The following is a 54702-nucleotide window of genomic DNA, read 5'->3' as shown; positions in this document are numbered from 1 at the left end:
GGTCGCAGACGTTGCCGAACAGCTGACCCGTGCGCGCGAGCGCGACGAACGCGGAGGCCTGGAGAACCGCGAGGCCCAGCGTCAGGTAGCGGGTGTACTGCGTGATCTTCGCCTGGCCGGACTGGCCCTCCTTGCGGAGCTGCTCCAGACGCGGGATGACCACGGTCAGCAGCTGCAGGATGATCGACGCCGTGATGTACGGCATGATGCCCAGCGCGAAGACCGAGAGTTGGAGCAGAGCCCCGCCGGAGAAGAGGTTCAGCAGGTTCAGAACCTGGTTCCCGGACTGCTCGGTGAGCTTGAGGCACTCACGCACGTTGGCATAGGACACACCGGGGCTGGGCAATGTGGCACCGAGCCGGTAGAGCCCAATAATGGCTACCGTGAAGAGTAGCTTCTTCCGCAGGTCAGGCGTCCGAAGCGCGCTCGAGAAGGCGGACAACAACTGATCCTCCTGCGTGGTCGCCACACTCTGGTTGCGGGTTCCCGGAAAAACTTCGGGCACACATCATTAGCAGCCGTATAGGCCGCCAGCGGAGCACTGTATCAGCTAGGCCGAGAGCACAACCACCGGCACCGTATAGCCGATGTCCCAGTACAACACAACTGTCCCGCTTCGTGGCCGCACCGCTTGCTTACGCCACGAAGGGAAGCCATGCTCCACCGTGCCCGGTCACCCCCGTGCCCGAGACAGCCTCACATTACGGTACGACATCGCTCGATCGAAGAGCTGTAATCGGCCGACCGCCTCCTGTGGCCCGTGCCGCAATTTTCCGTCCCCTGTGTGCCGGGGACGGGGCGGACCGCAATCGTCGCCTCACGCGCCGCACAGACCCCTTCACAGCATGCCCGGAGTCACCGGTTCGCCCCACTGTCCGGGAAACGCACGAGTGTCCGGGAAACGCACACGCCGGTGATCGCCCCAGGGGACATGCGAAGAGGCCGTGACCCCGGTCTCCCGGTGTCACGGCCTCTCGATGCCGCTTACGCCTTACAGCTCGGTGACGGATCCACCAGCTGCGGCGATCTTCTCCTTGGCCGACTCGCTGAACGCGTGGGCCGAGATGGTCAGCGAAACGCCGCCCAGCTCGCCCGAGCCCAGCACCTTGACCGGCTGGCCCTTACGGACGGCGCCGGCCTGAACCAGCTCCGCCGGGCCGACCTCGCCACCGCTGGGGAACAGCTCGGCGAGACGGTCCAGGTTGACGACCTGGAAGATGACCTTGTTGCGGGGCTTGTTCCGCAGACCCTTCATCTTCGGCAGGCGCATGTGGATGGGCATCTGCCCACCCTCGAACGCCGCCGAGACGTTCTTGCGGGCTCCGGTGCCCTTGGTACCGCGACCGGCGGTCTTGCCCTTGGAGCCCTCACCGCGACCCACACGGGTCTTCGCGGTCTTGGCACCGGGCGCCGGGCGCAGGTGGTGGACCTTGATCGCCATTACTCGACCTCCTCGACAGTGACGAGGTGGTTCACCACGAAGATCATGCCCCGGATCTCGGGACGGTCCTCCTTGACCACCACATCGTTGATCCGCTTCAGACCGAGCGAACGCAGCGAGTCCCGCTGGTTCGACTTACGGCCGATCCCGGACCGGATCTGGGTGACCTTCAAGCGGGCCATCAGCGCACCGCCGCTTCCGCGCGCGCCGCCAGCATGGCAGCCGGCGCCACATCCTCGACCGGCAGGCCACGGCGAGCCGCGACCTTCTCCGGCGACTCGAGACCCTTCAGAGCCGCGACCGTGGCGTGCACGATGTTGATCGGGTTCGAGGAACCCAGGCTCTTCGACAGGATGTCGTGGATGCCCGCGCACTCGAGCACGGCACGCACCGGGCCACCGGCGATGACACCGGTACCAGCGGAAGCCGGCTTGAGCAGGACCACACCGGCCGCCGCCTCACCCGTGATCGGGTGCGGGATGGTCGCGCCGATGCGCGGAACCTTGAAGAAGTGCTTCTTGGCCTCTTCGACACCCTTGGCGATAGCCGCGGGCACCTCCTTGGCCTTTCCGTAACCGATACCGACGGTACCGTCACCGTCGCCGACGATCACCAGGGCGGTGAAGCTGAAGCGACGACCACCCTTGACGACCTTGGCGACACGGTTGATCGCGACGACCCGCTCGAGGTGCGGGGTCTTCTCGACGGGCGCGTTGCCGCGGCCGCCCTCGCGGCGGTTGTCCCGGCGGTTGCCACCCTCGGTGTTACCGCCGGACCCGCCGCCTCGGCGCTGCTGACCAGGCATTGGTCAATTCCTCCTAGAACTCGAGTCCGGCTTCGCGGGCGGCGTCCGCAAGCGCGGCGATCCGGCCCGCGTACTTGTTGCCACCGCGGTCGAAGACGACCTTGGAAATGCCCGCGGCCTTGGCCCGCTCGCCCAGGAGGGCGCCGACCTTGCCCGCAAGAGCGCTCTTGTCGCCCTCGGTGCCACGGATCGTGGTGTCGAGGGTCGAGGCCGAAGCCAGCGTGTGGCCCTTGAGGTCGTCGATGATCTGCGCGGTGATGTGCCGCGCGGAACGGGTGACGACCAGGCGGGGACGCTCGGCGGTGCCCCGCACGTTCTTGCGGACCCGGAAGTGCCGACGCGCCTTGCCGACGGCACGCGTGGCGGCAACCCCGCCGCCGTTGCGGCGCTTGAGCAGCGTGGCGGTCACTTCTTACCTGCCTTTCCAGCCTTGCGGCGGATGACCTCGCCCTGGTACTTGACGCCCTTGCCCTTGTAGGGCTCCGGCGGGCGGACCTTACGGATGTTCGCGGCGACCTCACCGACAAGCTGCTTGTCGATGCCGGCCACAGTGAACTGGGTCGGCTTCTCCACCGAGAAGGTGATGCCCGCCGGCGGGACCACGACGACCGGGTGCGAGAAGCCCAGAGCGAACTCCAGGTCCTTGCCCTTGGCCGTGACGCGGTAACCCGTGCCGTTGATCTCGAGCGTCTTCTTGTAGCCCTCGGTGACGCCCAGGATCATGTTGGCGACCAGGGTACGCGAGAGGCCGTGGAGTTCCTTGGCCTTACGCTCATCGTTGGGGCGGTTGACGTGCAGCTCGGCGCCGTCCTGCTCGACCGTGATCGGTTCGGCGACGGTGTGCGAGAGCTCGCCCTTGGGGCCCTTGACCTTGATGGTCTGCCCCGTGATGGTGACGTCGACACCGGCCGGCACCGGGATCGACTTACGTCCGATTCGCGACATGTCTAAGTCTCCAGTTACCAGACGAAGGCGAGGACTTCCCCGCCAACGCTCCGCTTGCGGGCCTGCTTGTCGGTCAGCAGTCCCTGGGACGTCGAAATGATCGCGACACCGAGACCACCGAGCACGCGGGGCAGCTCGTCGGACTTGGCGTAAACCCGCAGGCCAGGCTTCGAGACGCGCTTGATGCCGGCGAGGCTGCGCTCACGGTTCTGGCCGTACTTGAGCTCAACGACCAGACGCTTGCCGACAGCGCCCTCCTCGGGCTCCTCAGCCGCCCACGAGGCGATGTAACCCTCGGCCTTGAGGACCTCGGCGATGTTCGCCTTGATCTTCGAGTAGGGCATCGTCACCTTGTCGTGGTACGCCTGGTTGGCGTTACGCAGACGCGTGAGCATGTCTGCGATCGGGTCCGTCATCGTCATGGGTATTCGTCAACCTTTCTCGCCGGGGTTCCCGGGTTGGCCCCAGGCCTACGGCGAAGCGGTATTACTAAGTCGGTTACCAGGAGGCCTTGGACACGCCGGGGAGCTCACCGCGGTGGGCCATGTCCCGGACGCAAACCCGGCAGAGGCCGAACTTGCGGTAGACCGAGTGCGGACGACCGCACTTCTGGCAGCGGGTGTAAGCACGCACGGCGAACTTCGGCTTCGCGGCCGCCTTGATGATCAGCGCCTTCTTAGCCATGCTCAGTTCTCCTTGAACGGGAAGCCCAGGAGCTTGAGCAGCGCCCGGCCCTCGTCGTCAGTCGTGGCGGTCGTGACCACCGTGATGTCCATGCCCCGAGGACGATCGATCTTGTCCTGGTCGATCTCGTGGAACACCGACTGCTCGGTCAGGCCGAAGGTGTAGTTGCCGTGGCCGTCCAGCTTGCGCCCGTCCAGACCACGGAAGTCACGGATACGCGGCAGGGCGATCGACAGCAGCCGGTCCAGGAACTCCCACATCCGGTCGCCACGAAGGGTGACCTTCGCGCCGATCGGCATGCCCTCACGCAGCTTGAACTGCGCGATCGACTTGGTCGCCCGCCGCACCAGCGGCTTCTGACCGGTGATCGTGGTCAGGTCACGGACCGCACCGTCGATCAGCTTGGCGTCCCGGGCAGCCTCGCCGACACCCATGTTCACGACGACCTTGACCAGGCCGGGGATACGCATGGGGTTGTCGTACTTGAACTGCTCGTTGATGGCCGACGCAACCTCGGAGCGGTACTTCTCCTTGAGGCGCGGCAGCGTCTTGGTCTCGGTAGCCGCAGTCATCAGAGTTCCTTACCGGTCGTACGCGCGATACGGACCTTGTTGCCGCTCTCGTCGATCCGGTAGCCGATCCGCGTCGGCTTGCCCTGGTCGTCCAGCACCTGCACGTTCGAGATGTGGACGGGGGCTTCCTGGGTGACGATGCCACCGGTCTTCGAACCACGCTGGGTGGTGCGGATGCGTTCGTGCTTCTTGATCCGGTTGACGCCCTCGACCAGGACCTTGTCCTGCCGCGGGAAGGCCGCAATGACCTTGCCCTTGGCACCCTTGTCCTTGCCGGCGATGACGACGACCGTGTCGCCCTTCTTGATCTTCACGGTCAGAGCACCTCCGGCGCCAGGCTGATGATCTTCATGAACCGCTTGTCGCGCAGCTCGCGCCCGACCGGGCCGAAGATGCGGGTGCCGCGGGGGTCCCCGCCGTCCTTGATGATGACGGCGGCGTTCTCGTCGAAGCGGATGTACGAGCCGTCCGGACGCCGCTTCTCCTTCGCGGTGCGGACGATGACAGCCTTGACGACGTCACCCTTCTTCACACCAGCGCCGGGGATGGCGTCCTTGACCGTGGCCACGATGACGTCGCCGATGCTCGCGTAACGGCGACCGGAGCCACCGAGCACCCGGATGCACAGGATCTCCCGGGCACCCGTGTTGTCGGCGACGCGCAGTCGCGACTCCTGCTGGATCACGTCTGTCTCCTATGTCTGCCAGTTCTCCGGGTCCTTGCCCGAAGCTTGGCGGAACGCTGTGGGCCGCTGGGCCGGCCGTAACCGGCCCAGCGTACTCACTTGGCCTTTTCGAGGATCTCCACGATCCGCCACCGCTTGGTGGCGGAGAGCGGACGGGTCTCCATCAGGAGAACCCGGTCGCCGATGCCCGCCGCGTTCTGCTCGTCGTGCACCTTCAGCTTGCGGGTACGGCGGATGACCTTGCCGTACAGCGCGTGCTTCACGCGGTCCTCGACCTCGACCACGACGGTCTTGTCCATCTTGTCGCTGACCACGAGACCCTCACGCACTTTGCGCTGGGCGCGCGGCTCAGTAGCGTTCTCGCTCATGCCGTCACCTCATCCGGCGCGACCGAGAGCCCCAGCTCGCGCTCACGCATGATCGTGTAGATCTTCGCGATGTCCTTGCGGACGACCTGCAGTCGACGGTGATTGTCGAGCTGCCCGGTCGCGCGCTGCACACGAAGGTTGAACAGCTCCGCCTTGGCCTCCCGCAGCTTCGCGATCAGCTCCTCTTCGGAGGACTCGCGCAGCTCGGATGCCTTAACGCCCGCTGCCATCAGCTTTCACCCACTTCGCGCGTCACGATGCGGCACTTCATCGGGAGCTTGTGGATCGCGCGGCGCATCGCCTCACGCGCGACCGTCTCGTTCGGGAACGACATCTCGAAGAGAATGCGTCCCGGCTTGACGTTCGCCACCCACCACTCGGGAGAACCCTTACCGGAACCCATGCGGGTCTCGGCAGGCTTCTTGGTAAGGGCCTGGTCCGGGAAGATCGAGATCCAGACCTTGCCGCCACGCTTGATGTGACGGGTCATCGCGATACGCGCCGACTCGATCTGCCGGTTCGTCACGTACGCCGGCTCCAGAGCCTGGATACCGAACTCGCCGAAGACCACTCGGTTGCCGCCCTTGGACGCGCCGCTGCGGTCCGGGTGGTGCGGCTTCCGGAAGCCCTTCGGGGGCTTACGGGGCATCAGCACGGGTCAGCCCTCCTGCTGCGTTTCAGCCGCAGCCGGAGCAGCGGCGGTGTTGTCTGCGGTCGCCGCGGCCTGCTGAGCAGCGCGGCCGGCCTCGGTCCCGCCGGCGGTCGTGCCGGACGAACCGGAACGGCCACGACGCGGGCGCTCGGGACGGTCGCCGCGGTCCCGGCGCGGACGCGCGGGAGCCTCGGTGACGACCTCGCGACCCGGAACGGCGTCGCCCTTGTAGATCCAGACCTTCACGCCGATGCGGCCGAACGTGGTACGGGCCTCGAAGAAGCCGTACTCGATGTTGGCCCGCAGCGTGTGCAGCGGAACGCGACCCTCACGGTAGAACTCCGTGCGGCTCATCTCCGCGCCACCGAGGCGGCCGGAGACCTGAACCCGGATGCCCTTGCAGATCGGGTTCTTCATGGCGGACTGCATGGCCTTACGCATCGCCCGGCGGAAGCTGACCCGGGAGGACAACTGCTCGGCGACGCCCTGGGCCACCAGCTGCGCATCCGACTCGGGGCTCTTGACCTCGAGGATGTTCAGCTGGACCTGCTTGCCGGTGAGCTTCTCGAGCTCGCCGCGGATCCGGTCGGCCTCCTGGCCCTTACGGCCGATGACGATGCCCGGCCGGGCGGTGTGGATGTCGACACGAACCCGGTCACGGGTCCGCTCGATGTCCACCTTGGAGATGCCGGCGCGCTCGAGGCCCTTGGACATCATGCGGCGGATCTTGACGTCCTCGCCGATGTAGTCCTTGTAGAGCTTGTCCGCGAACCAGCGGCTCCGCCAGTCGGTGGAGATGCCGAGACGGAACCCGGTGGGGTGAACCTTCTGACCCATTACTCGGCACCCTCCGTGCTCTGGGACTCGGCAGCCTGCGGCTCAGCCGGCTTGGACGCCTTCTTAGCCGCGGTCTTCTTCGCCGGGCGGGCCACCTGGACCGCCTCGACCGCAATGGTGATGTGACTGGTGCGCTTGCGGATCCGGTACGCGCGGCCCTGGGCCCGCGGACGGAAACGCTTCAGCGTGGGGCCCTCGTCGACGAACGCCTCACTCACGAGGAGTGCGTCGGGGTCGAGCCGCTCGTTGTTCTCCGCGTTCGCGATGGCGCTGGCGAGCACCTTGTAGACCTGCTCGCTGGCGGCCTGCGGTGCGAACTGCAGAACGGTGAGCGCCTCCTTCGCGGGCAGACCGCGGACGAGGTTGACCACCCGGCGCGCCTTGTTCGGCGAGATGCGCACGTGTCGCGCAATCGCCCGCGCGCCCGGAAGCACCGGAGCGTCGCCCTTAACTGGCATCGCTGTAGCTCCTAAATCCTCTGATCCGTGTATCTGCTTAGCGCCGACGGCTCTTGCGGTCGTCCTTCTCGTGACCCTTGAACGTGCGGGTCAGAGCGAACTCGCCGAGCTTGTGCCCGACCATCGCCTCAGTGACGAACACCGGGACGTGCTTGCGGCCGTCGTGCACGGCGATCGTGTGCCCGAGCATGTCGGGGATGATCGTCGAGCGGCGCGACCACGTCTTGATGACGTTCTTCGAGTTCTTCTCGTTCTGGACTTCCACCTTCTTGAGGAGGTGGTCGTCGATGAACGGGCCCTTCTTCAGGCTGCGAGGCATCTTTTAACTCCCGTTACCCGCGCTTGCGGGTTGCGTAGCGGCGGCGAACGATCAGCTTGTCGCTCTCCTGGCCCTTGCGGCGGGTACGGCCCTCCGGCTTACCAGCCGGGTTGACCGGGTGGCGACCACCGGAGGTCTTACCCTCACCACCGCCGTGCGGGTGGTCGACGGGGTTCATGGCGACACCACGGACGGTCGGGCGCTTGCCCTTCCACCGCATACGGCCGGCCTTACCCCAGTTGATGTTCGACTGCTCGGCGTTGCCGATCTCGCCGACGGTCGCCCGGCAGCGGATGTCGACGCGACGGATCTCACCGGAGGGCATACGCAGCGTGGCGTACGCGCCCTCACGGCCGAGCAGCTGGATGCCGACGCCGGCCGAACGGGCCAGCTTGGCGCCGCCGCCGGGACGAAGCTCCACACCGTGGATCGTCGTACCGACCGGGATGTTGCGCAGGGGCAGGTTGTTGCCCGGCTTGATGTCCGCGCCCACGCCCGACTCGACGCGGTCGCCCTGCTTCAGGTCCTTCGGGGCGAGGATGTAGCGCTTCTCGCCGTCGAGGTAGTGCAGCAGCGCGATGCGGGACGTGCGGTTGGGGTCGTACTCGATGTGAGCGACCTTGGCCGGCACGCCGTCCTTGTCGTTGCGCTTGAAGTCGATGAGCCGGTACTGCCGCTTGTGGCCACCGCCCTGGTGCCGCGTGGTGATGCGGCCGTGGACGTTGCGACCACCCTTTTTGGGCAGCGGAACCAGCAGAGACTTCTCCGGCGTCGACCGGGTGATCTCGGCGAAGTCGGCGACGCTGGAGCCGCGACGGCCCGGCGTGGTCGGCTTGTACTTACGGATTCCCATGATTCACAAACCCCTTAGCTGACCGGGCCGCCGAAGGCCTCGATACGGTCACCGTCAGCCAGCTTGACCATCGCGCGCTTGGTTGCCTTGCGCTGACCCCAACCGGTCTTGGTGCGCTTGCGCTTGCCCTCGCGGTTCGCGGTGTTCACGGTCAGCACGCGGACGTTGAAGATCTGCTGAATAGCGATCTTGATCTGCGTCTTGTTCGCGTCCGGGTGAACCTGGAACGAGTACCAGTTCGCGTCGAGCAGGCTGTAGCTCTTCTCGGAGACCACCGGAGCGACGATGACGTCGCGCGGGTCGGCGATCGTGCTCACTTGTCGCCCTCCTCGGACTTCTCGGAGCCGCCCAGGAACTCGTCGAGCGCGACCTTGGTGAAGACGATCTCGTCGGCGACCAGCACGTCGTACGTGTTCAGCTGGCCGGACTCGATGAGGTGCACCGTCGGCTCGTTGCGCAGCGACACCCAGTTCAGCTCGTCCTGGCTGTCCAGCACGACGAGGACCTTGGTGGTCTGTGCGACCTTGCGCAGCGTCGCGATCGCGGCCTTCGTCGACGGCTTCTCGCCGGTGACGAACGACTCGACCACGTGCAGGCGGCCGTCACGGGCCCGGTCCGAGAGGGCGCCACGCAGAGCGGCGGCCTTCATCTTCTTGGGGGTCCGCTGGCTGTAGTCGCGCGGCACGGGACCGTGCACGACGCCACCGCCGGTGAACTGCGGCGCGCGGATCGAGCCCTGGCGGGCGCGACCGGTGCCCTTCTGCTTGTAAGGCTTCTTGCCGCCGCCGGCGACCTCGCCGCGCGACTTCGCCTTGTGCGTGCCCTGGCGGGCCGCGGCGAGCTGCGCCACGACGACCTGGTGCATCAGCGGGATGTTCGCCTGGACGTCGAAGACGCTGGCGGGAAGCTCGACGGAGCCGGTCTTGGCGCCCTCGGCGTTGATCACGTCAACCGAGCTCACTTGGCACCGCCCTTCTTCTTCGCCGCGGTACGGACCAGGATGAGCCCACCCTTGGGGCCGGGCACCGCGCCGCGGACCAGGATCAGGTTGCGCTCGGTGTCGACCGCCTGGATCGTCAGGTTCTGCACGGTGAAGCGGTTGCCACCCATACGGCCGGCCATCCGGACACCCTTGAAGACGCGACCGGGGGTCGCGCAGGCGCCGATCGAGCCGGGCGAGCGGTGCTTGCGCTCGACACCGTGGCTGGCGCGCAGGCCGTGGAAGCCGTGACGCTTCATGACGCCGGCGTAGCCCTTGCCCTTGGTCTTGCCGGTGACGTCGATCGGCGCACCGACCGGGAACGCGTCCACGGTGACTTCCTGGCCGAGCTCGTACTCGCTCGCGTCGACGGTGCGCAGCTCAACGACGTGCCGACGGGGCGAAACGCCCGCCTTCGCGAAGTGCCCGTTCTTCGGCTTGCTGACCTTGCGGGGGTCAATCGAGCCGTAAGCGAGCTGGACTGCGGCGTAGCCGTCCTTCTCATCGGTGCGGACCTGGGTCACGACGCACGGGCCGGCCTGCACCACGGTTACCGGGACGACCTTGTTGTTGTCCCAGACCTGGGTCATGCCGAGCTTGGCGCCCAGGATCCCCTTAACTTGCCTGTCCATTTGTCTGGATCCCTACAGCTTGATCTCGATGTCGACGCCAGCCGGAAGGTCGAGGCGCATAAGCGAGTCGACCGTCTTCGGAGTCGGGTCGATGATGTCGATCAGTCGCTTGTGCGTGCGCATCTCGAAGTGCTCGCGCGAGTCCTTGTACTTGTGCGGCGAACGGATCACGCAGAAACGGTTGATCTCCGTGGGCAGCGGCACCGGGCCCGCGACCTGCGCCCCCGTACGCGTCACCGTCTCAACGATCTTCCGCGCCGAGGAGTCGACGACCTCGTGGTCATAGGCCTTGAGCCGGATGCGGATCTTCTGTCCCGCCATGGTGGCTTCTGTTTCCTTCTCTCGATGCCGCTACGTGCGAAAGCGGGTGGCCTCCGCAGCCCGCAGGACCGTTGATCCTGCGTTGTCCGACCCCCGCGGTCGGGCGTGTCGCGCCTTGTCACAGAATGCTGGGCACTCTGAGCACCGCTTCAGTCTCCCGAAGCGGATTGATCGCGGGGATCAGGGATGTCGGGCGGCAAAAATGGATCACACCCGGACACCCGGCGAGGGTGGGTACCTGAACGAGCCAGCTACCCACCCCGCGCGGACGCAACCTGACTAGTATGCCCGATGTTCTCTGGCAATGCTAATCGGGGTCACCGATGGGGGTTGCCGACGGCCGAATCGACCGCGAACAACCCTCACATCACTTGTTGATCTTCGTGACCGTTCCGGCGCCGACGGTGCGGCCACCCTCACGGATCGCGAACTTCAGGCCCTGCTCCATGGCGATCGGCTGGATCAGCTTCACGGACATGGAGGTGGAGTCGCCGGGCATGACCATCTCGGTGCCCTCGGGCAGCGTGACGACGCCGGTGACGTCCGTGGTGCGGAAGTAGAACTGCGGCCGGTAGTTCTGGAAGAACGGGGTGTGCCGGCCACCCTCCTCCTTGGAGAGGATGTAGACCTGGCCCTCGAACTCCGTGTGCGGGGTGCTGGTGCCGGGCTTCACGACGACCATGCCGCGCTCGACGTCCTCGCGCTTGATGCCGCGGAGCAGCAGACCGACGTTCTCACCCGCGCGGGCCTCGTCGAGCAGCTTGCGGAACATCTCGATGCCGGTGCAAACGGTCTTGGTCGACTTCTCGCGGATGCCCACGATCTCGACCTCCTCGTTCGGCTTGAGGATGCCACGCTCGGCGCGACCGGTCACCACGGTGCCACGACCGGTGATCGTGAAGACGTCCTCGATCGGCATGAGGAACGGCTTCTCGGTCTCACGCTCGGGCTGCGGGATCGCGGTGTCGACCGCGTTCATCAGCTCGAGGAGCTTGCCGGTCCACTCGGGGTCGCCCTCGAGCGCCTTGAGCGCCGAGACGCGGACGACCGGAAGGTCGTCGCCCGGGAACTCGTAGGTGCTGAGCAGCTCGCGGACCTCGAGCTCGACGAGCTCCAGGAGCTCCTCGTCCTCGACCATGTCGCTCTTGTTCAGGGCGACGACGATGTACGGAACGCCGACCTGGCGGGCCAGGAGCACGTGCTCCTTGGTCTGCGGCATCGGGCCGTCGGTCGCGGCAACCACCAGGATCGCGCCGTCCATCTGCGCGGCACCGGTGATCATGTTCTTGATGTAGTCGGCGTGGCCGGGGCAGTCCACGTGCGCGTAGTGACGCGTCGCGGTCTGGTACTCGACGTGCGCGATCGAGATCGTGATACCGCGGGCCTTCTCCTCCGGCGCCTTGTCGATCTCGTCGAACGGCGTGTAGGGGTTCAGGTCCGGGTACTCGTCGTGCAGGACCTTCGTGATGGCCGCAGTCAGCGTCGTCTTACCGTGGTCGATGTGACCAATGGTGCCGATGTTGACGTGCGGCTTAGTCCGCTCGAACTTCGCCTTCGCCACTGGTGTCCTCCTGTGGACTGATCATTACTTTTCGCCCGGCACGCCGGATAAGGCGCTCAGGACTCTGTCGACTGCTAGTGCACGTGCGGCCCTCGACAGGCCGCACGTGCCTCATCGGTCAAGCACAGATGTCAGGCACCTGTTGCTTTAGCGATGATCTCCTTCGCCACGTTCGCGGGAACCTCGGCGTAGGAGTCGAACAGCATGCTGTAGCTAGCCCGGCCGGCAGTCTTCGACCGCAGGTCGCCGACGTAGCCGAACATCTCCGAGAGGGGCACCAGAGCCTTGACGACGCGGGCGCCGTGGCGCTCCTCCATCGACTGGATCATGCCACGCCGGGAGTTGAGGTCGCCGATGACGTCACCCATGTTGTCCTCAGGGGTGGTGACCTCAACGGCCATCATCGGCTCGAGGAGAGCCGGGTCGGCCTTGCGGGCCACTTCCTTCATCGCCATGGAGCCGGCGACCTTGAAGGCCATCTCGGAGGAGTCGACCTCGTGGTACTGACCGTCGACCAGCGTAAACTTCACGCCGACCAGCGGGTAGCCGGCGAGGACGCCGTACTGCAGGGAGTCCTGCGCACCCGCGTCCACCGAGGGGATGAACTCCTTGGGGATACGGCCACCGGTCACCGCGTTCACGAACTCGTACGTGGGGCCGTCGGCGTCGAGCGGCAGCGGCTCCACGTTGACGACGACCTTCGCGTACTGGCCCGAGCCACCGGTCTGCTTCTTGTGGACGTACGTGTGCTTCTCCACGGTGCCGCGGATCGTCTCGCGGTACGCCACCTGCGGCTTGCCGATGTTCGCCTCGACGTTGAACTCGCGACGCATGCGGTCGACGAGGATGTCGAGGTGGAGCTCGCCCATGCCGGCGATGATGGTCTGACCGGTCTCCTCGTCGTTGAAGACCCGGAAGGTCGGGTCCTCCTCGGCGAGGCGCTGGATCGCGGTGCCCAGCTTCTCCTGGTCGGACTTGGTCTTCGGCTCGATGGCGACCTGGATGACCGGCTCCGGGAAGGTCATCGACTCGAGGATGACCGGCTTCGCCGGGTCGCAGAGCGTGTCACCGGTGGTGGTCTGCTTCAGACCCTGGACGGCGATGATGTCGCCGGCCTGCGCGGTGGCGCGCTCCTCACGCTTGTTCGCGTGCATCTGGTAGATCTTGCCGATCCGCTCCTTGCGGTCCTTGGTGGAGTTGACCACCTGGGTACCGGTCTCGAGCGTGCCGGAGTAGACCCGGACGTACGTCAGCTTGCCGAGGTGCTTGTCGGTCTGGATCTTGAAGGCCAGCGCCGAGAAGGGCTCGTCGTTCGACGGCTTGCGCAGCAGCGGCGTCTCGCCGTCCGTCGCGGTGCCCTCGATGGCCGGGATGTCCAGCGGCGACGGCAGGAACTCGACAACGGCGTCCAGCATCGGCTGCACACCCTTGTTCTTGAACGCCGAGCCGCAGAGCACCGGGTTGGCCTTGCTGGCGATCGTGGCGCGCCGGATGGCGGCCCGGATCTCCTCGACCGACAGCTCCTCGCCCTCGAGGTACTTCTCCATCACCGCGTCGTCGACGTCGGCCAGGGTCTCGAGCAGCTTCTCGCGCCACTCGGCGGCCTGCTCGGCGAGATCCGCGGGGATCTCCTCGACCGCGTAGTCCTCACCCTTCTGGGTCTCACCACGCCAGGTGAGGGCACGCATCTCGATCAGGTCGACGACACCGATGTGGTCGCTCTCGAGCCCGATCGGGATCTGCAGGACGAGCGGGGTGGCGTTGAGCCGGTCGATCATCATCTGCACGCAGCGGAAGAAGTCGGCACCGGTCCGGTCGAGCTTGTTGACGAAGCACATCCGGGGGACGTCGTACTTGTCCGCCTGACGCCACACGTTCTCGGTCTGCGGCTCGACGCCGGCAACACCGTCATACACCGCGACAGCACCGTCGAGCACACGCAGCGACCGCTCGACCTCGACCGTGAAGTCGACGTGGCCGGGCGTGTCGATGATCTGGATCGTGTGACCCTTCCACTCGCACTTGGTGGCGGCGGAGGTGATGGTGATTCCGCGTTCCTGCTCCTGCTCCATCCAGTCCATGACGGCAGCGCCCTCGTGGACCTCACCGATCTTGTACGTGATGCCGGTGTAGAACAGGATGCGCTCAGTCGTCGTGGTCTTACCAGCGTCGATGTGCGCCATGATGCCGATGTTGCGAACCTTGGCGAGCGCGTCTGCGGCGGCCACTTCCATCCCTACTTTTCTTCGTCGTCGTCTCGTGGACCGGTACGACTGCCACGGCCCGGCGGTGTGCCGGGCCTCAGCAGGGTCTTACCAGCGGTAGTGCGCGAAGGCCTTGTTGGACTCCGCCATCTTGTGGGTGTCCTCGCGACGCTTGACAGCGGCGCCGAGACCGTTGCTGGCGTCGAGCAGCTCGTTCTGGAGGCGCTCGATCATGGTCTTCTCGCGGCGGGCCTTGGAGTACTGGACCAGCCAGCGCAGACCGAGAGTGGTCTGACGCGGGGTGCGGACCTCAACCGGAACCTGGTAGGTCGCGCCACCGACACGGCGGCTGCGGACCTCGAGGGTCGGCTTGACGTTGTCCATCGCGCGCTTGAGGATGACCACCGGGTCGGTGCCACTCTTCTCGCGCGCACCCTCGAGGGCGCCGTACACGATGCGCTCGGCGAGCTGACGCTTGCCGGCGACCAGGATCTTGTTGACCAGCTGAGTCACCAGCGGGGAGTTGTACACCGGGTCTGCGACCACAGGGTGGCGCGGAGCGGGTCCCTTACGCGGCATATCAGCTCTTCTCCTTCTTCGCGCCGTAACGGCTGCGGGCCTGCTTGCGGTTGCGGACACCCTGGGTGTCCAGCGAACCGCGGACGATCTTGTAGCGGACACCCGGGAGGTCCTTCACACGACCGCCACGCACGAGCACGATCGAGTGCTCCTGGAGGTTGTGGCCGACGCCCGGGATGTAAGCCGTGACCTCGATCTGGCTGCTCAGCTTTACGCGAGCCACCTTGCGCAGTGCCGAGTTCGGCTTCTTGGGGGTAGTGGTGTACACACGAGTGCACACGCCGCGCCGCTGAGGGCTTCCCTTCAGCGCCGGCGTCTTCGTCTTGCTCGTCTTCGCCTGGCGGCCCTTGCGGACCAGCTGCTGGATCGTGGGCACCGGGTTTCTCCGCTCCCTTCGGCCGCTTCCTGTTGTACGGCCGCACCGTGTATTTCTGCCTCTGTGTGCCAGGGGCTCCTCGACGAGGAACCTCCGACACCCGCGGTCGGGCGTGTCGTCCGGCTCACGGTCCCGCCACGCGCGAAAACCTCACGCGCACCGGGTCTTGTCTTTGTCGGGGCAGGCATTCGTGATGAACCCTGCCCGTCGTGGTGCTTAACCCGCCGTAGCTTCCGATTCGGGCGCACGCACGAGTTGCCCGGGCGAGCCCGGGCACGAGGGGAAAGAGTACCCACCCCAGGCACCCAGGTCAAAATGACTTCAGGCTCCCACGATGGACATCTCCGTATACCAGTGTACCGGGTGCCCCTTCGTGACAACGCCGCGGTGCCGGATCCGGCGCTGACACCCCGGTTCGGCTCACGCCAACTGCATCAGCAGGGACAGCGTCAACGCGAGCAAGGCTATTCCTCCGCCGATCGCTGCGCACCAGATCCCGGAGAGAGCGAGGGCCCGTCCGGTGAAGCGCACCCGGCCCGGACCACCGGAGCGGCGGATCTGCCGCAACGCGATCGCGCCGGCCGCCACCGCCCCGGCACAGGCCAGCACGGCCAACAGCGTGAACGCTCCGGCCACCCACCCACCCCAGCCCTCGGAGGCGCCAGCCAGACCGAAACAGGCCACCAGGAACGACACCAGGATCGAGGCGATGCCGGCGATCAACGAGCCGGTCGCCAGACCCGACGTGATCGGCACGACACGCAGCTGGGCCAGCCCGAACCCGGTCCCGGCCACCGGGTCCACCCGCTCGAGCTCCCAGCCCGCCGAGGGCGGCGGAGGGGGCGCGGGAGCGTACTGCTGGGGAGGTCCGTAGTACGGCGGCGAACCCGGCTGCTGCGGTGGATAGGCGGTTCCCGGGTGCTGCGTCATATCGAAAGCATGTCACCCGTACGAGCCGCGGCGCAGCCCACCCGGTCCGCCCTCGGGTCAGTCGGTGCCGGGTGCGAAGTCCTGTCCCCCGGGCACGGTGGCCAGATGCAGCAGCCCCGCGATCGAGGCGATCACCAACGCGGTCAGCGCCAGAATGATGCCGGCCCAGGCCAGACGCCGGCCCACCCGCAACCACACACCACCGGTCAGGAAGCCGCCGGCGGCATAGGCCTGCCGCGACGCCTGCCGGGCCAGCAGCAGCGCGATGGTGGCCGGGATCACCCCACCGACGAACGGTCCGGTCAGCAATCCCACCAGACCGAGGGCGAAGACGGCCCGCGCTTTCGTCGAGGGCACCGGATCCGGGTCCCTCGGATGGCGGGTGGGCACGACGGGCATCACGGGCAGGGTCACCCACCCATCTTAGGAACCCGGGAACGCCGAAGGGCGGCCGCGCAAACGCGCGACCGCCCTTCGCAGAGAAACCCTTAGCGGTACGACCCGAAGTCGAAGTCGTCCAGCGGCACAGCCTGCCCGCTGGCCGGCCCGAAGCCGTAGTCGGTCTCCGGGTACCCGGTCATCGAGTACACCTTCGCCTTGGCCTCCTCGGTCGGCTCCACCCGGATGTTGCGGTACTTGGAGATACCGGTACCGGCCGGGATGAGCTTACCGATGATGACGTTCTCCTTGAGGCCCACCAGCGAGTCGCTGCGCGAGTTGATCGCAGCGTCGGTGAGCACCCGGGTGGTCTCCTGGAAGGAGGCCGCCGAGAGCCACGAGTCGGTCGCCAGCGAGGCCTTGGTGATACCCATCAGGACCGGGCGACCGGCGGCGGGCTCACCACCCTCGCCGACGATCCGGCGGTTCTCGGACTCGAAGAGCGCCCGGTCGACCAGGATCCCGGGGAGGAACTCCGCGGCACCCGAGTCGATGACCGTCACCCGCTTGAGCATCTGGCGGATGATGATCTCGATGTGCTTGTCGTGGATCAGCACACCCTGCGAGCGGTAGACCTCCTGGACCTCACTGGTCAGGTGGACCTGGACCGCGCGCGGACCCATGATGCGCAGCAGCTCGTGCGGGTCGATGGTGCCCTCGGTGAGCTTCTCGCCGACCGCGACGTGGTCGCCGTCGTGGGCCCGGAGCTTCACTCGCTTGGAGATCTTGTCGTAGACGATCTCCTCGCTGCCGTCGTCCGGGATCACGATGATCTTGCGAGAGCGCTCGCCGTCCTCGATGCGGATGCGACCGGGGGTGTCGGCGATGGGCGCCTTACCCTTCGGCACGCGGGCCTCGAAGATCTCCTGGACACGCGGCAGACCCTGGGTGATGTCCTCACCCGCGACACCGCCGGTGTGGAAGGTACGCATGGTCAGCTGCGTGCCGGGCTCACCGATGGACTGGGCGGCGATGATGCCGACCGCCTCACCGATGTCGACCGACTTGCCGGTCGGCAGCGAACGGCCGTAGCAGGCCGCACACACGCCGAGCTTCGACTCACAGGTCAGGACGCTGCGCACCCGGACGTTCTCGACACCCGCGGCGACCAGCTTGTCGACCAGGATCGAGTTGAGGTCGTCACCACGCGACACCACACGGTTGCCCGCGGCGTCGTCGATGTTGTCGGCCAGGGTCCGGGCGTGCACACCGGTCTCGGCGTGCACGTGCACGACCAGGGTGCCGTCCGCCTCGCGCTCGCCGACCTGCATCGGGATCGCGCGCTCGGTGCCGCAGTCCTCCTCGCGGATGATGACGTCCTGCGAGACGTCCACCAGACGACGGGTCAGGTAACCCGAGTCGGCGGTACGCAGGGCGGTGTCCGCCAGGCCCTTACGGGCACCGTGCGTGGAGATGAAGTACTCCAGCACGGTCAGACCCTCGCGGTACGAGGAGGTGATCGGCCGCGGGATGATCTCACCCTTGGGGTTGGCCACCAGACCACGGATCGCGGCGATCTGCCGGAGCTGGAGGAGGTTACCGCGAGCGCCGGAGTTGATCATGACCCAGAGCGGGTTCTCCTGCGGCAGCGCGGTCTCCATCTCCTTGGAGATCTCGTTCGTCGCCTTGGTCCAGATCTCGATGAGCTCGCCGCGACGTTCCTCGGCGGTCATCAGACCACGCTGGTACTGCTTGTCGATGCGGTCGGCCTCGACCTGGTAGCGGGCCAGGATCTCCGGCTTGCGCGGGGGACCGATGACGTCGCCCATACCGATCGTCACACCGGACCAGGTGGCCCAGTGGAAGCCGGCCTCCTTGAGCGCGTCCAGGGTCGCGGCCAGCGCGACCTTGGGGAAGCGCTCGGCGAGGTCGTTGACGATCGCCGACAGCTGACCCTTGCGGATCTCGTAGTTCACGAAGCGGTAGCCCGGGGGCAGCGTCTCGTTGAAGATCACCCGGCCGAGGGTGGTCTCGACGAGCAGCGGCTCGCCCTCGGTCCACTCCTCCGGAGCGTCCCACTTCTCGCTCTTGGCGCCGTTGTCGACACCGATGACGTCCCGCAGGCGGATCTTGACCTTCGCCTGCAGGTGCAGCTCACCGTTGTCGAAGGCCATCCGAGCCTCGGCGTCCGAGCTGAACACCCGTCCCTCACCCTTGGCACCGGCCGTGAGGTGGGTCAGGTAGTACAGACCGATGACCATGTCCTGGGTGGGCATGGTGACCGGCTTGCCGTCGGCCGGCTTGAGGATGTTGTTCGACGACAGCATCAGGATCCGGGCCTCGGCCTGCGCCTCGGCCGACAGCGGCACGTGGACCGCCATCTGGTCACCGTCGAAGTCGGCGTTGAACGCCGTACACACGAGCGGGTGGATCTGGATGGCCTTGCCCTCGACCAGCTGGGGCTCGAAGGCCTGGATGCCGAGGCGGTGCAGGGTCGGTGCACGGTTCAGCAGAACCGGGTGCTCGGAGATGACCTCTTCGAGGACGTCCCACACGACCGGGCGCTGACGCTCGACCATCCGCTTGGCCGACTTGATGTTCTGCGCGTGGTTGAGGTCCACCAGGCGCTTCATCACGAACGGCTTGAACAGCTCCAGCGCCATCTGCTTCGGCAGGCCGCACTGGTGCAGCTTGAGCCGGGGGCCGACGACGATGACGGAACGACCGGAGTAGTCCACGCGCTTGCCGAGCAGGTTCTGACGGAACCGGCCCTGCTTGCCCTTGAGCATGTCGGACAGCGACTTCAGCGGGCGGTTACCCGGACCGGTCACCGGCCGGCCGCGGCGGCCGTTGTCGAACAGCGCGTCGACGGCCTCCTGCAGCATCCGCTTCTCGTTGTTCACGATGATCTCGGGAGCACCGAGGTCGATGAGACGCTTGAGGCGGTTGTTCCGGTTGATGACCCGGCGGTACAGGTCGTTCAGGTCGGACGTCGCGAAGCGGCCACCGTCGAGCTGCACCATCGGGCGCAGGTCCGGCGGGATGACCGGGACGCAGTCCAGGACCATGCCGAGCGGCGAGTTGCGGGTGTTCAGGAACGCCGCGACGACCTTCAGCCGCTTGAGCGCCCGGATCTTCCGCTGGCCCTTGCCGCTGCGGATGATCTCCCGAAGGTTGTCCGCCTCGGCGTCCAGGTCCATGTTCTGCAGCAGGGCCTTGATGGCCTCGGCGCCCATGCCACCGGTGAAGTACTCACCGAAGCGGTCGCGCAGCTCGCGGTAGAGCAGCTCGTCGGTGACCAGCTGCTTGGAGTCCAGCTTGCGGAAGGTGTCGAGCACCTCGTCGAGCCGGTCGATCTCGCGCTGGGCCTTGTCCCGGATCTGGCGCATCTCGCGCTCGCCGGCTTCCTTGACCTTGCGGCGCACGTCGGCCTTGGCACCCTCGGCCTCGAGTTCGGCCAGGTCCTGCTCCAGCTTGGCGGCCCGCTTCTCGATCTCGGAGTCGCGGCCGTTCTCGGACTGGCGCTTCTCGGCGAAGATCTCGTTCTCGATCGTGGACATGTCGCGGTGACGCGCCTCGGCGTCAACGCTCGTGATCACGTACGAGGCGAAGTAAATGATCTTCTCGAGGTCCTTGGGCGCGAGGTCCAGCAGGTAACCCAGCCGGCTCGGAACGCCCTTGAAGTACCAGATGTGCGTGACCGACGCGGCCAGCTCGATGTGGCCCATGCGCTCACGCCGGACCTTCGAGCGGGTCACTTCGACGCCGCACCGCTCACAGATGATGCCCTTGAAGCGGACGCGCTTGTACTTACCGCAGTAGCACTCCCAGTCCCGCTGCGGACCGAAGATCTTCTCGCAGAAGAGTCCGTCCTTCTCGGGCTTGAGGGTGCGGTAGTTGATCGTCTCGGGCTTCTTGACCTCGCCGTGCGACCACTGCCGGATGTCGTCAGCGGTAGCAAGGCCGATGCGCAACTCGTCGAAGAAGTTGACGTCGAGCACTTGGACTATCCCTCGTGTTTCGTTGCTCGGGTGAATTCAAGGCCGGCGGGTGCGGCCCCGGGCTCCTCGCGAAGTCCCGGGGCCGCTTCCGTCAGATCTCTTCGACGCTGCTGACGCCCTCGTTCGGGCGGCGCGACAGGTCGATGCCGAGTTCCTCCGCGGCCCGGAAGACCTCGTCGTCGGTCTCACGCATCTCCAGGGCAACACCGTCGCTGGAGAGCACCTCGACGTTCAGGCACAGCGACTGGAGCTCCTTGAGAAGCACCTTGAACGACTCCGGGATTCCCGGCTCCGGGATGTTCTCGCCCTTGACGATGGCCTCGTAGACCTTCACTCGGCCCAGGACGTCGTCGGACTTGATGGTGAGCAGTTCCTGCAGGGCGTAAGCGGCCCCGTAGGCCTGCATGGCCCAGCACTCCATCTCGCCGAACCGCTGGCCACCGAACTGCGCCTTACCACCCAGCGGCTGCTGCGTGATCATGGAGTAGGGGCCGGTCGACCGAGCGTGGATCTTGTCGTCGACCAGGTGGTTCAGCTTGAGGATGTAGACGTAGCCGACCGAGATCGGGTCCGGCAGCGGCTCACCGGAGCGACCGTCGAACAGCTGCGCCTTGCCGTCGCCGTTGACCAGGCGCTTGCCGTCCCGGTTCACCAGCGTCGACTCGAGCAGACCCTTGATCTCCTCCTCCTGGGCACCGTCGAAGACCGGGGTCGCGACGTTGCTGTCAGCGGGGGACTCGTGAGCCTCGATGGCGCGGAGCTGACGCTTCCACTCCTCGTCCTCGCCCTCGATCGACCAACCGGTCTTGGCGATCCACCCGAGGTGGGTCTCCAGAACCTGGCCGATGTTCATACGCGAGGGCACACCCAGCGGGTTGAGCACGATGTCGACCGGGGTGCCGTCCTCCAGGAACGGCATGTCCTCGACCGGCAGGATCTTGGAGATGACGCCCTTGTTGCCGTGCCGGCCGGCGAGCTTGTCACCGTCCTGGATCTTCCGCTTCTGAGCCACGTAGACGCGGACCAGCTCGTTGACGCCAGGGGGAAGCTCGTCGCCGTCCTCGCGGGAGAACGTACGGACACCGATGACGGTGCCGGTCTCGCCGTGCGGAACCTTCAGCGAGGTGTCCCGGACCTCCCGGGCCTTCTCACCGAAGATCGCGCGCAGCAGCCGCTCCTCCGGGGTCAGCTCGGTCTCGCCCTTGGGCGTGACCTTGCCGACCAGGATGTCGCCCGGCACGACCTCGGCGCCGATCCGGATGATGCCGCGCTCGTCGAGGTCGGCGAGCATCTCCTCGCTGACGTTCGGGATGTCGCGGGTGATCTCTTCCGGGCCCAGCTTGGTGTCGCGGGCGTCGACCTCGTGCTCCTCGATGTGGATCGAGGTGAGGACGTCCTGCTGCACGAGGCGCTGCGACAGGATGATCGCGTCCTCGTAGTTGTGGCCTTCCCAGCACATGAACGCGACGAGCAGGTTGCGCCCGAGGGCCATCTCGCCCTCGTCGGTGCAGGGACCGTCGGCGATGACCTGGCCGGCCTCGACCCGGTCGCCTTCGAAGACGACGGGCTTCTGGTTGACGCAGGAGCCGGCGTTGCTGCGACGGAACTTGTGCAGCAGGTAGGTCCGGCGGTGGCCGTCGTCCTGGTGCACCGTCACGTAGTCGGCGCACAGGTCCTCGACCACGCCACCGACCTCGGCGACGACCACGTCACCGGCGTCGACAGCAGCGCGGTACTCCATACCGGTGCCGACGAGCGGGGACTCGGCCTTGACCAGCGGCACCGCCTGGCGCTGCATGTTCGCACCCATGAGGGCGCGGTTGGCGTCGTCGTGCTCGAGGAACGGGATCATCGCGGTGGCGACCGAGGTCATCTGCCGCGGCGACACGTCCATGTAGTCGACCTCCGTGCCGGGCACGTAGTCGACCTCACCACCCTTACGACGGACCAGAACGCGGTCCTGCGCGAAGGTGTTGTCGCTGGACAGCACGGCGTTCGCCTGCGCCTTGATGAAGCGGTCTTCCTCGTCGGCCGTGAGGTAGTGCACCTCGTCGGTGACGACACCGGCCTCGACCTTGCGGTACGGCGTCTCGATGAAACCGAACGGGTTGACCCGCGCGAACGTGGAGAGCGCGCCGATCAGACCGATGTTCGGTCCCTCGGGGGTCTCGATCGGGCACATCCGGCCGTAGTGGGACGGGTGCACGTCACGGACCTCGAAGCCGGCCCGCTCACGGGACAGACCACCCGGGCCGAGCGCCGACAGACGGCGACGGTGGGTCAGACCCGCAAGCGGGTTGGTCTGGTCCATGAACTGCGACAGCTGCGACGTACCGAAGAACTCCTTGATCGCAGCCACCACGGGGCGGATGTTGATCAGGGTCTGCGGCGTGATCGCCTCGACGTCCTGCGTGGTCATACGCTCGCGGACGACGCGCTCCATGCGGGAGAGGCCGACGCGAACCTGGTTCTGGATGAGCTCGCCGACCGTGCGCAGACGCCGGTTGCCGAAGTGGTCGATGTCGTCGGCCTCGTAGCCTTCCTCACCGGCGTGCAGCCGGCAGAGGTAGTCCACGGTCTTGACGATGTCTTCCTCGGAGAGGGTGCCCCGGACGATCGGGACGTCGATCTCGAGCTTCTTGTTGAACTTGTACCGGCCGACCTTGGCGACGTCATACCGCTTCGGGTTGAAGAAGAGGTTGTCGAGCAGGGTCTGCGCGTTCTCCCGGGTCGGGGGCTCGCCGGGACGCAGCTTGCGGTAGATGTCGAGCAGAGCCTCGTCCTGCCCGGCGATGTGGTCCTTCTCCAGCGTCGTCATGAGCAGCTCGGACCACCCGAACCGCTCACGGATGCGGTCCGCCGACCAACCGACGGCCTTGAGCAGGACGGTGACGGCCTGCCGGCGCTTGCGGTCGATGCGGACACCCACCGTGTCGCGCTTGTCGATGTCGAACTCCAGCCAGGCACCCCGGCTCGGGATGACCTTGACGCTGGTGAGGTCGCGGTCGGAGGTCTTGTCCGGCTCCTTGGTGAAGTACACGCCCGGCGAACGGACGAGCTGACTCACCACGACCCGCTCGGTGCCGTTGATGACGAACGTCCCCTTGGGGGTCATCATCGGGAAGTCACCCATGAACACGGTCTGGCTCTTGATCTCGCCAGTGGTGTTGTTGGTGAACTCCGCGGTCACGAACAGCGGGGCACAGTAGGTCAGGTCCTTCTCCTTGCACTCCTCGATAGAGGCCTTGACCTCGTCGAATCGGGGAGCCGAGAAGGACAGCGACATGGTGCCGGAGAAGTCCTCAATGGGACTGATCTCTTCGAGGATCTCTGCGAGGCCCGAGTGGGCGTGCGGGTCGTCCGTCGTCCGGGCCTGCCAAGCCTCGTTGCCGACCAGCCAGTCGAAGGAGTCCGTCTGGAGGGCGAGGAGGTTGGGGACCTCTAGCTGCTCGGTGATCCGGCCGAAAGAGACCCGGCGGGGTGCGTAAGCGCTCGACGTACGGCTGGTCTTCGCAGGGCGGGAAGCTGCCAAGATGCGTCCTTCCGAGGACCGGTGCTGCTATGCGGCTGAGTTGCTGATGCAACTGGTCTGCGTGCACTCCAATGAGCCCCCGGAAATTATCCACATGGATATCCCGACAGGCATCAAGACAGAAGGCAGCGCAAACTAGCAGTGTAGCCGCTCGGCTAACCGCTGTCCAGCCCACATCCGAAGAAGGCCTGCGGAACGTGTCCCCGCCACGCTGACCTGCGCATCCATGGTCAACGCCGATGGCGGGGCCGCTCAAGAAACGCGGCAACTCTCCTCGGGTGCCGGCCACGGGATCGGTGGAAGCCCGATTACCCACAGCCCGGCTGTCGCAAGCGCGGAAACTTGCTGATGTCAGCGTGCCTGCCCGCCGACACTCAGTCAAGGGCTGAGACGCGGGTCGGACCCCCGCGGTTGTCCACCCGCCGCACCAAAGGGACCTTAACGCATGAAACGCGTGCTTTGACAGCCTTTGCCGCCCGTTCGAGTGGCGGCCGTTTCAGCGATTGCTGACCTGCGGAGACACTGATGACAACGACGATGGCGGAGACCCGTTACGGATCCCCGCCATCGACGAACAGCTCTGTGGAGCGTTAGATCACTTGAGGGTGACCTTGGCGCCTTCGCCCTCGAGCTTGGCCTTGGCGGCCTCGGCCTTCTCCTTGTTGACGCCCTCGAGGATCGCCTTCGGCGCGCTCTCGACGGTGTCCTTGGCCTCCTTGAGGCCCAGGCCGGTCAGCTCACGCACGACCTTGATGACCTGGATCTTCTTGCCGCCGTCGCTCTCGAGAACAACGTCGAAGGAGTCCTTCTCCGCCTCGGCCTCGGCCGGAGCAGCAGCGCCACCGGCGGCCGCGATGGCAACCGGAGCGGCAGCCTTGACGTCGAAGACGTCCTCGAACTGCTTCACGAACTCGGAGAGCTCGATGAGGGTCATTTCCTTGAACGCGTCGAGCAGCTCGTCGGTGCTGAGCTTCGCCATGTCGGCAACCTTTCCTAAGTGCTTACTTTGAACGTTTAACAGGTCACGCGAGGGCTCAGGCCTCCGCGGAACCGTCCTTCTCGCGCTCGGCCCGCAGAGCGTCCACGGTGCGCACTGCCTGCGACAGCGGCGCCTGGAACGTAGCGGCAGCCTTGCTCAGGTTGGCCTTCATGGCGCCGGCCAGCTTGGCCAGCAGCACCTCACGGGACTCGAGGTCAGCAAGCTTGTTGACATCGTCAGCCGTGAGAGCCTTGCCCTCGAAGACGCCGCCCTTGATGACGAGAACGGGGTGGGCCTTGGCGAAGGCACGAAGGCCCTTGGCCGCCTCGACCACATCGCCGTTCACGAAGGCGAGCGCGGTAGGACCGGTGAACAGCGCGTCGAGGCCCTCGATGCCAGCATCGGTCGCCGCACGCTTCGCGAGCGTGTTCTTGGCGACCTGGTACTTGGCCTCGCTGCCCAGCGAGCGACGAAGCTCGGTGAGCTCCTTCACGGTGAGACCGCGGTATTCGGTCAACACGGTGGCCGCGGAGCCACGGAAGCTCTGCGTAAGCTCGTCAACAGCCGAAGCCTTGTCGGCCCGGACCGGCTTGTCCGCCATGTCCCTCCTCTCTCAGTGCTACAGCCACTGGTCGAGAGGGTCCGCACAAAGCAAAACGCCCCGGCGCAGGGGCACGGGGCGACAGATGGCACACGCGAGGTGGCCGCACAATCACGAACCGTTCGCCCTGCGCAGGTCGCCCGCTCTTGCGGAACCTTCGGCCGCGGCCTCCGTCGTGATGACGGCTGCTGCGGCGACCAGCGGTCTATGGGTGGAACTTCAAGACATGAGGGTACGCGCACCGGCCGCCCACACCAAATCGGGGTCGTCCCGCGGCGCACCCAGGTAGTTCGCCAGCCCCGCACACTGAGGCCCAGCTCGCCTGATCAGGACCGTCCACGACGCAGGCGGCCGTAGATCGCGAAGGCCACCGCACACCACAGGAGCGTGTGAACGACCAGGCCGGCCAGGGTCCCGGCGTCCGGTGCGGACTCCGCGCCCAGTGCACGGGCGGTGGACATCACCGGCGGGACCAGCCACGGGACGACCGAACCGCGCAGACCCAACACGATCGCCAGCACCGAACCGGTGACCAGCACCACCACGCCGGGCAGCACCCGGCGGGTCACCACCCGGGCGGTCAGCGCCCCGAGTGCCAGCGCTCCGAGCAGGGCCAGCAGGTGCGCCAGCACGCCGAGCAGCACCCCGGTGAGGACCGGCGGCTCGGTGGAACCCGCCAGCGGCCCGCGGATGCCCCGGAACGGCCACGGCGCCACCATCGCGAGCAGACAGACCCCGCCGGCGAGCAGGGCCGCGGCCAGCAGACCGGCGGCGGCCTCCCGGACCGGGCCGACCGTCAACCGGGCCAGCCGGCGCTGGACGTCGGGCTCGGTGTCCAGGACCAGCTTCACCAGCCAGGCCAGGATCGGGAAGAGCATCACGGCCGAATACCCGTACGCCGAGGAGGCGGACGAGGCGCCGCCCCCGTAGAGGAGGGACAGCACCGCCAGTACCGCGATCAGGGGCGGCAGCGCACGGCCGGACCTCACGAAACCGGTGACCCGCATCCGGGTGAGCGCGATCATCGGTCCTCCACGGGCGTGTGCTTCTCGCGTACCCCCAGAACGCGGTGACCGGAGGCACGCAGCCGGACCACCGCCTCGTCGGCCTCGCGCCGGGCGACGGCGACCTCCACCACCACGTCGTCCTCTCCCCCGCCGGGATCGTCCGTGGCGTCCCGGTGCAGTTCACCGTCCCGGACCGTCCAGTGGATCGCGCCGGGCAGGCCGGCGACCTCACCGCGGTGATCACTCACCAGGACCACTCCCCCGGCCCCGGTCACCTCGGCGACGATCTGTGGCACGAGCGTGCGGGAAGCGGCGTCCAGGCCCTCCCAGGGCTCGTCCAGGACCAGCAGACCCGGCGGGGCGAGCAGAGCCTGCGCCAGACCGACCTTCTGCGCGGTGCCCTTGGAGAGGTCGGCGAGCGGGGTGTCCACGTGCTCACCGAGCCCCAGCCGCTCGATCCACGGGTCGGCGGCGGTCACCGGAAGACCCCGGACCGCGGACATCGACCGCAGATAGTCGACCGTGGTGAACGGCTGGGCTGCCGGAAAACGCTCGGGCACCCAGCCGACCACCCGCGGACGATCCCGGATCACGCCCCGGCCCGGGTGCAGGACACCGACGGCCAGCTGCAGCAGCGTGGACTTGCCGGCGCCGTTGTGGCCGAGCACCACGACCGTCCGGCCGGGCTCGACGGTCGCCTCGACTCCGCGCAGCGTCCAGTCGGCGCGGCGGGCATAGCGGAACCAGATTCCCTCGAAACGCACGGCCGGTAGCCTGCCATGAAAAAAGCCCCCGGGGTGTCCCCCGGAGGCTCGTCTCATGGTGCGTGAGGCGCTCAGGCCTCGCTGTCGCTGCGCAGGTTCTTCTGCGCGTTCGGGTCGACCTGCACGCCGGGGCCCATCGTGGTGGCGACGGTGACCTTCTTGAGGTACTTGCCCTTGGCTGCGGACGGCTTCGCCCGCAGGATCTCCTCGAGCACGGCGGCGTAGTTGTCCACCAGCTGCTCGGGCGAGAAGGACGCCTTGCCGATGATCAGGTGCAGGTTGGAGTGCTTGTCCACCCGGAAGGTGATCTTGCCGCCCTTGATCTCGTTGATGGCCTTCGTGACGTCCATGGTCACGGTGCCGGTCTTCGGGTTCGGCATGAGGCCACGCGGGCCGAGGATCCGGGCGATCCGGCCGATCTTGGCCATCTGGTCCGGCGTCGCGATCGCGGCGTCGAAGTCCAGCCAGCCACCCTGGATCCGGGCGACGAGCTCGTCGGTGCCGACCTCGTCGGCGCCGGCCGCGACGGCCTCCTCAGCCTTCGCACCCTGGGCGAACACGATGACGCGGGCGGTCTTACCGGTGCCGTGCGGCAGGTTGACGGTGCCGCGGACCATCTGGTCGGCCTTACGCGGGTCGACGCCCAGACGCATCGCGACCTCGACGGTAGCGTCGAACTTGGTCGGGTTCGTCTCCTTCGCGAGCTTGATCGCCTCAGCCGGCTCGTAGAGCTTCGTGGCGTCGATCTTCTCGGCGGCCTGACGGTAGGCCTTGCTGCGCTGTGCCATGTGACTTACTCCTGTGGTTGCTGGCGGGACCGGCTTGACGCGGCCCCTCCCACTGACATCGCCGGGGATCCGGCGATCAGACTGGCGGCCCGGGAGGAGATCCTCACCGGGCCGTATTCAGTTCGCAAATCAGATCTTGGTGACCTGGTTGAAGTTCAGCTCGACCGGCGTCTCGCGGCCGAAGATCGAGACCAGGACCTTGAGCTTCTGCTGGTCCGCGTTGATCTCGCTGATCGAGGCCGGCAGCGAAGCGAACGCGCCGTCGGTGACGGTGACCGAGTCACCCACCTCGAAGTCCAGCACCTTGATCTCGGGCTTCGCCTTCTTCTCCTCGGCCTGCACGGCCGGGGCCAGCCACTTCAGCACCTCGTCGAGCGAGAGCGGGGCCGGACGGTCCACCCGGTCGGTGGCGCCGACGAAGCCGGTCACACCGGGCGTGTTGCGGACACAGGAGTAGGACTCCGGGCTCAGGTCCATCCGGACGAGGATGTAACCCGGGAAGACCTTGGCCTGCACCTGGTTGCGCTTGCCGTTCTTGACCTCGACCTCTTCGCGGGTCGGGACCTCGACCTGGAAGATGAAATCCTCCATGTCGAGGCTCGTGATCCGGGTCTCGAGGTTGGTCTTGACCTTGTTCTCGTAACCGGCGTAGGAGTGCACCACGTACCAGTCGCCGGGCGCGTAGCGCAGCTTCTGCCGCAGCTCCTTGACGGGGTCGTAGTCCTCGTCAGCCTCGGGCGCCTGGGCCTCGGCCGTCGAATCGTCGGCCACCTCGACCGACTCGTCGGTGTCCGGCGACGACTGCTCGTCAGCAGACTGCACGGTCTCGTCGTCGTACTCAGGCACGTTCGCTCACTTCCAGATAACGTCTCGTCGGTTCAGGGCTCGCCCGGACTAGCCGAGCGCCCAGAGGATGGCCTTGCCGAACCCGTAGTCCAGGCCCGCCACGATGGCCGTCATGACCACGACGAAGACGATCACCACACCGGTGTAGGTCAGGAGCTCGCGCCGCGTCGGCCAGATGACCTTACGGAGTTCGCTGACGACCTCACGGAAGAAACCACCGATTCGGCTGAGAGGACCACGCCTACGCGGCTTCTTCTTGGAGCCCTCCGCGTCGTCGGCAGAACGCTCGGCGACCGCAGTCCCACCACCGCTGGTGACCGAAGAGTCGGCGTCGTCCGGAACGTCACCACCGTCGGCGGCGTTGGCGAGCACCTCGTCGTCGCCCGGGACGTCGTCACCGGGCCGGTCCTTCTCGGCCACTTCGCCCTACTTCCGTCGTCGGTGGAGAACTTTCCTGTCAGCGCTCGACCGGACGCGGAATTTGTGCGAACCGCGCACCGGGCGGGCACGTCTAGGAGGGTTGCGCAGGGGTGACAGGACTTGAACCTGCAGCCTGCGGTTTTGGAGACCGCTGCTCTGCCAATTGAGCTACACCCCTATGCGGGACCGTCATCGCTAGGATTCAGTGCCCCACGGCGCATCAGTGTACGGGTAAGCCGGGCGTTATCCCAACCCGGGTTGTCCCACCCGGGGCTTACCTCTTCCTGACAAGCGCCTGCGCCAATGAGAGTACCTTGTCGCCGTTGCAGGTCGCAGTGAGGCTCAACCTGGTGTGTCCCTCCGCGGTGACCTCCTTCACCTTCGCCGACACCACGACCTCGGTGCCCTCGTCGGTGTCGGGCACCGGGACCGGGCGGCTGAACCGCACGTTGAACTCGACGACCGCGTCCGGGGCACCGGCCCAGAAGGTGACCGCGCGGCCCACCAGAGCCATCGTGAACATGCCGTGGGCGATGACGCCGGGCAGGCCCACACCCGTGGCGATCCGCTCGCTCCAGTGGATCGGGTTGAAGTCTCCCGAGGCGCCCGCGTAACGGACCAGGTCCGCCCGGGTCACCCGGAAGGTCTGCGGCTCGAGGCTCTCGTCGGTCATCAGGACTCCTCGGCGCGCTGGACGAGCTTGGACCAGACCGTGACGACGGGCTCGCCGGCCTCGGTGGTCACCTCGGTCCGGGTGGTGATGAACTGGTGGCCGCCGCGGCTGCTGATCTCGTCGACGCTGTTGACGCACACCAGGGCGTCACCGGCCACGATCGGGCGGGTGTAGGCGAACTTCTGGTCGCCGTGCACCACCCGGCTGTAGTCCAGGCCCAGAGCGGGGTCGTCGACGACCTGCCGGCTGGCCGACATGGTGATGGCGATCGGGAAGGTCGGCGGGGCGACCACGTCCGTGTAACCGATCGCGCGGGCTGCCTCAGGATCGTGGTACTCCGCGTCGGTGGCACCGATCGCCCGGGCGAACTCGCGGATCTTCTCCCGGCCCACGAGATAGGGCGCGGTGGGCGGCCAGATGCGGCCGACGAATGACTGGTCCAGGGGCATGCCCCACAAAATACTCTGCGCCGCCCGGAAGAATCCGGGCGGCGCAGAGTGAAAGATCGGGGTGTTGCGATGGATCAGCGCGTCTCGCGGTGCAGGGTGTGCTTGCCGTCACGCGGGCAGAACTTCTTGAACTCAAGACGGTCCGGGTCGTTGCGCCGGTTCTTCTTGGTGATGTAGTTCCGGTCCTTGCACTCCGTGCACGCCAGGGTGATCTTCGGACGGACGTCGGTCGCCTTGGCCACGGCGGGGTGCCTTCCTGCTAACGGGTTCTAACTGACAGCAAGCCAGCGTAGACGCTTGGTCTGCCGTTCTGCAAAGTGGGGTCCCCGGGTGGGGTCCACAGAAAAGTAGCGGTGGCCGGACTTGAACCGGCGACACAGCGATTATGAGCCGCTTGCTCTGCCATCTGAGCTACACCGCCGAGCCGGGCTTATAGTCCAGCGCCGGGCAGGGCGGGAACGAAACCCGGTAGAGCCCCCTTACGGAATCGAACCGTAGACCTTCTCCTTACCATGGAGACGCTCTGCCGACTGAGCTAAGGGGGCTTGCCGCTTGCGATCACTCGCTCGCTGCAGGAGTAACATTACACGGCCTCGCGGCCGGGGTGAAATCAGTACCCCCCTCTCGGCGAAACGCCTGCTCAGAAGGCGAGTCAGATGACCGCCCGGAGCCGCCTGATCTCGCCGGTGGGGGTGGATTCCAGCTCCGTCTGAGCACTGAGCCAAGCCTCCAGCCGCTCGTACGGCAGAGGACGGCTGAAGAGGTAACCCTGACCGATCTCGCAGCCCATCTCCTCGAGCAGCTCCAAGGTCAGTTCGCTCTCCACACCCTCGGCCACCACGGCGAGACCGAACTCGCGGGACAGGCCCACCACGGCCCGCACGATCGCGAGATCACCGGTGTCGGTCGCCATGCCCTGCACGAAGTTGTCGTCGATCTTCACCTCGTGCACCGGCCACTGCCGCAGGTACGCCAGGGAGGAGGCACCCGTCCCGAAGTCGTCCACACTCAGCCGCACCCCGAGGTCGCGCAGCCGGTAGAGGCTGGGCAGCACCCGCTCGATGTCGCTGAGCATGCCCGGCTCGGAGATCTCGAACGTCAGCTGCCCCGGCTCCACCCGGTGCTCCTCCAGCAGCTCCCCCACCAGATCCGGGAACCGGGAGTCGAGCAGGGTCCGGGCGGACAGGTTGACCGAGATGGAGAGCGGGCGATCCGCCGCCGCCCAGTCCCGGCAGCGGCGCAGGCCGGCGGTGAGCACCACCTCGGTCAGGCGGGCCAGCTGCCCGGTGTGCTCGGCGACCGCCACGAAGTCCTCGGCCGCCACCTCGCCGTGCGCCGGATGCACCCAGCGGGCCAGGCACTCCACCCCGACCACGTGCCGGTCGGCGAGCGTCACCTTGGGCTGGAACCAGACCTCCAGCTGGTCGTTGTCGAGCGCGCGCCGCAGATCCGCCGCGATGCCGAGCCGGCGGACCACCCGCGACTCCAGGGCCGGGTGGAAGGGCTGCACGCCGTACGGCAGGGCCTTGGCGGAGTTGGCGGCCAGCTCGGCCCGCTGCACCAGGCTCTCCGGGTCCGACCCGTGGTCGGGGTAGACGGCGAGCCCCACGGCGGTGTCCACGTCCAGGGTGAGCGAGCCGACCGTCATCGGGCCGCGCAGGCTCTCCCGCATCTGGGTGGCGAGCGCGATGGTCGCCTCCAGGCTCTCCGCCCGCAGGGTCACCACGAACTCGTCGCCGCCGATCCGGCCGACCAGGGCACCCGGGCCGGCGATCGCCCGCAGACGTTCGGCGACCTCGGCCAGCAGCTTGTCACCGGCGGCGTGACCCATCGACTCGTTGACGTCGCGCTGGCCGTCGACGTCGAACAGCAGGACGGCGACGACCTCGTTCTCCACCTGGACGGTGACGGACTCGGCGAGCGCGTCGAGAATCCGGCGGCGGTTCGGCAGGGCGGTCAGCCGATCGTGGTACGCGTCGTGGCGCAGCCGGTCGACCAGCCGCGAGTTCTCCACCGCGACCGCCGCGTGTGCCGCGATGGTCTCCAGGATCTGCACGTCGGTGTCGCGCAGCGTCGCGTACGGCCCGAGGCGGTTCACCACCTCCAGGGTGCCGATCACCGTCTGCCCGGAGCGCAGCGGCACGACCACGACGTCACGCAGGCCGGCCCGCCGCAGCGTGCCCCGCAGATCGGTGGTCTCCTCGAACTGGCTGCCCACGGCGACCGCGGAGCGGGCCGTGACGGCGCGCTCACGGATCTCGGCGGGGGTGGGTGCGATGTCGAGCAGACCGGCCTCGTCGTCGACCCGGGCGGTCAGCAGGACCTCGGGGTAACGCCCCTGTGCGGAGAGGTAGAGCGTGGAGAACTCGGCCCGCATCAGGGCCCGCACCCGCCCCAGCAGCACGTCCGGAAGCCCACCGTCGGCGGCCTGGTCGCGGACCGCCAGGGTGAGCTCGTAGACCTCGGCCAGGGTCCGGTGCTGGCGGAAGAACCCGGCGACCGACCGGAAGGCCAGCACCAGGGCGGTGATCAGGATGATCAGCAGAATCGCGGCCCACGGCGTCGCCTCGAGCGTGACCAGGAAGACCAGGCCGATGACGATGTTGATCGCGGCGATGATGAACGCCGGGACGCTGGACCTCAGGACCTCCTGGCCGGCCCGTGAGCCCTGCACCACCCGGAAGACGGCGGCCACCGCCATGTGCGAGGTGACGGCACTGGCCATGGCGGCCACGAAGAGCACCACCCAGGCACTCGGATGGGTGCCGTCGGTGCGCGGGAAGACGGCGACGATGAGCACCGCGATGGTGGCACCGGCCGCCGTCTTCACGACGTTGAACCACAGTTTGGTGGGTTCCAGCCGGTTCTGCAGATGCGTCGCGAGAGCCGCGAACGTCATCGCCAGGACGACCGTGACCGACGGCAGGAAGTGCAGCGCCAGGACGAGAGGAATCTCGGTGACGACGATGAAATACGTCTGCCGCCGAATATAGATCTGCGTAACCGCCGTGTTCGCGATATAAGCGCCTATGGCGACGCAGACACCACCGAACCAGGCGTCATACCACTCCGGATCTGCGACCCAGAGTCCGATTATTCCGATGAGTGCGAAGACCGCCAGTGGCCCCGTGATCAACCATGATTTGGCCTGGGAACGACTGGCCGGTACCCGAGACCCGGTCATGGCGCTCCCTGCCTCCTACTTCCACCGGCGGTGCATAGGGTGGCGCTATCTGTCAGCCCCAGCCCGTTTCGCCGTTGGTGTAGACCGTCGTAGTGGGTTCGCCCGTTTCATAAGTGGCTGCTTGCGCAGCGGCAGCGCCGCCGAACACCGCGGCCAGCAGGAAAACGAGGCCCGCGGTGAAGCGGGCCATCTTCCTTGCAGACATAGTTGGCTCCTCGTGGGGGGAGTCGCATCGGTTGGGGGGTTCCATGATGGTGCCACACCGGTTGTGCGACGGGGAGTGTCCACCGGCGGGTCGCCACGAGGTACCGTCAAATCCTGGCCGAACGGTTGAGTAAGGGTGTCGTTCCATACCCTCACAATTGACAGCTTTGCGTCCGATTTAAGGGATAAGTGAGTGACACTCACGCCAGATCGAACGGCAGAGCCGACACCACGCCGACGTCACGGCGAGTCGCGAAATCGTGACGCTCCCCGCATGCAGGGATCGCTCTCCGTGAAGTCAGCGACCGGAGAGCGGTCGCGAAAGCCGGACCGCGGCCCATGGTGACCGCCGCACGGAGCACCAGCGCGGTGTCCAGACCCGGCGTGATCGTCAGAAGCGCACCGAGCACGCGAACGAGAGAACCGCGTCAGCCAGATCCACGGCGGAACCCTTCGCGGGTCTTCAGCGGTGCGGGCGGAACCTGACGAGGGCGACCATCACCAGGACGATCGCGAGCAGCGCCAGACTGGTCCGGGACTGCCCGGCCGGGAGCAGGGCGCCCACCATCAGGATCATCACGGCGACGCCCATCAGCAGGTGATAGCAGCCGCCCTCCCAGGAGGTGGCGAACGCCCGCGTGATCAGCGCCGGCACCCGGCCGCCGAGCAGCATCCGGGCGCCCAACGCGGCAAGAGCGAGGCCGATGAGGCCGCCGAACACCGCGGGCGCCATCGGCTCAGTCTCCTCGGCCCGGGCCCACGGTTCATCCCCTTCCCGCGCCCCGGACCGTGATCCACCACTCAGCGGTAGTTGTCGAACTGCAGCGCGACGCCGAAGTCCTCCTGCTTGAGCAGTGCGATGACCGCCTGCAGGTCGTCCCGCTTCTTGCCGGTCACCCGCAGCTGGTCACCCTGGATCTGCGCCTGCACACCCTTGGGACCCTCGTCCCGGATCTTCTTGCTGATCGCCTTGGCCTTGTCCGTCTCGATGCCCTCGACGACCTTCAGATCGATCTTGTACGTCTTGCCGGACTGCCGCGGCTCACCGGCGTCCAGCGACTTCAGCGAGATGTTCCGCTTCACCAGCTTCTCCTTGAAGACGTCGAGCGCGGCCGTGGCCCGCTCCTCGGTCTCCGAGGTGATGGTGAACGCCTCCCCCGACTTGGCGAGGGTGGTGTTGGTGCCCCGGAAGTCGAACCGGGTGCCGAGCTCCTTCTCCGCCTGATTGAAAGCGTTGTCGACCTCCTGCCGGTCGACCTTGCTGACGATGTCGAACGACGGGCTGGCTGCCATGATCAAACTCCTGCGACTGGGTTCGTGTCGATGTCGTCGCCCGGGCCGGTTCCGGCCCGCGACATGCCGACCGTACCCGGTTGCGAAGGCGGGTGGCGGTGCGGCTATTCTTATGTCCGCTGCTGCGGGAAACCGCGGTGGATGCCCAGGCGGGTTGCCCGAGCGGCCAATGGGAGCGGACTGTAAATCCGTCGCGAAAGCTACAGAGGTTCGAATCCTCTACCCGCCACAGGCAGGCAAGAAAGCCCCTCACCACGGTGAGGGGCTTTCTTCATTTCTCAACCCGTTCGGGCTCGCGGAAGTGGTGGGTCAGGTCGGCCGCCAGGCGGGTCAACTCCTCGCCGGCCTCCAGCACGAAGACCGCCCGCGCCGACCACGAGGTGGCGTTCAGGGAACGGCGGGGTCCTACGCCGACCGCGACAGCCGCCTCTCGACGTCGTCGCGCAGGCCGGCCGGCAACTCGTCCGCGTCCAGCAGCCGACCCAGCCGCGACGCGTCATGCATGTAGATCTCGAACGCCTCGGTCACCGTCACCCCATGGGCCGGCCGCGGCCGTACCTCGATCCGGTCACCGACCCGGATCGCCCCACTCTCCACGATGCGGAGATAGGCCCCGGTCCGGTTGGCCTCCGCGAACCGCTTGATCCAACGCGGCTCGCCCATCCGGTGCTGGAACGTCGCGCACGGAATCCGTCCGAACGTCACCTGCAGCACGACCTCAGGGCCGACCGCCCAGCGCTCCCCGATGACCGCGCCCAGCAGGTCCACGCCCTCGGTCGTCAGGTTCTCCCCGAAGAGCCCGTGCGGAAGGTCCCGCCCCAAGGTTGCCGACCACCACGCGTAGTCCTCCACCGCGTACGCATAAATCGCCTGATCGTCCCCGCCATGATGATCCACGTCGCCGATGTAGTCACCGATCAGCCCGCTGTGCAGACCTGTCGTTTTCGGGCCGGGCGGGCGCACCGTCACCGGGTGGGTCACCGGGCGTTTGCCGATGCCCGTCGCCGGCACGTTCTTGGCGGGGTTGGGTTCGGCGCCGCCCATGTTCAGGGACAGGATGACTCCGCTGCTCATGACGCGTTTCCCCCTCAGCTCGGGTCGGCCCCCAAAGACCCGGGTCGGCCCCGAAAGGCTCAGATCGGCTCCCAAAGGCTCAGATCGGCTTCCAAAGGCTCAGGTCATCCTCCCGTCCCCGAGAGGGACCCGCATCCGATTTCTACAGCCCCCAGGCTTTGGCGATCCGGGCCAGGCTGTCGGTACGGGTGGCCGGGTCGTAGACGGTTCCGGCCAGCATCAGTTCCGCCGCACCGGTCCGTTCGACCAGCTGGTCGAGGGCGGCGACCACTTCGTCGGCGGTCCCGGCGAACTGGGTGCCGGGCAGGGACGCGAGGACCGCCTGATCCATGTCGGACAGTTCGCGCTTGGCGGCCTCTTCCGGCGAGATGATCGGGCCGAGGCGCCCGGTCCGCAGGCTCAGCGCCATGATCCGGCTCGGGCCGGCGAGGTACTGCGCCTCTTCGGTGGTCTCGGCGGCCATCACTGACGCGCTGACCATCAGGTGTGGTTCCGGGAACTGCGCGGAGGGCTGGAAGCCGTCGAGGTAGAGCCGTGCGGCACTGTCCACGTCGGAACTCGTCGCGAAGTGATATGCGTAACAGAACGGCAGGCCCAGTCTTGCGGCGAGCTGCGCGCCGTAGGTGGACGAGCCGAGGATCCAGATCTCCGGGTAGCTCTCCTGCACCGGTGTGGGCCGCAGCCGGGGCGGGGTCGGCGACAGCATCGACATCAGGGTCTGCAGGTGTTCCGGGAACTTCTCCACCGTCAGGTACGGCGAGACGCCCCGTAACGCCATCGCGGTGGCCTGGTCGGTGCCCGGCGCGCGGCCGATGCCCAGGTCGATCCGGTCCGGGTAGAGCCCGGCCAGCAGGGAGAACTGTTCGGCGACCACGAACGGCATGTGGTTGGGCAGCATCACGCCGCCGGAGCCGATCCGGATCCGGGAGGTGTGCGCGCCGACCGCGCCGAGCAGGACCGGCGGCGAGGTGGAGGCGACGGCCGGCATGTTGTGGTGTTCGGCGACCCAGAACCGGGAGTAGCCGAGGTCATCGGCGGCCTTGGCGATCTCGATGGTGCCGCGCAGGGCATCGGCGCTGCCGTGGCCTTCGCGGACCGTCGCGAGGTCGAGCACGGACAGGGGAACGCGGTGGGATGCGCTCATGAGGCAATCCGTTCTGGTGAGTACAGGAGGTCGAAGCCCTCCCGGATCAGGTGGTGCAGGCCTTCGACGCCGGTGTCCGGGTCCCATCGGGGGCAGACCGTGTTCAGCACCGTGCGGGCGGTGTTGACCAGTAGGTCGAGGTGCAGGTCGTCGATCGGCTGCCGGGTTGCGGCCCAGGCGCGTACCGCGTCCCAGAACCGGTCGGCGACCTCCCGGGAGCAGCAGCCGTCCAGTTCCGGTGAGGCGCGCAGGACGCGCCGTTGCCGGGCCATCCGGTCGGCGGTGGCCGCGGTGTATCCCAGGATCAGTTCGCGCAGCGCGGTCCGGATCGGTTCGCCGGACGGTCGTGCCGTGGTGAGTTCGGCCCAGAGCCGCGGTTCGTCCGGGTCCGGGTCGAAAAGTACCGACTCTTTGGCGTCGAAGTAGTTGAAGAACGTGCGCCGGGAGATCCCCGCTTCGGCGGCGATGTCGTCGACCGACACCGCGTCGAAGCCGCGCTCACCCATCAGTCGCAGGGCGGTGTCGCGTGCCGTCCGCCAGTTGTCGAGTCTGCTCTGCCGCACGTCTCGACCGTAGCTCGACTTGCACTCAGTGCAAATCCAAACAGACCTTTTGCGGGGTACGCCTCCGTGAGAGTCCCGTCTACCCGCCGGCCCGGGCGCGCCCTCAGGCGGGATCGACGGCCAACGCCGTGGACGGCTGGACGCCGGCGTTCCGGTCGGCACGGGCCAACGTGTTCTCCGGAAGAGCCGCCACCGCCGCCGCGATCAGCAGACCCGCCGCCGGGTAGACGAACGCCCAGACCAGCCCACCCGGCTGGTCCACGATCAGCCCGACGACCGCGCCGCCGGCCGCACTGCCCGCCACCGAGACGGTGACCAGCCAGGTGTACGCCTCGTTCAGCATCCCGGCCGGGGCGATCCGGCTGACCAGGTTGTTCTCCACGGTCAGCGCCGGCGCGATGGTGGCGCCCCCGACCACCAGCGCCGCCCCCAGCCAGACCGGGCCCGGCATGAACGGCAGCACCAGGAAACTCACGCCCACCCCGGCCAGCAGCCAGGCGAACTGGCGGGTCAGCGCCATCGCCGGACGGCGGGTGCCGAACCAGATGCCGCCGACCGCACTGCCCAGCCCCCAGACGCCGAGCAGGACCCCGGCCAGCGACTCGCCGCCGCCGTGCTCCGACGCCCAGGCGGTCACCACCACACCGGCCGCGCCGAACGCGTTGCCCAGGGCGGCGATGCAGACCAGCAGTACCGGGAACCCGCTGACCCGCAACGGCCCGAGCCCCCTCGTGGCGTGTTCCGCCGCGGTCGCGCCGTGCCGCCGCATCACCGGCAGCCGCACGATCCACGCGGTGCCCGCCAGCGTGGCCACCGCCGAGCAGATCAGTGCCGCCTCCGGGCCGCCGTCCGACGCCACGAGCACCCCGACCAGGATCGGCCCGAGCACGAACACCAGCTCGAACAGGGACGTCTCGGCGGCCATCGCGGCGGACCGCAGTTCGAGGTGCCCACTGCCGGCCGACGTCATGTCGGTCCAGGCCCGGCGGATCGCCGCGGTCAAGGGTGGGTACGTGGCACCGGCCACCGCCGTCGCCACGAAGATCAAGCCGACGGATCCGCCGCGGTGGTGCGCGGCCAGGATGACGGCGACCAGGGCGAGCGGGTGGACGACCGCGGTCGCCAGCAGGATGGGCGCCGCACCGATCCGGTCGGCGAGGCGCCCCGCGATCGGGCTCAGCGCGGCGCCGGACAGCGCGTAGACCCCACCGGCCAGACCGGCGACGGCGTACCGGCCGGTGACCTGTTCGACCAGCATGAGCAGGGCCAGCGCCGTCATGCCCAGGCCGAGCCGGGCCGAGATGCCGGCCACCAGCAGGGTCGGTCCGCCCGGGAGCCGCCACACGCCGAGGTACTGACGCAACGCGGTCACGGGCGGACCTCCGGAAGGAGCAGAAGTGAGGCGGGACGTCACCCGAGGCTAGCTTCGGCCGGATATTTACACAGCTGAAATAGTCCTGGTGTCGCGCTGCTCACTACCCCTTGCTACCGACGACTTCCAGTGAGTGCGGCCTGCTCGTGGAGCCGGCGGATCCGCTCCTGCATCGGCGGGTGCGTGGCGAAGAGGGAGGCCATGCCCCCACCCCGGAACGGGTTGGCGATCATCAGGTGGGCGCTGCTCGTCAGGGTGCCGTCGGCCGGGAGCGGTGCGCGTTGCGTACCGAGATGAATCTTCTCCAAGGCACTGGCCAGCGCGAGCGGATCGCGGGTCAGCGTGGCGCCGGAGGCGTCCGCCTGGAACTCCCGGTTCCGGCTGATCGCGAACTGGATGATCGTCGCCGCCAGCGGTCCCAGAATCATCATGAGAAGCAGCGAAGCCGGGTTCGGCCCGTCCTCGTCGTCCGAGGAGCCGAACGGCAGGAAGATCGCCAGCTGCGCCAGCATGGTCACGATGCCGGCCAGCCCCGCCGCCACACTGGAGATCAGAATGTCCCGGTTGTAGACGTGCGACAACTCGTGACCGATCACCCCGCGAAGCTCGCGCAGGCTGAGGACCCGGGTGATCCCGACCGTGACGGCCACTGCGGCGTGCTCCGGGTCACGGCCGGTCGCGAACGCGTTGGGCTGCATCGACGGCGAGACGTAAAGCCTCGGCATCGGCTGGCCGGCGTCTCGGGAGAGTTCCCGCACCATCGCGTACAACTCGGGGAACTCGGCCTCGCTGACCGGCTGCGCGCCCATGGACCGCAGCGCGATCCGGTCGGAGAAGAAGTAGCTGACGGCGTTGGTCACCAGCGAGACGACCACGGCGAGCACCAGACCCGTGCCGCCGCCCAGCCAGTAACCCACGGCCAGGATCAGGCTCGTGAGCAGACCCAGCAGAGCTGCCGTCTTGAGACCGTTGTGTTGGCTGTGCACTGTCACTCCTTCGAACGCTTGGGTTCGTACTTGGAGAACAGCTCCCACCTCCGCATTTCATCCGATTACGCGTTGTGAGTTCGCTGTGTGCAGCCCGTCACAACGGTTCGTCCTGCCCGGTCGGCCGATCCAGCCTCGACCGACATTTCGCCGATGGGGGGACCGCATGACCGAGGAGCACTCCTGCTGCGCCGACACCACCGGCGCACGTTCGAACTCCTCCTGGTGGAGGGCCTGCTGCCCCCCGTTCCTGCTCTTCGCGGGTACGGCCGTGATCCGCACCGGGCCGGCCGACTACCACTGGTTCCCCGTGCCGGCGAACATCACCATCGGGTTCTGGGCCCTGCTCGTGCTGCCCGCCTTCGCGAATCAGCGCCACGACCCGGCGCCGACCAGCACCTACTAGCTGTATCGAAGTAGGGGCGGAGCGGTCAGCGACGGACGAGAGAGCGCGTGTCGAGTGCGAATCGGAACGGGAACTCGGAGGTCAGACTCGCGCCGGTGTTCGCGACGGTCTCCTCGACGTAGTGCCGGCCGTCGAGACGCCGTCATCCAGCGCGTTCGCCAGGCGGCGGGAGAGGCGCTGATGGCTCATGCTCGGCGCGGGGCTCACCACCAGGCTCCCATCGATGAGCTCGATCCTGTCCGTCGTCTCGCCGAGCGCAAAATACTCGCCCTCAGTCCATGGACCGACGTGGCCAACCACTCCCACGCTCATCGGCGACGTCACCTCCAGCAGCGGCTCATCACAGGTTGCCTCCGTCCACGGTACGGCACCTCAGGTAGGCACGGCGTCCCCGGAAACCAGCACGTCGGCGTGATGAGAGCCAAGGCCAGCGAGGGTCGAGGCGCCGGGATCTTCGGACTCGGCGGGGCCGAACGTGAAGTGGGTGGTGAACACCAGTTTTTCGGCGACGTTCAAGGCGACCGCTGCGCGGTGGATGTCTCGGGCGACCCGGATGGTGATCTCGTCACCGATGACCGGGACCGTCCGCTCGATGTGTGTCCGGATCTCGACCGAGCCGGGGTCGACTCCGGCGAAGGAGAGCATCGACGGCACGTCGGCATCCAGGTCGAGGTCGGTCTCTCGTCCGCCGGTCAGACCGGGCACCTGAGGGCTCCGCACGGTCCAGCCGTACTGCCCCTCGTGGCTGTAGATGAGGTCGATCGCCTTCAGGTCAGGCACGTCCGATCACCTCCGCGGCTTCGTCCAGACTCAGGCCGACTTTATCGGGCGAAAACGATCTCGATGGATGCGGGCGGGGTCAGAGGAGGGCGTTGAAGAGGGCCTGCGGGGCGAACCCCAGGGCCACCGCGGCCACCATCGTCAGCGCCAACGTCAGGCGGACCGGGAACGGGACCGGAACGTGCGGATGGGTGGCGGCGTCCAGCAGGACCGGGTCTGCCACCGAGAGGCCCACCCGGGGCGGCAACGTGTAGAGCAGGGCGCCCACCCGCACGTAGTAGGCCAGCGCCACCACCGCGTTGACCACCACCACCGCCGCCAACCACGTCCAGTTCGCGGCGACCAGGGTTTCGACCACGGTCAGCTTGGCGAACAGGCCGGCCAGGCCCGGGGGCAGGCCGGCCAGACCTGCCAGGGCCAGCACCATCGTGGCGCCCAGCCAGGGGCTGCGACGGCCGGCGCCGCGGTAGTCGTCCAGGGTTCCGCCGTCGTCTCCGGGTAGGCGGAGGGCCGACAGCACGCCGAAGGCGAGCAGTTCCAGGATGACGAAGAAGACCGCGTACGCCAGGGCCGCGGCCACCCCTGCGGAGCCCAGGGCCAACGCTGCCAGGATGTAGCCGGCCTGCGCGACCGACGACCAGGCCAGCAGGCGGACCATCCGGGACTGCCGGAGGGCCACCAGATTGCCGATGGTCATCGTGAGTACGGCCAGGACCGCCACCACCGCGCCGGTGTCCAGGCGGGCGACCACGGCGGCCAGGGCCAGCACGCCGCCCAGTTTCGAGGCCGTCGACAGGTACGCCGCCACCGGGATCGGGGCGCCGTCGTAGACCGTCGGGGCCCACGCGTGCAAGGGGACCGCGGCCACCTTGAAGGCGAGGCCGATCATCAGGAGGGCGGCGCCGACGTCGGCCAGCGCCGCGAACGGTGGGGCCGCCGGGAACGGGGCGGTCAGGTGGATCGAGCTGGTGGCGGCGTAGTGCAGGGCCGCGCCGAGCAGGGCCACCGCGGTGGAGACCACGCTGACCAGGAAGAACGTCAGCGATGCCGCGGCCGGGGCGGTCGTTACGCGTTCGCCGGGGGCGAAGCGGCGCAGGCCTACCAGCACGTACAGGGGAAGGGTCAGGGTTTCCAGGCCGACGATCAGGGTGATCAGGTCGCCGGCGTAGCCGACCACGACGCCGCCGGTCATCGAGCAGGCCAGCAGGAAACAGAACTCGCCTGCGGGGGCGACGCCGAGGCGCAGGGCCGGTGTCGAGAAGACCAGGACGGCGGCGGTCAAGGCCGCGAACAGCGCTGCGGCGACCGCCGCGGGCCAGGTGGGCAGCCAGGAGCAGCCGCCGGGTACGCAGAAGGTGGGTTCTGCCGTGGCGGTGGCGAACGCGGTCACCGCCACGGCCACGGTGCCGAGCAGGGTGGCGCCGACCGTCACGACCCGGCGGCCGGTGAACAGGTCGGCCAGCAGGGCCAGGACGGCGGTGCCGGCGGCGGCGTACAGCGGCAGGAGGGCCAGGTGCCCGACGGTCTGACTGCTCACGGACGGCCTCCCGTCAACAGGCCCTCGAGCGGCAGCGACACGTCGGACAGCACCAGCGCCGGCAGCAGGCCCACCGCCAGTGTCAACAGCACCAGCGGCGCCCAGGCGAACCATTCCAGACCGGCGATCGTGGGGCGCATGGCGCGTACCTCCGGAGTCGCCGGGCCGTGCGTGACCTGGCGGAGCAGGCGCAGGAAGTAGGCGGCGGTCAGGGCGCCGCCGATCGCGGCCACCACCGCCAGGGAGGTCCAGAACACGCCACCCACGCGGACCGCGGCGACGACCGCGAACGCCTCGCCCCAGAAGCCGGCCAGGCCGGGCAGGCCCAGCGAGGCGATCGCCGCGAAGCCGAGCAGGCCGGCCAGCCGGGGTGAGCTCTCCCGCAGGCCGCCCAGCTGGTTGATCGAACCCGTACCCGAGCGCTCCTTGATCGTGCCCACCAGGAAGAACAGCAGGCCGGTGATGAGGCCGTGCGCCACGTTGCCGATCAGGGCCGCCTCCAGGCCGATGGTGGTGAAGGTGGCGATGCCGAGCAGCACGAAACCCATGTGACCGACACTGGAGTAGGCGATCAGCCGTTTCAGCTCGTGCTGGCGCAGGCAGATCAGCGCGCCGGCGACGATCGCGATCACGGCGAGCAGGCCGAGGACCGGGCCGGCGGCGTGGGCCGCGTCCGGGGCGACGCCGAGACCGACCCGGATCAGGCCGTAGGTGCCCATCTTCAGCAGCACGCCGGCCAGGATCACCGAGCCGACCGTGGGCGCCTCGGTGTGGGCGTCCGGCAGCCAGGTGTGCAGCGGCCAGAGCGGGGCCTTCACCGCGAACGCGATCAGCAGCAGGGTGAAGGCGAGCGCCTGCGTGCCCCGGCCGAGGGTGTTCTGGCCGGTCAGGGCGACCAGGTCACCGGTGCCCGCGGCGGCGAGCACGGTGACCACGCCGAGCAGCAGCAGCACCGAGCCGGCCAGGGTGTACAGCACGAACTTGCGGGCCGCCCGGCGGCGTTCCGGGCCGCCCCAGCCGGCGATCACGGCGTACATCGGCAGGAGGACGACCTCGAAGAACACGAAGAACAGCAGCAGGTCCAGCGCCAGGAAGGTGCCCAGCACCCCCACCTCGAGGACCAGGAGCAGCGCGGCCAGGGCACGTCCGCTGCCGCCCTCCGGGACATTCTTGACCGTGTACGCGCAGCAGAGCACCGTCAGCAGCCCGGTGAGCGCCACCAGCGGATAGGAGACACCGTCCACACCGAGGTGGAAGTCGAGTCCGAGTGCCGGCACCCACGGCACGTGCACGTCCGTCCACGGGATCAGCGCGGGTGGACGATCGTCGAGTGGCGTGTACGCGAACCACCCGAAATCAGTCGGCCGCATGACCGGGACGACCAGTGTCAGCAGGAACGTCAGGCCGGCGAAGACGGTGGCGACGACCCGGGCCTGCCGGTCGCGGGCGCTCGGCAGCACGGCGGTGACGATCGCGCCCAGCGCCGGGACGACGAGGAGCGCGACCAGCAGCACCTGCGCGGCCGACCAGTCCGGGTCGAGGTAATCGTGGTACATCAGATCAGGGCTCCCCACCACGCGACGAGCCCGAGGACGAGGGCGCCCGCGCAGACCGCGAGCACCGCGGCGGGCAGGCCCACCCGGTGTGCCAGGGCGAGCAGGCCACCGAGCCGGCTGGTCAGCGTGCCGGTGCCGTGGACCGCGGCGTCGACCACCCGGATGTCACCGGCGGTCACCAGGCGGGCCAGCGCTCTCACCGGCACCACGACCAGCCGGTGCTGGACGTCGTCGAGGCGGAACCCGGCGGCGAACAGCGGACGGAACCGGCCCAGGGCGCGCGCCGGGTCGACGCCGGGTGCCGCCCACCAGAGCCACCATGCGGTGCCGGCGCCGGTGACGAGCAGCAGCATCGGCAGGGCGACGGCCACCCCCAGGTGCGGATCCTCCAGTTCCAGGGCGGTCCGGAAGCCGGGGGCGAACGCGGCCAGGCCGAGCAGCGCGGCCGGGACGGACAGCACGATCAGCGGCCACCGCATCGTGGCCGGCGGGTCGTGCGGGACGTCGGCGCCCGCGTAGTGGGCGTCACCGAAACCGACGGCCCATTCCGTCCCGTGCCCACGGTTCGTGCCGAGGAAGGCCCGCAGCAGCAGCCGGGTCGCATACCAGGCGGTGATCCCGACGGCGAGCAGCGCGGCCACCCAGACCAGCCAGCCGGCCCAGACCGGCGCCGGCCCACCGCCCTCGGTGGCGTGGGCGGCCGCGGTCAGCACGTTCTCCTTGGACCAGAAACCCGACAGCGGCGGCAGGCCGGCCAGCGCGCCGAGGCCGATCACGAACGCGGTGAAGGTGACCGGCATGTGTTCGCGCAGGCCACCCATCCGGGACAGCAGGTTGGTGCCGACCGCGTGGATCACCGCCCCGGCGGCCAGGAACAGCAGCGCCTTGAACGCGGCGTGGGTGAGCAGGTGGAACAGGGCCGCGGCGGGCGAACCGACGGCCAGCGCGCCGGTCATGTAGCCGATCTGGCTCACCGTCGACCAGGCCAGCACGCGTTTCAGGTCGTCCTGGGCGGTGGCGGCGAGCGCGCCGAGCAGGATGGTGACCGCGGCCGACACGGCGAGCACGGCCAGCGCGACCGGGGACTGTTCGAAGAGCGGGTAGAGCCGGAAGACCGCCCACACTCCGGCCGCGACCATGGTGGCCGCGTGGATCAGGGCGGAGATCGGCGTCGGTCCGGCCATCGCGTCCGGCAGCCAGGTGTGCAGCGGGAACTGGGCGCTCTTGCCGGCCACCCCGGCCAGGATCAGCAGCAGCGCGGCGGTCAGGGTGCCCGGTGAGTAGTCGGTGGTCAGCACGCCCGGCAGCCACGAGGTGCCCGCCCCGGCGATCAGGATCGCGATGCCCAGCAGGAACCCGACGTCACCCACCCGGGTGACCAGGAAGGCCTTCACCGCGGCGGCGGGCGCCTCCGGCAGCCGGCGGTCGTGACCGATCAGCAGGTAGGAGCAGGCGCCCATCACCTCCCAGCCGATCAGCATCCAGATCAGGTCGTCGGTCGCGACCACCACCAGCATCGCGGCGGTGAAGACGCTGATCTGGGCGGCGTAGGGGGCGTACCGCGCGTCGTCGTGCAGGTAACCGACCGAGTAGATCTGCACCAGCAGAGCGACCAGGCAGACGGCGATCGCCAGGTAGGCCGCCCCGGCGTCGACCATCGTGCCGAAAGTGACGGTCAGGATGCCGAAGTCGTCGGGAACCCAGAAGGATTCCTCGGGCGGGACATGAGGATCGAAGGCCAGCCGGATCGCGAGCAGCAACGCCCCGGCCGCCCCCGCGACACCGAGGATCGCGGCGATCCTCCTGCGTGGTCCCTCCCCGTCGCCCGGCGGCAGCAGGAGACCGATCAAACCCATGATCAGGGGTACGAGCGGAAGCAGGGGTCCCGCGACATCCACGCTCACCCGGCCACCCGTTCCTCGTCCGCGTCAGCGTCCAGCCGCACCTCGTCGGTGATCACTGCCTGCCGCATGCGGTAGAACTGCAGGACGATCGCGAGTCCGACGCCCACCTCGGCGGCGGCCAGCACGATCACGAACAGGGCGAAGACGCCACCGGTCGGGCCGGCCACGCCCTGGGCTGCCGGGGCGGCCCACGACTCGACGAGCACGCCGGACAACGCCGAGCGCACCGAGACGTCCGCGGTGACCAGGATCAGGTTCACCGCGTTCAGCATCAGCTCGACCGCCATCAGGACCAGGATCGCGTTCCGGCGGCGCAGAACGCCGTAGACACCCAGGCCGAACAGCAGAGCACCCACGACGTAGGGGATGACGACGTGCATCAGGAGCTCCCCTCCCGCGCAGCCAGATCCGGGCGGGACAGGATGATCGCGCCGACCAGGGCGGACAGCAGCAGGATCGACAGCACCTCGAACGGCAGCACCCAGGCGCCGAAGATCTCCTCGCCCATCCGCTCGGCGGTGGCCGGATCGGGCGCCGGATAGCGCACCCAGCGGAAGGCGTCGGCGAACAGCGCGGACAGGCCCAGTCCGGCACCGGCGCCGACCAGTGCGGCGGGCAGAGCCGGGCGGTCCAGATCGGCGGACGGGCCGATCGGGGCGCGGGTCAGCATCACCGCGAACAGCAGCAGCACGACGACCGCGCCGATGTAGACCAGGATCTGCACCCAGGCGACCAACTCGGCGCCGAGGACCAGGTAGAGGCCGGCGAGGGCGCCCAGGCTGACGACCAGGTAGAACCCGGACCGCACCAGGTGGCTGGAGGTGACGACGAGCGCGCCCGAGCCGACGGCCACCACGCCGAGGGCCAGCAGCAGCACGTCCGCGACGGTCACCGGCCGGGCTCCGGGTTCGGGTTCTCGGGATCCGGCTCCGTTGACCGGGGTTCCTGCACGGAGCGCTGGGGGGCGGTCCCCGTGGCGCGCGAGGGTGGGACGGCTCGGGGTGCGGTTGTGGGAGTGGTAGCTCGTACAGCGGAAGGTCTTGCGGTCTTGGCGGCAGTGGCCGCGCCCGGGCCTGCGGCCTTGCGTGCCGCGGTGGCCTCCTCCTTGCTCGGCTCACCGAGCACGTCGTGCGCGGGCGGCGGAGGAACGGTGCGCATCCACTCGCCCAGCCGGTCCTTGTCGTGCAGCAGGGACAGCACGTCGGTCTCGGCGTATTCGAACTCGGGCGTCCAGTGCAGCGCGTCGAACGGGCAGACCTCGATGCAGATCCCGCAGTACATGCAGAGGGAGTAGTCGATGTCGAACTTCTCCAGCACGTTGCGCTGGCGGGCGCGCGCGGCGCCCGGGACGACGACCTCCTCCTTGTGCGAGTCGATGTAGATGCACCAGTCCGGACACTCGCGGGCGCAGAGCATGCAGACCGTGCAGTTCTCCTCGAGCAGCGCGATCACGCCACGCGAGCGGGGCGGCAAATCCGGTTCGACATCCGGGTACTGCTGCGTCGTGGAGCGCCGTGTCATCGTCTTGAGCGTGACGGCAAGCCCGTCGAGCAGGCCTTTGCCGGGCGCGATGCGGTCGCCTTCATCACTCACAAGGAGATATCCTGCCCCTCTCGCCCGAGTGACGCGACCTCACCCCCGGTGGATCTTCCGGTACGGTGAGCGAACGGGTTGAGCGATCCCGCCTGGAGGCCCCGATGACCGCTGCCATGAGCGATGTCCCACCGGCGGACGGCTGGACGGTCGAGGATCTCGACTCCTTCCCGGAAGACGGCGTGCGTCGCGAGCTACTCGATGGAGTCCTGCACGTGTCCCCCTCCCCTGCACCGAGTCACCAGGTCATCGCCGGTCGGCTGATGGTTTTCCTGGAGGAGAACTGTCCGGATCACTACCACGTCAGCCAAGCGAACGACGTGATCCTTTCGCCGCAACGGGTCTTCATACCCGATGTCCTCGCTACCACCGATCTGGCAGCCAGCCGCAATGCGAAGTTCATGGCGGACGAGGTCGTTCTGGCGGTCGAGATCATCTCGCCACGGTCACAGAGCATGGACCGGGTGATGAAACCCGCCCTCTACGCGAAGGCCGGAATTCCGTTCTACTGGATGATCGAGGTCAAGAACGGCCTGACCGTGCACACCCACAAGATCGACTTTGACGAGAAGATCTATAAGCCGACAGGCAGCTTCACCGACACGATCACGCTCGATGAGCCCTGGCCCATCGAGATCTCCATCGCGCGGCTGACCCCTCGTCACATCTGATCATGTGAGGGTCTTCACGGCGACGGTGAGGACGAGCTGGGCCAGGGCGACCGGGACCAGGATCAGCCAGCAGAGGCGTTGCAGCTGGTCCTCGCGCAGGCGGGGATACGTCACACGGAACCAGATGATCACGAAGGACAGGGCGAAGATCTTCAGCAGGGTCCAGAGCCAGCCCAGGTGATCCTCGAACGGACCGTGCCAGCCGCCCAGGAACAGGACCGTGGTCAGGGCCGCGATGACGACGATGCCGACGTACTCGGCGAGCAGGAAGAACGCGAAACGCAGGCCGGTGTACTCGGTCATGTAACCGAAGACCAGCTCGGAGTCGGCGATCGGCATGTCGAACGGGGGACGGCGGATCTCGGCCAGACCGGCGACGAAGAAGACCACCGCGGCCGGGGCCTGCCAGACCAGCCACCACGGGCGCCACGCCTCGACGATACCGGGCAGGCTGAGCGTGCCGGCCGCCATCGCGACGCTCGCGGCCGCGAGCACCAGGGGCAGCTCGTAACCGAGCATCTGCGCGGCGCCGCGGACCCCGCCCAGCAGGCTGTACTTGTTGGCCGACGCCCACGCCGACATCAGCACCGCGACCACCCCGATGCCCAGCACCGCCAGGACCAGGAACAGGCCGATGTCCAACGGCTGGGCGACCAGGCCCGGGCCGATCGGGATGGTCAGGATGACTATCAGGTACGGGAACAGGGCGACGATCGGTGCCAGCCGGAAGATCGTGCGATCAGCATCGCGCGGAGTGATGTCCTCCTTCTGCACGAACTTCACGCCGTCGGCGACGAGTTGCGCCCAGCCGTGGAAGGCGCCGGCGTACATCGGACCGACCCGGCCCTGCATATGCGCCATGACCTTGTGCTCGGCCTGCCCGATGACCAGCGGCAGCACCAGGAAACCGGCCATCACGGCGGCGATCCTGATCAGCAGGTCCAGCCAGAGCGGCATCAGTCGGTCCCGTCCTCGGCACGACGCGGCGGACGGGCCGGACGGGCCGGACGGGCCGCGCGAGCCGGCGCCTCCGGTGCGGGCACCTTGCCCTTCATCGGGCCCCACTCGTTCGGGTCGGGGACACCCGGCGGGCGCATCGGCGCGCGCTTGGCCGCGCCGCCCTCCGCCTCGCCCGGCTCCTTCGCGCCCGGCCACGGCTTCGCGACCCGGGACGCCAGCACGAACTCCTTGCGCAGCGGGTGACCCTCGAACTCCGGGGGCAGCAGCAACGGCCGCAGCCCGGGATGCCGGGCGAACCCGATGCCGAACATCTCGTGCGTCTCACGCTCGTGCCAGTCGGCGCCCGGATAGAGGTCCACCAGGGACTCGATCACCGGCTCGGCGCGGGGCACCCGGGCCCGCAGCAGCAGGCCGTGCCGCCGGCGGGTGGACCACAGGTGGGCGATCACCGAGAAGCCGCCGTCCAGTTCGTCGACGGCCGACAACCAGTCGAAGAAGTCGCAACCCAGCGCACCGGCGTCGCGGGCCGCCTCGGCGGCGAACCACCATCGGGCGGCCGGCACGTCGACCACGGCACGCGCGTGCCCCGGGCCGCCACCGGACACCGAGGCAACGACCTCGCCGGTCCCGGCGTCCTCGGTCGCCAGCAGAACGACCAGCCGCTCACCGACCTCTTCGGGCGTCATGCGTCACATCCTATGATCCGAGCGGGACCTGTAACCTTCCGCCGGGTGGGGACGTATCCGCGTCGATGACTTCCATCGCCGACTCTCGATCGGATCAGCCGCGTGCCACGCGGGACGATCCGCCGTCCTTCGACGAGCTCTACGCCGCGCACTACGCCGGCCTGATCGTGCAGTTCTACGCGTACTTCGGGGACCGGCAGGAGGCCCAGGACGTCGTCCAGGAGGCGTTCTGCCGGGCACTGGCCCGCTGGCGGACCGTCTCGACCTACGAGGACCCGGTCGCCTGGGTCCGCAAGGTCGCCTGGAACCTGGCGGTCAGCCGGTGGCGACGGGCCCGGACCGCGCTCGGATTCGTCCGCCGGCAACGCCTGGAGGAGCCGCGGACCGACGGCCCCGGACCGGACCGGGTCAGCCTGGTCGCCGCACTCGGCACCCTGCCGCCGAAACAGCGGCGGGCGCTGGTCCTGCACTACCTGGGTGACTTCACGGTGGCCGAGATCGCCGAACGGGAACGGGTCGCCGACGCCACCGTCCGGTCCTGGCTGCACCGGGGGCGTACCGCGCTGGCCGCCGAGTTCGAGGGGGAGTCCCGGTGACCGACATCGACCAGCTCTTCGCCGAGCTCCGCACCCGGACGATCGCCGAGGTGCGGCCACCGTCCGTGGACACCGTCCACCGGATCGTGCGGCGCCGCCGGGCCGTCCGGAACGCCGTGGCCGGCACGGTCCTGCTGGCGCTGGGCGGAACCGGCCTGCTGCTCCTGCCGGGTGAGCCGGAACCGGACGCGCCGGACCCCCGGGCGGGGTACGGCACCATCGCCGCCGCCACCGTGAAACTGGATGTGGCGACACCCCGGCTCGGCGCCCTGGTCACCGATCTGGGTGACGGCACCTGGCAGCACCGGCTGGAGCTGATCGGGGCCACCTACCGGACGACGCTGACCTGCGTGGGGGCCGGCGAGATCACCGCGGTCCTGACCCCGGCGGGCGGCGACCCGTCCCGGGTGGTGGTGCCGTGCACCGCGGAACCCCTGGAAACCATGATCGATGTGGTTCTCGGCGGGGACCTCGGGACGCTCACCACCGAGGTCGTGCCGGACGACGTGGCCGCGGAGAGTGCCGCGTTCGCGTACACGACGGCGCTCTCCACGGCTGATCAGGACCGGCTCGGCAAGCTGGCCGGCGGGGTGGTCGGCGGGGTGGTCGGCGGGGTGGTCGGCGGCCTCACCACACCCGCGTTCGTCCTGGGCGACACGACGCCGGCGATCGAACAGCGCCTGACGGGCGCGGCCTATCAGGCCACGGCGGCGTGTGCCGGCACCGGCAGCGCGACGTTCACCGTGGTGGCGACAGGCGCGGACAACACGGAAACGGTCCTCGGGCAGACCCGGGTGACGTGCTCCCCCGCCCCGAAACCGATGACGGTGACCGTCACCTATCCGGCCGGGGCCACCGCGCTGGCACTACGGCTCGCCCCGGAGGCGGACGCGTACGGCCAGGCGGTCGGTGTGGTCGGCTACCGACCGACCTGAAATTGATCGACTGATTACCGCAACCGGCCGGGCGGGGCGGGCGTGTAATGGCCGTGACAGCCACAGCCAGCACCGGAGCGGAGGCACGGATCGTCGTGCGCCGGGAACCGCCACCGTCCTTCGACGAGGTGTACGCGGCCCACTACGCGGACCTTGCCGTGCAGCTCTACGCGTACTTCGGGGACCGGCAGGAGGCCCAGGACATCGCACAGGAGGCGTTCTACCGAGCGCTGGTCCGGTGGGGTGGCATCGCCGAATACGACGATCCGGTCGCCTGGATCCGCAAGGTCGCCTGGAACCTGGCGGTCAGCCGGTGGCGACGGGCCCGGACCGCGCTCAGCTTCCTGCGGCGGCAGCGGGCGGCCGAGACGCACAGCGACGGGCCGGCCCCGGACCGGGTGGCCCTGGTCGCCGCGCTCGGCACACTGCCCGAATCGCACCGCCGCGCGGTCGTGCTGCACCACCTGGCCGACATGAGCGTGGCCGAGATCGCCCAACGGGAAGGCGTCGCCGCCGGAACCGTGAAGTCCTGGCTGCACCGCGGGCGGACCGCGCTCGCCGCCCACTTCGACGTCCACGACAGCACCGGAGGCACCCGATGAGCGACCGGATCGACCAGATGCTCGCCGACTTCCGGTCCGAAGCGCTGCCCGCGGTCCAGCCGCCGGGTACCGCGCCGCTGCGCCGGGCGGCCCGGCTGCGCCGCGCCGCGATCACCTCGGCGGCCGCGGCCGCGGTCCTCGGCATGGCCGCGCTGGTGGCGGTGGTCCGCCCGCCGACCGGGGCGGCACCGGCCGCCGACACCCCCGCCCCCTCCCGGCCGCCGGTCTACACGACGACCGCCCTCACCGACGCGGTGGAGAACGCACTGAACTACGAGACCGACCGGATCTGGACCGACCTCACCGACGGCACCCCGGTCGAGGCGACCCGAAAGACGCTCGGCGGGACGTACGACCTGACGGTCAGCTGCCCCGGCATCGGCGCGATGGAGGTGTCGGTCGACGCCGACCCCATCGTCACCACGGTCCCCTGCACCGACTCCGGTACGCCGATGACCATCCCGGTCACCGTGCCGGAACCGAACGGCGAACTGGCCGTCCGGATCGTCCCGCACGTCGCCGGGCCCCGCCAGGCCGCCGTCGGTTACCGCCTGGAGATGACCGCCGAGGACGTGACCCGGTGGACACAGGCCGCCGAGGACGCGCTGCCCCTCGGCGAGAAGCAGCGGTCCCGCGAGATGTACCTGCTCGGATCCAACCCCGGGACGGCGGACTCCAGCCTCGAACCCGGCACCTACCGGATCACCATGATCTGCCTCGGGTTCGGCAGCGCCGTCCTCCAGGCGGGTGACGCGCCCCTGGAGGACGGCGAACCGCAGGAGGGCGAATCCGACGACGTCGCTACCATCCCCTGCACGGTGACCGGCGGTAGACCAGTCACGGTCACCTACGACGTCACCGACGGCCTCAGCACCTTCCTGCGGCCGGACGGCACCGCCCGCAACACCAGCGTCGCGGCGCTCATGATCGAGAAGGTATGAGAGCACACCGTCGAATGAGGCCCCCTCAGGGAAGGGCTACCCTTTCGCCTATGTCCGTTGCACGCCGGGTGCGTATCGGGACGCGCTCCTCCCCCATGGCTCTCGCCCAGGTCGACCGGGTCCGCCGGATGCTCGCCGAACGGCGGCCCGAGATCGAGGTCGAGGTGCTGCCCCTGTCCACCAGCGGCGACCGCTGGCAGGGCTCACTCGCCGACCTCGGCGGCAAGGGCGCCTTCACCAAAGAGGTCGACCAGGCGCTGCTGGACGGCCGGGTCGACCTGGCCGTGCACTGTGTCAAGGACGTGCCCGGCGATCGGCCGGCTCCGGCCGGCACCGTGCTCGCCGCCTACCTGACCCGCGACGACGTGCGGGACTGCCTGGTCGACCCGGCCGGCCGGCGGATCGAGGACCTTCCCGCCGGGGCACGGATCGGGACTTCGGCCGTACGCAGAATGGCGCAGCTGGCGTTGCACTGGCCGCACCTGACCCCGGTGCCGATCCGCGGGAACGCCAACTCCCGCCTGGCGAAACTCGACGCGGGCGACTACGACGCCCTGCTGCTGGCGGTGTCCGGGCTGCACCGGATCGGCCTGCCGGAGCGGATCACCCAGCCGATCGACGTGGACACCTTCGTGCCGGCGGTCGGCTCGGGCACGCTGGTGCTGCAGTGCCGGCAGGACGATGAGGCGGCCCTGGAGACGGCGACGCTGCTCGGCGACCGGAACACCGCCCGGGAGACCGAGGCGGAACGCACCATGTTGCACATCCTGCAAGGCAACTGCCATTCGCCGATCGCGGGGTACGCCCGGACCGAGCCGGACGGGCGGATCAGCCTGCGCGCCCGGGTGATCAGCCTCGACGGCAAGACGGTGCTCGACGCCCACGAGTGGGCGACCGACCCGCTGGTGCTGGGCACGTCGGTGGCGGCGGCACTGCTCCGGCAGGGTGCCCGGGAGATCCTGGAAGACGCCGCCGGACGCTAGTGTCCTGCGCCGGAAATTCGGTCACAAAATCTGGCGATTGATTCGAGGATCTCCTCGGCGGTCTTGGTCCAGATGAACGGGCGCGGGTTGGCG

At 68.3% G+C, this 54702-nt stretch carries 65 protein-coding genes and 4 tRNA genes (1 of these 69 only partly in view); 8 read left to right on the top strand and 61 right to left on the bottom strand.

What is annotated here, in order from left to right:
• The 47 genes from secY to WH85_RS27955 form a co-directional block, all read right to left on the bottom strand.
• A protein-coding gene (secY, locus tag WH85_RS28185; protein ID WP_045745072.1) for a preprotein translocase subunit SecY crosses the window boundary here: on the bottom strand, positions 1 to 445 show its 5' end (the start). The gene continues 896 nt to the left of window position 1, outside the view; the window shows 445 of its 1341 coding nt (coding positions 1-445); the start codon lies at positions 443 to 445; its stop codon lies beyond the left edge, outside the window.
• 546 nt (positions 446 to 991) lie between these two features.
• On the bottom strand, positions 992 to 1441 hold the full coding sequence (rplO, locus tag WH85_RS28180) for a 50S ribosomal protein L15 (protein WP_045745047.1): 450 nt from the start codon (positions 1439 to 1441) through the stop codon (positions 992 to 994).
• Positions 1441 to 1623 (bottom strand): 50S ribosomal protein L30, encoded by a 183-nt coding sequence (gene rpmD, locus WH85_RS28175; protein WP_045745046.1) that lies wholly within the window; start codon positions 1621 to 1623, stop codon positions 1441 to 1443. Before rpmD ends, rplO begins: the two co-directional genes overlap by 1 nt.
• The gene (rpsE, locus tag WH85_RS28170; protein ID WP_014440738.1) at positions 1623 to 2246 is read right to left on the bottom strand and encodes a 30S ribosomal protein S5; all 624 of its coding nucleotides are present in this window, start codon (positions 2244 to 2246) and stop codon (positions 1623 to 1625) included. Before rpsE ends, rpmD begins: the two co-directional genes overlap by 1 nt.
• Before the next feature lie 13 nt (positions 2247 to 2259).
• Entirely contained in the window at positions 2260 to 2655 is a 396-nt protein-coding gene (gene rplR, locus WH85_RS28165; RefSeq protein ID WP_045745045.1) for a 50S ribosomal protein L18, read from the bottom strand.
• Complete coding sequence (gene rplF / locus WH85_RS28160) at positions 2652 to 3191, bottom strand: 50S ribosomal protein L6 (protein ID WP_045745044.1); 540 nt, start codon at positions 3189 to 3191, stop codon at positions 2652 to 2654. The genes rplR and rplF overlap by 4 nt, the downstream gene beginning before the upstream one ends.
• Positions 3192 to 3205: 14 nt before the next feature.
• Positions 3206 to 3613, bottom strand: coding sequence for a 30S ribosomal protein S8 (gene rpsH / locus WH85_RS28155; protein WP_045745043.1), 408 nt, complete (start codon positions 3611 to 3613; stop codon positions 3206 to 3208).
• A 76-nt stretch (positions 3614 to 3689) separates the two neighbouring features.
• Entirely contained in the window at positions 3690 to 3875 is a 186-nt protein-coding gene (locus WH85_RS28150; RefSeq protein WP_014440734.1) for a type Z 30S ribosomal protein S14, read from the bottom strand.
• A 2-nt stretch (positions 3876 to 3877) separates the two neighbouring features.
• Positions 3878 to 4447: a 50S ribosomal protein L5 gene (rplE, locus tag WH85_RS28145; protein WP_045745042.1), complete on the bottom strand. Its 570-nt coding sequence runs from the start codon at positions 4445 to 4447 to the stop codon at positions 3878 to 3880.
• Positions 4447 to 4767, bottom strand: coding sequence for a 50S ribosomal protein L24 (rplX, locus tag WH85_RS28140; RefSeq protein ID WP_157411253.1), 321 nt, complete (start codon positions 4765 to 4767; stop codon positions 4447 to 4449). The genes rplE and rplX overlap by 1 nt, the downstream gene beginning before the upstream one ends.
• A complete protein-coding gene (gene rplN, locus WH85_RS28135; RefSeq protein WP_015619002.1) occupies positions 4764 to 5132 on the bottom strand; it encodes a 50S ribosomal protein L14 in 369 nt (122 codons plus the stop codon). Before rplN ends, rplX begins: the two co-directional genes overlap by 4 nt.
• 95 nt (positions 5133 to 5227) lie before the next feature.
• Positions 5228 to 5500 carry a 30S ribosomal protein S17 gene (gene rpsQ / locus WH85_RS28130; protein ID WP_045745040.1) on the bottom strand — a complete coding sequence of 91 codons (273 nt, stop codon included), beginning with the start codon at positions 5498 to 5500 and terminating at the stop codon, positions 5228 to 5230.
• On the bottom strand, positions 5497 to 5730 hold the full coding sequence (rpmC, locus tag WH85_RS28125) for a 50S ribosomal protein L29 (protein WP_045745039.1): 234 nt from the start codon (positions 5728 to 5730) through the stop codon (positions 5497 to 5499). Before rpmC ends, rpsQ begins: the two co-directional genes overlap by 4 nt.
• Positions 5730 to 6155: a 50S ribosomal protein L16 gene (rplP, locus tag WH85_RS28120; protein ID WP_014440729.1), complete on the bottom strand. Its 426-nt coding sequence runs from the start codon at positions 6153 to 6155 to the stop codon at positions 5730 to 5732. The genes rpmC and rplP overlap by 1 nt, the downstream gene beginning before the upstream one ends.
• 3 nt (positions 6156 to 6158) lie before the next feature.
• A complete protein-coding gene (gene rpsC, locus WH85_RS28115) occupies positions 6159 to 6989 on the bottom strand; it encodes a 30S ribosomal protein S3 (RefSeq protein WP_045745038.1) in 831 nt (276 codons plus the stop codon).
• Positions 6989 to 7447: a 50S ribosomal protein L22 gene (rplV, locus tag WH85_RS28110; protein ID WP_045745037.1), complete on the bottom strand. Its 459-nt coding sequence runs from the start codon at positions 7445 to 7447 to the stop codon at positions 6989 to 6991. The genes rpsC and rplV overlap by 1 nt, the downstream gene beginning before the upstream one ends.
• Positions 7448 to 7484: 37 nt before the next feature.
• Positions 7485 to 7766: a 30S ribosomal protein S19 gene (gene rpsS / locus WH85_RS28105; RefSeq protein ID WP_045745036.1), complete on the bottom strand. Its 282-nt coding sequence runs from the start codon at positions 7764 to 7766 to the stop codon at positions 7485 to 7487.
• A gap of 13 nt (positions 7767 to 7779) precedes the next feature.
• Positions 7780 to 8619, bottom strand: a complete 840-nt coding sequence (rplB, locus tag WH85_RS28100) for a 50S ribosomal protein L2 (RefSeq protein WP_045745035.1) — start codon at positions 8617 to 8619, stop codon at positions 7780 to 7782.
• 14 nt (positions 8620 to 8633) lie between these two features.
• The gene (rplW, locus tag WH85_RS28095; protein WP_045745034.1) at positions 8634 to 8936 is read right to left on the bottom strand and encodes a 50S ribosomal protein L23; all 303 of its coding nucleotides are present in this window, start codon (positions 8934 to 8936) and stop codon (positions 8634 to 8636) included.
• Positions 8933 to 9580: a 50S ribosomal protein L4 gene (gene rplD / locus WH85_RS28090; protein ID WP_045745033.1), complete on the bottom strand. Its 648-nt coding sequence runs from the start codon at positions 9578 to 9580 to the stop codon at positions 8933 to 8935. Before rplD ends, rplW begins: the two co-directional genes overlap by 4 nt.
• The gene (gene rplC / locus WH85_RS28085) at positions 9577 to 10230 is read right to left on the bottom strand and encodes a 50S ribosomal protein L3 (protein ID WP_045745032.1); all 654 of its coding nucleotides are present in this window, start codon (positions 10228 to 10230) and stop codon (positions 9577 to 9579) included. The genes rplD and rplC overlap by 4 nt, the downstream gene beginning before the upstream one ends.
• Before the next feature lie 12 nt (positions 10231 to 10242).
• The gene (rpsJ, locus tag WH85_RS28080) at positions 10243 to 10551 is read right to left on the bottom strand and encodes a 30S ribosomal protein S10 (RefSeq protein WP_007073037.1); all 309 of its coding nucleotides are present in this window, start codon (positions 10549 to 10551) and stop codon (positions 10243 to 10245) included.
• Positions 10552 to 10918: 367 nt separating this feature from the next.
• Positions 10919 to 12112, bottom strand: coding sequence for an elongation factor Tu (gene tuf, locus WH85_RS28075; RefSeq protein ID WP_045745031.1), 1194 nt, complete (start codon positions 12110 to 12112; stop codon positions 10919 to 10921).
• A 131-nt stretch (positions 12113 to 12243) separates the two neighbouring features.
• The gene (gene fusA, locus WH85_RS28070; protein ID WP_045745071.1) at positions 12244 to 14340 is read right to left on the bottom strand and encodes an elongation factor G; all 2097 of its coding nucleotides are present in this window, start codon (positions 14338 to 14340) and stop codon (positions 12244 to 12246) included.
• A gap of 84 nt (positions 14341 to 14424) precedes the next feature.
• The gene (gene rpsG, locus WH85_RS28065; RefSeq protein WP_045745030.1) at positions 14425 to 14895 is read right to left on the bottom strand and encodes a 30S ribosomal protein S7; all 471 of its coding nucleotides are present in this window, start codon (positions 14893 to 14895) and stop codon (positions 14425 to 14427) included.
• 1 nt (position 14896) lies between these two features.
• Positions 14897 to 15271, bottom strand: a complete 375-nt coding sequence (gene rpsL / locus WH85_RS28060) for a 30S ribosomal protein S12 (RefSeq protein ID WP_014440718.1) — start codon at positions 15269 to 15271, stop codon at positions 14897 to 14899.
• Between the two features lie 420 nt (positions 15272 to 15691).
• Complete coding sequence (locus WH85_RS28055; protein ID WP_157411252.1) at positions 15692 to 16201, bottom strand: hypothetical protein; 510 nt, start codon at positions 16199 to 16201, stop codon at positions 15692 to 15694.
• Between the two features lie 57 nt (positions 16202 to 16258).
• Positions 16259 to 16600 carry a hypothetical protein gene (locus WH85_RS28050; protein ID WP_045745070.1) on the bottom strand — a complete coding sequence of 114 codons (342 nt, stop codon included), beginning with the start codon at positions 16598 to 16600 and terminating at the stop codon, positions 16259 to 16261.
• 89 nt (positions 16601 to 16689) lie between these two features.
• The gene (locus WH85_RS28045) at positions 16690 to 20580 is read right to left on the bottom strand and encodes a DNA-directed RNA polymerase subunit beta' (RefSeq protein ID WP_045745028.1); all 3891 of its coding nucleotides are present in this window, start codon (positions 20578 to 20580) and stop codon (positions 16690 to 16692) included.
• Between the two features lie 91 nt (positions 20581 to 20671).
• Positions 20672 to 24112: a DNA-directed RNA polymerase subunit beta gene (rpoB, locus tag WH85_RS28040; RefSeq protein WP_045745027.1), complete on the bottom strand. Its 3441-nt coding sequence runs from the start codon at positions 24110 to 24112 to the stop codon at positions 20672 to 20674.
• Between the two features lie 595 nt (positions 24113 to 24707).
• The gene (gene rplL, locus WH85_RS28035; RefSeq protein WP_045745026.1) at positions 24708 to 25091 is read right to left on the bottom strand and encodes a 50S ribosomal protein L7/L12; all 384 of its coding nucleotides are present in this window, start codon (positions 25089 to 25091) and stop codon (positions 24708 to 24710) included.
• Positions 25092 to 25146: 55 nt separating this feature from the next.
• Positions 25147 to 25692, bottom strand: coding sequence for a 50S ribosomal protein L10 (gene rplJ / locus WH85_RS28030; RefSeq protein ID WP_045745025.1), 546 nt, complete (start codon positions 25690 to 25692; stop codon positions 25147 to 25149).
• A gap of 326 nt (positions 25693 to 26018) precedes the next feature.
• A complete protein-coding gene (locus tag WH85_RS28025) occupies positions 26019 to 26717 on the bottom strand; it encodes a hypothetical protein (RefSeq protein ID WP_045745024.1) in 699 nt (232 codons plus the stop codon).
• Positions 26714 to 27463: an ABC transporter ATP-binding protein gene (locus WH85_RS28020; RefSeq protein ID WP_045745023.1), complete on the bottom strand. Its 750-nt coding sequence runs from the start codon at positions 27461 to 27463 to the stop codon at positions 26714 to 26716. Before WH85_RS28020 ends, WH85_RS28025 begins: the two co-directional genes overlap by 4 nt.
• A gap of 71 nt (positions 27464 to 27534) precedes the next feature.
• Positions 27535 to 28251, bottom strand: coding sequence for a 50S ribosomal protein L1 (rplA, locus tag WH85_RS28015; RefSeq protein WP_045745022.1), 717 nt, complete (start codon positions 28249 to 28251; stop codon positions 27535 to 27537).
• A 129-nt stretch (positions 28252 to 28380) separates the two neighbouring features.
• On the bottom strand, positions 28381 to 29097 hold the full coding sequence (gene nusG, locus WH85_RS28010; protein WP_045745021.1) for a transcription termination/antitermination protein NusG: 717 nt from the start codon (positions 29095 to 29097) through the stop codon (positions 28381 to 28383).
• A gap of 48 nt (positions 29098 to 29145) precedes the next feature.
• Positions 29146 to 29517, bottom strand: coding sequence for a preprotein translocase subunit SecE (gene secE / locus WH85_RS28005; protein ID WP_045745020.1), 372 nt, complete (start codon positions 29515 to 29517; stop codon positions 29146 to 29148).
• Positions 29518 to 29622: 105 nt separating this feature from the next.
• A tRNA-Trp gene (locus WH85_RS28000) sits at positions 29623 to 29695 on the bottom strand.
• A gap of 96 nt (positions 29696 to 29791) precedes the next feature.
• A complete protein-coding gene (locus tag WH85_RS27995) occupies positions 29792 to 30190 on the bottom strand; it encodes a MaoC family dehydratase (RefSeq protein ID WP_045745019.1) in 399 nt (132 codons plus the stop codon).
• The gene (locus WH85_RS27990; RefSeq protein WP_045745018.1) at positions 30190 to 30639 is read right to left on the bottom strand and encodes a MaoC family dehydratase N-terminal domain-containing protein; all 450 of its coding nucleotides are present in this window, start codon (positions 30637 to 30639) and stop codon (positions 30190 to 30192) included. The genes WH85_RS27995 and WH85_RS27990 overlap by 1 nt, the downstream gene beginning before the upstream one ends.
• 74 nt (positions 30640 to 30713) lie before the next feature.
• Positions 30714 to 30881 (bottom strand): 50S ribosomal protein L33, encoded by a 168-nt coding sequence (gene rpmG / locus WH85_RS27985; RefSeq protein WP_045745017.1) that lies wholly within the window; start codon positions 30879 to 30881, stop codon positions 30714 to 30716.
• Between the two features lie 106 nt (positions 30882 to 30987).
• A tRNA-Met gene (locus WH85_RS27980) sits at positions 30988 to 31060 on the bottom strand.
• Between the two features lie 51 nt (positions 31061 to 31111).
• A tRNA-Thr gene (locus WH85_RS27975) sits at positions 31112 to 31184 on the bottom strand.
• 107 nt (positions 31185 to 31291) lie between these two features.
• Positions 31292 to 33823, bottom strand: a complete 2532-nt coding sequence (locus WH85_RS27970) for a putative bifunctional diguanylate cyclase/phosphodiesterase (protein ID WP_045745016.1) — start codon at positions 33821 to 33823, stop codon at positions 31292 to 31294.
• Between the two features lie 52 nt (positions 33824 to 33875).
• Positions 33876 to 34028, bottom strand: coding sequence for a hypothetical protein (locus WH85_RS50770; RefSeq protein ID WP_157411251.1), 153 nt, complete (start codon positions 34026 to 34028; stop codon positions 33876 to 33878).
• A 462-nt stretch (positions 34029 to 34490) separates the two neighbouring features.
• Positions 34491 to 34760 (bottom strand): hypothetical protein, encoded by a 270-nt coding sequence (locus WH85_RS27960; protein ID WP_045745014.1) that lies wholly within the window; start codon positions 34758 to 34760, stop codon positions 34491 to 34493.
• Between the two features lie 68 nt (positions 34761 to 34828).
• Positions 34829 to 35320 carry a YajQ family cyclic di-GMP-binding protein gene (locus tag WH85_RS27955; RefSeq protein WP_045745013.1) on the bottom strand — a complete coding sequence of 164 codons (492 nt, stop codon included), beginning with the start codon at positions 35318 to 35320 and terminating at the stop codon, positions 34829 to 34831.
• Positions 35321 to 35468: 148 nt separating this feature from the next.
• Between WH85_RS27955 and WH85_RS27950 the strand changes: the two genes are divergently transcribed.
• Positions 35469 to 35549 (top strand) — tRNA-Tyr (locus WH85_RS27950).
• 176 nt (positions 35550 to 35725) lie between these two features.
• Here the strand turns inward: WH85_RS27950 and WH85_RS27945 are convergent.
• From WH85_RS27945 to htpX, 5 genes are all read right to left on the bottom strand, one after another.
• Positions 35726 to 36394 (bottom strand): MOSC domain-containing protein, encoded by a 669-nt coding sequence (locus WH85_RS27945; RefSeq protein ID WP_045745012.1) that lies wholly within the window; start codon positions 36392 to 36394, stop codon positions 35726 to 35728.
• A gap of 142 nt (positions 36395 to 36536) precedes the next feature.
• Positions 36537 to 37538, bottom strand: a complete 1002-nt coding sequence (locus WH85_RS27940; RefSeq protein WP_045745011.1) for an LLM class flavin-dependent oxidoreductase — start codon at positions 37536 to 37538, stop codon at positions 36537 to 36539.
• Positions 37535 to 38101: a TetR family transcriptional regulator gene (locus WH85_RS47465; protein WP_052720858.1), complete on the bottom strand. Its 567-nt coding sequence runs from the start codon at positions 38099 to 38101 to the stop codon at positions 37535 to 37537. The genes WH85_RS27940 and WH85_RS47465 overlap by 4 nt, the downstream gene beginning before the upstream one ends.
• A gap of 103 nt (positions 38102 to 38204) precedes the next feature.
• On the bottom strand, positions 38205 to 39473 hold the full coding sequence (locus tag WH85_RS27930) for an MFS transporter (protein WP_045745010.1): 1269 nt from the start codon (positions 39471 to 39473) through the stop codon (positions 38205 to 38207).
• A gap of 113 nt (positions 39474 to 39586) precedes the next feature.
• The gene (gene htpX, locus WH85_RS27925; RefSeq protein ID WP_045745009.1) at positions 39587 to 40459 is read right to left on the bottom strand and encodes a zinc metalloprotease HtpX; all 873 of its coding nucleotides are present in this window, start codon (positions 40457 to 40459) and stop codon (positions 39587 to 39589) included.
• 166 nt (positions 40460 to 40625) lie between these two features.
• On the opposite strand from htpX, the gene WH85_RS27920 reads away from it, so the two are divergent.
• Complete coding sequence (locus tag WH85_RS27920) at positions 40626 to 40865, top strand: hypothetical protein (RefSeq protein ID WP_045745008.1); 240 nt, start codon at positions 40626 to 40628, stop codon at positions 40863 to 40865.
• Positions 40866 to 41237: 372 nt separating this feature from the next.
• Here the strand turns inward: WH85_RS27920 and WH85_RS27910 are convergent, their stop codons facing one another.
• The 7 genes from WH85_RS27910 to WH85_RS27880 form a co-directional block, all read right to left on the bottom strand.
• Positions 41238 to 41645 (bottom strand): hypothetical protein, encoded by a 408-nt coding sequence (locus tag WH85_RS27910; protein WP_045745006.1) that lies wholly within the window; start codon positions 41643 to 41645, stop codon positions 41238 to 41240.
• A 79-nt stretch (positions 41646 to 41724) separates the two neighbouring features.
• Entirely contained in the window at positions 41725 to 43182 is a 1458-nt protein-coding gene (locus WH85_RS27905) for an NADH-quinone oxidoreductase subunit N (RefSeq protein WP_045745005.1), read from the bottom strand.
• A complete protein-coding gene (locus WH85_RS27900) occupies positions 43179 to 44738 on the bottom strand; it encodes a complex I subunit 4 family protein (RefSeq protein ID WP_045745004.1) in 1560 nt (519 codons plus the stop codon). The genes WH85_RS27905 and WH85_RS27900 overlap by 4 nt, the downstream gene beginning before the upstream one ends.
• Complete coding sequence (locus tag WH85_RS27895) at positions 44738 to 46594, bottom strand: NADH-quinone oxidoreductase subunit 5 family protein (RefSeq protein WP_045745068.1); 1857 nt, start codon at positions 46592 to 46594, stop codon at positions 44738 to 44740. Before WH85_RS27895 ends, WH85_RS27900 begins: the two co-directional genes overlap by 1 nt.
• 44 nt (positions 46595 to 46638) lie before the next feature.
• The gene (gene nuoK, locus WH85_RS27890; RefSeq protein WP_045745003.1) at positions 46639 to 47022 is read right to left on the bottom strand and encodes an NADH-quinone oxidoreductase subunit NuoK; all 384 of its coding nucleotides are present in this window, start codon (positions 47020 to 47022) and stop codon (positions 46639 to 46641) included.
• Positions 47022 to 47534: an NADH-quinone oxidoreductase subunit J family protein gene (locus tag WH85_RS27885; RefSeq protein ID WP_045745002.1), complete on the bottom strand. Its 513-nt coding sequence runs from the start codon at positions 47532 to 47534 to the stop codon at positions 47022 to 47024. The genes nuoK and WH85_RS27885 overlap by 1 nt, the downstream gene beginning before the upstream one ends.
• Positions 47531 to 48235 carry a NuoI/complex I 23 kDa subunit family protein gene (locus WH85_RS27880; protein ID WP_245674125.1) on the bottom strand — a complete coding sequence of 235 codons (705 nt, stop codon included), beginning with the start codon at positions 48233 to 48235 and terminating at the stop codon, positions 47531 to 47533. The genes WH85_RS27885 and WH85_RS27880 overlap by 4 nt, the downstream gene beginning before the upstream one ends.
• Before the next feature lie 104 nt (positions 48236 to 48339).
• On the opposite strand from WH85_RS27880, the gene WH85_RS27875 reads away from it, so the two are divergent.
• Entirely contained in the window at positions 48340 to 48906 is a 567-nt protein-coding gene (locus tag WH85_RS27875) for a Uma2 family endonuclease (RefSeq protein WP_045745001.1), read from the top strand.
• On the opposite strand, the gene nuoH is transcribed toward WH85_RS27875, so the two are convergent.
• A complete protein-coding gene (gene nuoH / locus WH85_RS27870) occupies positions 48907 to 49863 on the bottom strand; it encodes an NADH-quinone oxidoreductase subunit NuoH (protein WP_045745000.1) in 957 nt (318 codons plus the stop codon). It lies immediately after the preceding gene.
• Positions 49863 to 50552, bottom strand: a complete 690-nt coding sequence (locus tag WH85_RS27865; RefSeq protein ID WP_045744999.1) for an NADH-quinone oxidoreductase subunit C — start codon at positions 50550 to 50552, stop codon at positions 49863 to 49865. The genes nuoH and WH85_RS27865 overlap by 1 nt, the downstream gene beginning before the upstream one ends.
• Positions 50553 to 50617: 65 nt before the next feature.
• Here WH85_RS27865 and WH85_RS27860 point away from each other — a divergent pair, with 65 nt between their 5' ends.
• Genes WH85_RS27860 through hemC form a run of 5 tightly spaced genes read left to right on the top strand, consistent with a single transcriptional unit; the run spans position 50618 to position 54609 of the window.
• Positions 50618 to 51148 carry an RNA polymerase sigma factor gene (locus WH85_RS27860; RefSeq protein WP_045744998.1) on the top strand — a complete coding sequence of 177 codons (531 nt, stop codon included), beginning with the start codon at positions 50618 to 50620 and terminating at the stop codon, positions 51146 to 51148.
• Positions 51145 to 52083, top strand: coding sequence for a hypothetical protein (locus tag WH85_RS27855; protein WP_045744997.1), 939 nt, complete (start codon positions 51145 to 51147; stop codon positions 52081 to 52083). The genes WH85_RS27860 and WH85_RS27855 overlap by 4 nt, the downstream gene beginning before the upstream one ends.
• A 47-nt stretch (positions 52084 to 52130) precedes the next feature.
• Positions 52131 to 52685: an RNA polymerase sigma factor gene (locus tag WH85_RS27850; protein WP_045744996.1), complete on the top strand. Its 555-nt coding sequence runs from the start codon at positions 52131 to 52133 to the stop codon at positions 52683 to 52685.
• A complete protein-coding gene (locus tag WH85_RS27845; protein WP_045744995.1) occupies positions 52682 to 53626 on the top strand; it encodes a hypothetical protein in 945 nt (314 codons plus the stop codon). Before WH85_RS27850 ends, WH85_RS27845 begins: the two co-directional genes overlap by 4 nt.
• A 50-nt stretch (positions 53627 to 53676) precedes the next feature.
• Positions 53677 to 54609 (top strand): hydroxymethylbilane synthase, encoded by a 933-nt coding sequence (hemC, locus tag WH85_RS27840; protein ID WP_045744994.1) that lies wholly within the window; start codon positions 53677 to 53679, stop codon positions 54607 to 54609.
• The last annotated feature ends 93 nt before the right edge of the window (positions 54610 to 54702 follow it).

The organism is Actinoplanes rectilineatus (genome assembly GCF_000962825.1).
Taxonomy (GTDB): Bacteria; Actinomycetota; Actinomycetes; order Mycobacteriales; family Micromonosporaceae; genus Actinoplanes; species Actinoplanes rectilineatus.
The sequence above is the reverse complement of the archived record's forward strand: the minus strand, read 5'-3'. Positions and strand labels throughout refer to the sequence as shown.

Excerpts from the sequence above, each read along its gene's own strand:
- rplO (WP_045745047.1), bottom strand. The coding sequence starts at position 1,441 with ATGGCGATCAAGGTCCACCACCTGCGCCCGGCGCCCGGTGCCAAGACC.
- rpmD (WP_045745046.1), bottom strand. The coding sequence starts at position 1,623 with ATGGCCCGCTTGAAGGTCACCCAGATCCGGTCCGGGATCGGCCGTAAG.
- rpsE (WP_014440738.1), bottom strand. The coding sequence starts at position 2,246 with ATGCCTGGTCAGCAGCGCCGAGGCGGCGGGTCCGGCGGTAACACCGAG.
- rplF (WP_045745044.1), bottom strand. The coding sequence starts at position 3,191 with ATGTCGCGAATCGGACGTAAGTCGATCCCGGTGCCGGCCGGTGTCGAC.
- rpsH (WP_045745043.1), bottom strand. The coding sequence starts at position 3,613 with ATGACGATGACGGACCCGATCGCAGACATGCTCACGCGTCTGCGTAAC.
- WH85_RS28150 (WP_014440734.1), bottom strand. The coding sequence starts at position 3,875 with ATGGCTAAGAAGGCGCTGATCATCAAGGCGGCCGCGAAGCCGAAGTTC.
- rplE (WP_045745042.1), bottom strand. The coding sequence starts at position 4,447 with ATGACTGCGGCTACCGAGACCAAGACGCTGCCGCGCCTCAAGGAGAAG.
- rpsQ (WP_045745040.1), bottom strand. The coding sequence starts at position 5,500 with ATGAGCGAGAACGCTACTGAGCCGCGCGCCCAGCGCAAAGTGCGTGAG.
- rpmC (WP_045745039.1), bottom strand. The coding sequence starts at position 5,730 with ATGGCAGCGGGCGTTAAGGCATCCGAGCTGCGCGAGTCCTCCGAAGAG.
- rpsC (WP_045745038.1), bottom strand. The coding sequence starts at position 6,989 with ATGGGTCAGAAGGTTCACCCCACCGGGTTCCGTCTCGGCATCTCCACC.
- rplV (WP_045745037.1), bottom strand. The coding sequence starts at position 7,447 with ATGCCAGTTAAGGGCGACGCTCCGGTGCTTCCGGGCGCGCGGGCGATT.
- rpsS (WP_045745036.1), bottom strand. The coding sequence starts at position 7,766 with ATGCCTCGCAGCCTGAAGAAGGGCCCGTTCATCGACGACCACCTCCTC.
- rplB (WP_045745035.1), bottom strand. The coding sequence starts at position 8,619 with ATGGGAATCCGTAAGTACAAGCCGACCACGCCGGGCCGTCGCGGCTCC.
- rplC (WP_045745032.1), bottom strand. The coding sequence starts at position 10,230 with ATGGACAGGCAAGTTAAGGGGATCCTGGGCGCCAAGCTCGGCATGACC.
- rpsJ (WP_007073037.1), bottom strand. The coding sequence starts at position 10,551 with ATGGCGGGACAGAAGATCCGCATCCGGCTCAAGGCCTATGACCACGAG.
- rpsG (WP_045745030.1), bottom strand. The coding sequence starts at position 14,895 with ATGCCGCGTAAGGGACCCGCTCCGCGCCACCCTGTGGTCGCAGACCCG.
- WH85_RS28055 (WP_157411252.1), bottom strand. The coding sequence starts at position 16,201 with ATGACGCAGCACCCGGGAACCGCCTATCCACCGCAGCAGCCGGGTTCG.
- WH85_RS28050 (WP_045745070.1), bottom strand. The coding sequence starts at position 16,600 with ATGCCCGTCGTGCCCACCCGCCATCCGAGGGACCCGGATCCGGTGCCC.
- rplL (WP_045745026.1), bottom strand. The coding sequence starts at position 25,091 with ATGGCGAAGCTCAGCACCGACGAGCTGCTCGACGCGTTCAAGGAAATG.
- rplJ (WP_045745025.1), bottom strand. The coding sequence starts at position 25,692 with ATGGCGGACAAGCCGGTCCGGGCCGACAAGGCTTCGGCTGTTGACGAG.
- WH85_RS28025 (WP_045745024.1), bottom strand. The coding sequence starts at position 26,717 with ATGATCGCGCTCACCCGGATGCGGGTCACCGGTTTCGTGAGGTCCGGC.
- rplA (WP_045745022.1), bottom strand. The coding sequence starts at position 28,251 with ATGGCACAGCGCAGCAAGGCCTACCGTCAGGCCGCCGAGAAGATCGAC.
- WH85_RS27995 (WP_045745019.1), bottom strand. The coding sequence starts at position 30,190 with ATGACCGACGAGAGCCTCGAGCCGCAGACCTTCCGGGTGACCCGGGCG.
- WH85_RS27990 (WP_045745018.1), bottom strand. The coding sequence starts at position 30,639 with ATGCCCCTGGACCAGTCATTCGTCGGCCGCATCTGGCCGCCCACCGCG.
- WH85_RS27970 (WP_045745016.1), bottom strand. The coding sequence starts at position 33,823 with ATGACCGGGTCTCGGGTACCGGCCAGTCGTTCCCAGGCCAAATCATGG.
- WH85_RS50770 (WP_157411251.1), bottom strand. The coding sequence starts at position 34,028 with ATGTCTGCAAGGAAGATGGCCCGCTTCACCGCGGGCCTCGTTTTCCTG.
- WH85_RS27960 (WP_045745014.1), bottom strand. The coding sequence starts at position 34,760 with ATGGCGCCCGCGGTGTTCGGCGGCCTCATCGGCCTCGCTCTTGCCGCG.
- WH85_RS27955 (WP_045745013.1), bottom strand. The coding sequence starts at position 35,320 with ATGGCAGCCAGCCCGTCGTTCGACATCGTCAGCAAGGTCGACCGGCAG.
- WH85_RS27945 (WP_045745012.1), bottom strand. The coding sequence starts at position 36,394 with ATGAGCAGCGGAGTCATCCTGTCCCTGAACATGGGCGGCGCCGAACCC.
- WH85_RS27940 (WP_045745011.1), bottom strand. The coding sequence starts at position 37,538 with ATGAGCGCATCCCACCGCGTTCCCCTGTCCGTGCTCGACCTCGCGACG.
- WH85_RS27920 (WP_045745008.1), top strand. The coding sequence starts at position 40,626 with ATGACCGAGGAGCACTCCTGCTGCGCCGACACCACCGGCGCACGTTCG.
- WH85_RS27900 (WP_045745004.1), bottom strand. The coding sequence starts at position 44,738 with ATGTACCACGATTACCTCGACCCGGACTGGTCGGCCGCGCAGGTGCTG.
- WH85_RS27895 (WP_045745068.1), bottom strand. The coding sequence starts at position 46,594 with ATGGGTTTGATCGGTCTCCTGCTGCCGCCGGGCGACGGGGAGGGACCA.
- nuoK (WP_045745003.1), bottom strand. The coding sequence starts at position 47,022 with ATGCACGTCGTCATCCCCTACGTCGTGGGTGCTCTGCTGTTCGGCCTG.
- WH85_RS27875 (WP_045745001.1), top strand. The coding sequence starts at position 48,340 with ATGACCGCTGCCATGAGCGATGTCCCACCGGCGGACGGCTGGACGGTC.
- nuoH (WP_045745000.1), bottom strand. The coding sequence starts at position 49,863 with ATGCCGCTCTGGCTGGACCTGCTGATCAGGATCGCCGCCGTGATGGCC.
- WH85_RS27865 (WP_045744999.1), bottom strand. The coding sequence starts at position 50,552 with ATGACGCCCGAAGAGGTCGGTGAGCGGCTGGTCGTTCTGCTGGCGACC.
- WH85_RS27860 (WP_045744998.1), top strand. The coding sequence starts at position 50,618 with ATGACTTCCATCGCCGACTCTCGATCGGATCAGCCGCGTGCCACGCGG.
- WH85_RS27850 (WP_045744996.1), top strand. The coding sequence starts at position 52,131 with ATGGCCGTGACAGCCACAGCCAGCACCGGAGCGGAGGCACGGATCGTC.
- WH85_RS27845 (WP_045744995.1), top strand. The coding sequence starts at position 52,682 with ATGAGCGACCGGATCGACCAGATGCTCGCCGACTTCCGGTCCGAAGCG.
- hemC (WP_045744994.1), top strand. The coding sequence starts at position 53,677 with ATGTCCGTTGCACGCCGGGTGCGTATCGGGACGCGCTCCTCCCCCATG.